Annotated in this window: 47 protein-coding genes, 2 tRNA genes and 2 pseudogenes (1 of these 51 running past the window's edge); 30 read left to right on the top strand and 21 right to left on the bottom strand. The window is 62.6% G+C overall.

Going from position 1 to position 57,671, the window contains the following annotated elements:
- Positions 1-1,136 carry the 5' portion of an Mks condensin complex protein MksB gene (mksB, locus tag IAE39_RS09790; RefSeq protein WP_201201704.1) on the bottom strand. Its footprint begins 154 nt before the window's first position, so only the first 1,136 of its 1,290 coding nucleotides appear in the window; it begins with the start codon at positions 1,134-1,136; its stop codon lies beyond the left edge, outside the window.
- Positions 1,137-1,421: 285 nt separating this feature from the next.
- Here mksB and IAE39_RS09785 point away from each other — a divergent pair, with 285 nt between their 5' ends.
- The 3 genes from IAE39_RS09785 to IAE39_RS09775 all read left to right on the top strand — a co-directional run bounded on the left by IAE39_RS09785 (position 1,422) and on the right by IAE39_RS09775 (position 3,299).
- Entirely contained in the window at positions 1,422-2,207 is a 786-nt protein-coding gene (locus IAE39_RS09785; protein ID WP_201201702.1) for an energy transducer TonB, read from the top strand.
- Complete coding sequence (gene rimI / locus IAE39_RS09780; protein WP_201201700.1) at positions 2,204-2,659, top strand: ribosomal protein S18-alanine N-acetyltransferase; 456 nt, start codon at positions 2,204-2,206, stop codon at positions 2,657-2,659. The genes IAE39_RS09785 and rimI overlap by 4 nt, the downstream gene beginning before the upstream one ends.
- A gap of 64 nt (positions 2,660-2,723) precedes the next feature.
- Entirely contained in the window at positions 2,724-3,299 is a 576-nt protein-coding gene (locus IAE39_RS09775; protein WP_201201698.1) for a D-Ala-D-Ala carboxypeptidase family metallohydrolase, read from the top strand.
- On the opposite strand, the gene IAE39_RS09770 is transcribed toward IAE39_RS09775, so the two are convergent.
- Positions 3,239-4,156: a LysR substrate-binding domain-containing protein gene (locus IAE39_RS09770; protein ID WP_201201696.1), complete on the bottom strand. Its 918-nt coding sequence runs from the start codon at positions 4,154-4,156 to the stop codon at positions 3,239-3,241. The two genes, IAE39_RS09775 and IAE39_RS09770, sit on opposite strands and share 61 nt — an antisense overlap.
- 221 nt (positions 4,157-4,377) lie before the next feature.
- On the opposite strand from IAE39_RS09770, the gene IAE39_RS09765 reads away from it, so the two are divergent.
- From IAE39_RS09765 to IAE39_RS09750, 4 genes are all read left to right on the top strand, one after another.
- Entirely contained in the window at positions 4,378-4,992 is a 615-nt protein-coding gene (locus tag IAE39_RS09765; protein WP_201201695.1) for a LysE family translocator, read from the top strand.
- Positions 4,993-5,059: 67 nt separating this feature from the next.
- On the top strand, positions 5,060-5,581 hold the full coding sequence (locus IAE39_RS09760) for a sigma-70 family RNA polymerase sigma factor (RefSeq protein WP_201201694.1): 522 nt from the start codon (positions 5,060-5,062) through the stop codon (positions 5,579-5,581).
- The gene (locus IAE39_RS09755; protein ID WP_328825606.1) at positions 5,578-6,528 is read left to right on the top strand and encodes a FecR family protein; all 951 of its coding nucleotides are present in this window, start codon (positions 5,578-5,580) and stop codon (positions 6,526-6,528) included. Before IAE39_RS09760 ends, IAE39_RS09755 begins: the two co-directional genes overlap by 4 nt.
- A 76-nt stretch (positions 6,529-6,604) precedes the next feature.
- On the top strand, positions 6,605-9,112 hold the full coding sequence (locus IAE39_RS09750; RefSeq protein WP_236548488.1) for a TonB-dependent siderophore receptor: 2,508 nt from the start codon (positions 6,605-6,607) through the stop codon (positions 9,110-9,112).
- A gap of 230 nt (positions 9,113-9,342) precedes the next feature.
- Here the strand turns inward: IAE39_RS09750 and IAE39_RS09745 are convergent.
- Both IAE39_RS09745 and IAE39_RS09740 read right to left on the bottom strand, forming a co-directional pair.
- Positions 9,343-9,419: transfer RNA gene (locus IAE39_RS09745), tRNA-Met, on the bottom strand.
- Between the two features lie 95 nt (positions 9,420-9,514).
- A complete protein-coding gene (locus IAE39_RS09740) occupies positions 9,515-10,438 on the bottom strand; it encodes a FecR family protein (protein WP_201201730.1) in 924 nt (307 codons plus the stop codon).
- Between the two features lie 193 nt (positions 10,439-10,631).
- Here IAE39_RS09740 and IAE39_RS09735 point away from each other — a divergent pair, with 193 nt between their 5' ends.
- From IAE39_RS09735 to IAE39_RS09725, 3 genes are all read left to right on the top strand, one after another.
- Entirely contained in the window at positions 10,632-11,846 is a 1,215-nt protein-coding gene (locus IAE39_RS09735; protein WP_201201693.1) for an MFS transporter, read from the top strand.
- Between the two features lie 100 nt (positions 11,847-11,946).
- Positions 11,947-12,084 (top strand): hypothetical protein, encoded by a 138-nt coding sequence (locus tag IAE39_RS09730; RefSeq protein WP_201201692.1) that lies wholly within the window; start codon positions 11,947-11,949, stop codon positions 12,082-12,084.
- Between the two features lie 83 nt (positions 12,085-12,167).
- Positions 12,168-13,325: an MFS transporter gene (locus IAE39_RS09725; protein ID WP_201201691.1), complete on the top strand. Its 1,158-nt coding sequence runs from the start codon at positions 12,168-12,170 to the stop codon at positions 13,323-13,325.
- 156 nt (positions 13,326-13,481) lie between these two features.
- Here the strand turns inward: IAE39_RS09725 and IAE39_RS09720 are convergent, their stop codons facing one another.
- On the bottom strand, positions 13,482-14,438 hold the full coding sequence (locus IAE39_RS09720) for a FecR domain-containing protein (protein WP_201201689.1): 957 nt from the start codon (positions 14,436-14,438) through the stop codon (positions 13,482-13,484).
- Positions 14,425-14,940 carry a sigma-70 family RNA polymerase sigma factor gene (locus IAE39_RS09715; protein WP_201201687.1) on the bottom strand — a complete coding sequence of 172 codons (516 nt, stop codon included), beginning with the start codon at positions 14,938-14,940 and terminating at the stop codon, positions 14,425-14,427. The genes IAE39_RS09720 and IAE39_RS09715 overlap by 14 nt, the downstream gene beginning before the upstream one ends.
- 171 nt (positions 14,941-15,111) lie before the next feature.
- On the opposite strand from IAE39_RS09715, the gene IAE39_RS09710 reads away from it, so the two are divergent.
- From IAE39_RS09710 to IAE39_RS09700, 3 genes are all read left to right on the top strand, one after another.
- Complete coding sequence (locus IAE39_RS09710; protein WP_201201685.1) at positions 15,112-15,738, top strand: DNA-3-methyladenine glycosylase family protein; 627 nt, start codon at positions 15,112-15,114, stop codon at positions 15,736-15,738.
- Between the two features lie 143 nt (positions 15,739-15,881).
- The gene (ada, locus tag IAE39_RS09705) at positions 15,882-16,940 is read left to right on the top strand and encodes a bifunctional DNA-binding transcriptional regulator/O6-methylguanine-DNA methyltransferase Ada (RefSeq protein ID WP_201201682.1); all 1,059 of its coding nucleotides are present in this window, start codon (positions 15,882-15,884) and stop codon (positions 16,938-16,940) included.
- Positions 16,941-16,996: 56 nt separating this feature from the next.
- Positions 16,997-19,408: a DUF3772 domain-containing protein gene (locus tag IAE39_RS09700; RefSeq protein WP_201201680.1), complete on the top strand. Its 2,412-nt coding sequence runs from the start codon at positions 16,997-16,999 to the stop codon at positions 19,406-19,408.
- A gap of 114 nt (positions 19,409-19,522) precedes the next feature.
- On the opposite strand, the gene IAE39_RS09695 is transcribed toward IAE39_RS09700, so the two are convergent.
- Positions 19,523-20,740, bottom strand: coding sequence for a DUF3422 domain-containing protein (locus tag IAE39_RS09695; protein ID WP_201201678.1), 1,218 nt, complete (start codon positions 20,738-20,740; stop codon positions 19,523-19,525).
- Between the two features lie 226 nt (positions 20,741-20,966).
- Between IAE39_RS09695 and IAE39_RS09690 the strand changes: the two genes are divergently transcribed.
- Positions 20,967-21,257, top strand: coding sequence for a type II toxin-antitoxin system TacA family antitoxin (locus IAE39_RS09690; RefSeq protein WP_201201677.1), 291 nt, complete (start codon positions 20,967-20,969; stop codon positions 21,255-21,257).
- Positions 21,215-21,736: a hypothetical protein gene (locus IAE39_RS09685; RefSeq protein ID WP_201201676.1), complete on the top strand. Its 522-nt coding sequence runs from the start codon at positions 21,215-21,217 to the stop codon at positions 21,734-21,736. The genes IAE39_RS09690 and IAE39_RS09685 overlap by 43 nt, the downstream gene beginning before the upstream one ends.
- A gap of 130 nt (positions 21,737-21,866) precedes the next feature.
- Here the strand turns inward: IAE39_RS09685 and IAE39_RS09680 are convergent, their stop codons facing one another.
- The 3 genes from IAE39_RS09680 to IAE39_RS09670 all read right to left on the bottom strand — a co-directional run bounded on the left by IAE39_RS09680 (position 21,867) and on the right by IAE39_RS09670 (position 25,294).
- A complete protein-coding gene (locus IAE39_RS09680; protein WP_201201675.1) occupies positions 21,867-23,297 on the bottom strand; it encodes an aldehyde dehydrogenase family protein in 1,431 nt (476 codons plus the stop codon).
- Positions 23,298-23,310: 13 nt separating this feature from the next.
- On the bottom strand, positions 23,311-24,810 hold the full coding sequence (locus tag IAE39_RS09675) for a purine-cytosine permease family protein (RefSeq protein ID WP_201201674.1): 1,500 nt from the start codon (positions 24,808-24,810) through the stop codon (positions 23,311-23,313).
- 94 nt (positions 24,811-24,904) lie between these two features.
- Complete coding sequence (locus IAE39_RS09670) at positions 24,905-25,294, bottom strand: YybH family protein (protein WP_201201673.1); 390 nt, start codon at positions 25,292-25,294, stop codon at positions 24,905-24,907.
- A 179-nt stretch (positions 25,295-25,473) separates the two neighbouring features.
- Between IAE39_RS09670 and IAE39_RS09665 the strand changes: the two genes are divergently transcribed.
- From IAE39_RS09665 to IAE39_RS09610, 12 genes and pseudogenes are all read left to right on the top strand, one after another.
- Positions 25,474-26,469: a Fic family protein gene (locus IAE39_RS09665; protein ID WP_201201671.1), complete on the top strand. Its 996-nt coding sequence runs from the start codon at positions 25,474-25,476 to the stop codon at positions 26,467-26,469.
- Positions 26,470-26,582: 113 nt separating this feature from the next.
- Complete coding sequence (locus IAE39_RS09660; RefSeq protein WP_201201670.1) at positions 26,583-27,086, top strand: sigma-70 family RNA polymerase sigma factor; 504 nt, start codon at positions 26,583-26,585, stop codon at positions 27,084-27,086.
- Positions 27,083-28,033 carry a FecR domain-containing protein gene (locus IAE39_RS09655; RefSeq protein WP_201201669.1) on the top strand — a complete coding sequence of 317 codons (951 nt, stop codon included), beginning with the start codon at positions 27,083-27,085 and terminating at the stop codon, positions 28,031-28,033. Before IAE39_RS09660 ends, IAE39_RS09655 begins: the two co-directional genes overlap by 4 nt.
- A 246-nt stretch (positions 28,034-28,279) precedes the next feature.
- Positions 28,280-30,700: a TonB-dependent siderophore receptor gene (locus IAE39_RS09650; protein WP_201201668.1), complete on the top strand. Its 2,421-nt coding sequence runs from the start codon at positions 28,280-28,282 to the stop codon at positions 30,698-30,700.
- A 246-nt stretch (positions 30,701-30,946) separates the two neighbouring features.
- Complete coding sequence (locus IAE39_RS09645; protein ID WP_201201667.1) at positions 30,947-31,966, top strand: transporter; 1,020 nt, start codon at positions 30,947-30,949, stop codon at positions 31,964-31,966.
- Between the two features lie 230 nt (positions 31,967-32,196).
- The gene (gene ycaC, locus IAE39_RS09640) at positions 32,197-32,817 is read left to right on the top strand and encodes an isochorismate family cysteine hydrolase YcaC (RefSeq protein ID WP_010951959.1); all 621 of its coding nucleotides are present in this window, start codon (positions 32,197-32,199) and stop codon (positions 32,815-32,817) included.
- Positions 32,818-32,922: 105 nt separating this feature from the next.
- A complete protein-coding gene (gene ppk2, locus IAE39_RS09635; RefSeq protein WP_201201666.1) occupies positions 32,923-33,741 on the top strand; it encodes a polyphosphate kinase 2 in 819 nt (272 codons plus the stop codon).
- 34 nt (positions 33,742-33,775) lie between these two features.
- Positions 33,776-34,189, top strand: a pseudogene (locus IAE39_RS09630) (cation:proton antiporter domain-containing protein); the annotation flags it as partial.
- A gap of 142 nt (positions 34,190-34,331) precedes the next feature.
- Positions 34,332-35,429, top strand: a complete 1,098-nt coding sequence (locus IAE39_RS09625) for an AI-2E family transporter (protein ID WP_201201664.1) — start codon at positions 34,332-34,334, stop codon at positions 35,427-35,429.
- 12 nt (positions 35,430-35,441) lie between these two features.
- Positions 35,442-36,956 (top strand): efflux transporter outer membrane subunit, encoded by a 1,515-nt coding sequence (locus IAE39_RS09620; RefSeq protein ID WP_201201662.1) that lies wholly within the window; start codon positions 35,442-35,444, stop codon positions 36,954-36,956.
- A complete protein-coding gene (locus IAE39_RS09615; protein WP_201201660.1) occupies positions 36,953-38,044 on the top strand; it encodes an HlyD family secretion protein in 1,092 nt (363 codons plus the stop codon). The genes IAE39_RS09620 and IAE39_RS09615 overlap by 4 nt, the downstream gene beginning before the upstream one ends.
- Entirely contained in the window at positions 38,034-39,056 is a 1,023-nt protein-coding gene (locus IAE39_RS09610; protein WP_201201658.1) for a DUF2955 domain-containing protein, read from the top strand. The genes IAE39_RS09615 and IAE39_RS09610 overlap by 11 nt, the downstream gene beginning before the upstream one ends.
- Before the next feature lie 89 nt (positions 39,057-39,145).
- On the opposite strand, the gene IAE39_RS09605 is transcribed toward IAE39_RS09610, so the two are convergent.
- Positions 39,146-40,858 carry a SulP family inorganic anion transporter gene (locus IAE39_RS09605; RefSeq protein ID WP_201201655.1) on the bottom strand — a complete coding sequence of 571 codons (1,713 nt, stop codon included), beginning with the start codon at positions 40,856-40,858 and terminating at the stop codon, positions 39,146-39,148.
- A gap of 256 nt (positions 40,859-41,114) precedes the next feature.
- Between IAE39_RS09605 and IAE39_RS09600 the strand changes: the two genes are divergently transcribed.
- The 3 genes from IAE39_RS09600 to IAE39_RS09590 all read left to right on the top strand — a co-directional run bounded on the left by IAE39_RS09600 (position 41,115) and on the right by IAE39_RS09590 (position 45,147).
- Positions 41,115-41,621 (top strand): sigma-70 family RNA polymerase sigma factor, encoded by a 507-nt coding sequence (locus IAE39_RS09600; protein ID WP_201201652.1) that lies wholly within the window; start codon positions 41,115-41,117, stop codon positions 41,619-41,621.
- Positions 41,618-42,565, top strand: a complete 948-nt coding sequence (locus IAE39_RS09595) for a FecR domain-containing protein (RefSeq protein WP_201201650.1) — start codon at positions 41,618-41,620, stop codon at positions 42,563-42,565. Before IAE39_RS09600 ends, IAE39_RS09595 begins: the two co-directional genes overlap by 4 nt.
- 179 nt (positions 42,566-42,744) lie before the next feature.
- A complete protein-coding gene (locus tag IAE39_RS09590; RefSeq protein WP_201201648.1) occupies positions 42,745-45,147 on the top strand; it encodes a TonB-dependent siderophore receptor in 2,403 nt (800 codons plus the stop codon).
- 427 nt (positions 45,148-45,574) lie between these two features.
- On the opposite strand, the pseudogene IAE39_RS09585 reads toward IAE39_RS09590, so the two are convergent.
- The 10 genes and pseudogenes from IAE39_RS09585 to IAE39_RS09540 all read right to left on the bottom strand — a co-directional run bounded on the left by IAE39_RS09585 (position 45,575) and on the right by IAE39_RS09540 (position 57,399).
- Positions 45,575-47,946 (bottom strand): annotated as a pseudogene (locus IAE39_RS09585) (TOTE conflict system archaeo-eukaryotic primase domain-containing protein).
- Between the two features lie 1,187 nt (positions 47,947-49,133).
- On the bottom strand, positions 49,134-50,408 hold the full coding sequence (locus tag IAE39_RS09580) for a tyrosine-type recombinase/integrase (protein ID WP_201201728.1): 1,275 nt from the start codon (positions 50,406-50,408) through the stop codon (positions 49,134-49,136).
- Between the two features lie 193 nt (positions 50,409-50,601).
- Positions 50,602-51,702 carry a redox-regulated ATPase YchF gene (gene ychF, locus IAE39_RS09575; RefSeq protein WP_201201642.1) on the bottom strand — a complete coding sequence of 367 codons (1,101 nt, stop codon included), beginning with the start codon at positions 51,700-51,702 and terminating at the stop codon, positions 50,602-50,604.
- Positions 51,703-51,726: 24 nt separating this feature from the next.
- Positions 51,727-52,311 carry an aminoacyl-tRNA hydrolase gene (gene pth, locus IAE39_RS09570; RefSeq protein WP_009686183.1) on the bottom strand — a complete coding sequence of 195 codons (585 nt, stop codon included), beginning with the start codon at positions 52,309-52,311 and terminating at the stop codon, positions 51,727-51,729.
- 79 nt (positions 52,312-52,390) lie between these two features.
- Positions 52,391-52,984, bottom strand: coding sequence for a 50S ribosomal protein L25/general stress protein Ctc (locus IAE39_RS09565; protein ID WP_201201641.1), 594 nt, complete (start codon positions 52,982-52,984; stop codon positions 52,391-52,393).
- A gap of 120 nt (positions 52,985-53,104) precedes the next feature.
- Entirely contained in the window at positions 53,105-54,046 is a 942-nt protein-coding gene (locus IAE39_RS09560; RefSeq protein ID WP_003247410.1) for a ribose-phosphate pyrophosphokinase, read from the bottom strand.
- Between the two features lie 48 nt (positions 54,047-54,094).
- Positions 54,095-54,169: transfer RNA gene (locus IAE39_RS09555), tRNA-Gln, on the bottom strand.
- Positions 54,170-54,190: 21 nt separating this feature from the next.
- Entirely contained in the window at positions 54,191-55,051 is an 861-nt protein-coding gene (ispE, locus tag IAE39_RS09550; protein ID WP_201201640.1) for a 4-(cytidine 5'-diphospho)-2-C-methyl-D-erythritol kinase, read from the bottom strand.
- Positions 55,052-55,055: 4 nt separating this feature from the next.
- Positions 55,056-55,673: a lipoprotein insertase outer membrane protein LolB gene (lolB, locus tag IAE39_RS09545; RefSeq protein ID WP_201201639.1), complete on the bottom strand. Its 618-nt coding sequence runs from the start codon at positions 55,671-55,673 to the stop codon at positions 55,056-55,058.
- A gap of 4 nt (positions 55,674-55,677) precedes the next feature.
- Positions 55,678-57,399 carry a tetratricopeptide repeat protein gene (locus IAE39_RS09540; protein ID WP_201201637.1) on the bottom strand — a complete coding sequence of 574 codons (1,722 nt, stop codon included), beginning with the start codon at positions 57,397-57,399 and terminating at the stop codon, positions 55,678-55,680.
- Positions 57,400-57,671 lie beyond the last annotated feature (272 nt).

Genomic DNA, 57,671 nt, shown 5'->3' with positions numbered 1-57,671 from the left:
CGCGACAGGCGCGAGAACCAGTACAGCAGTTCGTCGGTAGCGCCTTCAGGTTCCTGCTCCAGCAGCCAGACCATCAGGTCGGGCAGTGGCAGCGCCTGTTCGCAGCGCTCGAGCATTTCCTTGACGGTGCGCGGTGCGCGTGGCGCCTCTCCACCTTGCGGTTTGTGCGCCTTGGGGAAGCGCGCCGGCTTGGGCTCGAAGTGGGCCAGGGCGTACACGTAAGCCTCGACCTGGCTGGCACTGCCGAGGAAGGTGCTTTGCGGGCGGGTGAACATCGGCATGGCCGCCTGCGGCACGGCATCGATGCCCTTGCGCCGGATCACCGACAGGGCCAGCGCGGCGCCACGGGTTACGGCATTGTGCCGGCGCGCTTCTTCGCGCAGCGGCAGCAGCAGTTCGCGGGCGTGACGCAGGGTCAGCTGGGCGCTGGTCTGCATTTCCAGGATGCGCGCGTGGGTGCGCAGCAACATGTCGTCGTCGACCAGGTGGCCCAGGCGCGCCTGCTCGCCGAGCAGCTTCAGCAACACGGTCTCGACCTTGCGCACGCCTTGTTCGAAGGCGCCGTCGGCGTTGACCAGCTGAATCATCGGCTCGACGTATTCGTCCCAGGTTGCCAGGACTTCGGCGTAGCGCTGGCGCAGCGGGATCTGGCGGTTGCTGGTCTTGGCCCGTTCGGCCACGGCCACCAGCGCCTGCTCGTCGTTGTCGAGCTTTTTCAGCACATCGCGCACGCGCATGTCGAGCAGGCGCAGCTGGCGCGCCAGGTCGTCGCTGTCGCGGTTGTCGAAGGCATCCTGGATGTGCCCGGCAAGGCGTTCCAGGTGGCGCAGGTAGGCTTCGATCTCCAGGCACAGGCCCAGCCGGTGTTCGCGGCGCAGGTAGGCGAGGAAGTCATGGATCTGCGCGTTGAGCTCGAAACGGTTCGGGCTCTTGGCCACCGGGACCAGGATATCCAGGCGGATCCACACGTCGAGCAGCTGGGTAATGTCCTGCGGGGTGCTTTCGACCTGCTGGCGGGCCACATGCTGGCGCAGTTCGACCAGGCTCAGGGTACCCTGGTCGAAACGCTCGCACAGCGGCTCGATCAGGGCCCAGTGTTCGGCTAGGGCGCGCAGGACGCGCTTGGGTTCGATCATTGGCTTCGACTCGTTGCCAAGAAAAAGGGGGCGATTGTACTGCATCCGGGGGGGAGGTTTTCACCCCTTGGTCTGTAATGAGAGATAACCTTTATTCCTGTAGGGGATTCACTGGCCTCTTCGCGGGTGAACCCGCTCCCACAGGTACTGCACAACGCCTTGTGGGAGCGGGTTCACCCGCGAAAGGGCCGGCACAGGCAACAAAAAACCGCCGACCAGTTGCGGCGCTCGAATGCCAACAGCGTTAGAATGCCCAATTGCCTCCACCCCTCGGAACCCCGCACCTTGCTCACCGAACCCCGTCGCCGCGCCTTCCTTTCCGCCATGCAAGTGGTGCACTGGCTGCCGCGCGCCGAACTGCCGTTCGCCGCACCGTCGCGGCCCGAGCTGTTGCTGCCGGTGGCGCCGGTCGAGGACATCGACTTCGACGTCCGCCCGGCACCCGCTGCCAACGACGCGCCAGCCGCTCCCCAGGCGCGCTCTGGCGAGCGACCGAAAATCGAAATCCCGCGCCCGGGCAGTGTACCCAAACCTGTCGCCAAGCCTGTGGAAGCCGAGGAGCAACCGGCCCCCCCGCGCCCGGCCCCGGTCCCGCCACCGCGCTTCTCGCTGCAACTGCTGCGTGCCGGCAGCTGCCTGCTGCTGGTGGAGCTGGCCACCGGCCAGCCGTTCCAGAGCCGCGACCCGTCGTACCTGCTGCTAAAGGACATGCTGCGCGCCGCCGGCCTGCCCGACGCCCCGCAGATTATCGGCGAGCCAGTGCGCTGGCCGCTGCTGGTGCGCGGCAACATGGACCAGGGCCCGGAGGCTGCGCGTGATTTCGTCCAGGGCTTTGTCCAGGCCCGCCTGGAAGACGCCCCGTGCACCTGCCTGTGGCTGGTGGGTCTGCCAGCGGCACGCTTCGCCGCCAATGCTGACGCCGAAGCCTATTACCAAACCCTGAAGCTCGACGGCCTGGGCGACGCCTGGGTCTTGCCGGGCCTTGAACTGTTGATGGACGAGCCGCAACGCAAGGCGGACGTCTGGAAAGCCATGCGCCAGCTGATGGCGCGCTGGAAGCGCGTTGAATGAGTGAATCGATCAGTTTCCGCCCGATGACCGAGGCGGATCTGGATGCCGTACTTAAGATCGAATATGCCGCGTTCAGCCATCCCTGGACCCGCGGGATCTTTCAGGATGCGCTGAAATCGTACGAGGTCTGGCTGATGTTCGACGGCCAGCAGCAAGTGGGCCATGGGGTGATCAACGTGATCATCGACGAAGCGCACCTGCTCAACATTACCGTCAAGCCGGAAAACCAGGGCTGCGGCCTGGGCCTGCGCCTGCTTGAGCACCTGATGGCCCGGGCCTACCAGCTCAATGGCCGCGAATGCTTCCTGGAAGTGCGCGCCAGCAACCGTTCGGCCTACCGTTTGTACGAGCGCTACGGTTTCAACGAAATCGGCCGCCGCCGTGACTACTACCCGGTCGCCGGTGGCCGTGAAGACGCCCTGGTGATGGCCTGCACCTTGCTTGAAGATTGATCCCTGTCCACGCGTATCGGGCTAGAGTCAGAGGACCTTCTTGTCATGCAGAGGCTGGTCAAGGATGAGAACACTGCTTCTAGCCGGATGCTTGCTCATAGCTAGTGCAGCCCACGCCGACGAGCGCGACATCTGGATGTTCGCCCAGTGGGCCGGCGACCATCAAACCCGGCCCTTCCGTGAAATGCTGGTAGATGCGCGCCTTTATGGCGTAGTGCCCATTCACCAGCTGCTGCGCTCGGCCTCGGACTGGAGGCTGTGCCACGCGTCGCCGTTTGCCGTGCCGCCGGTCAGCCACTGGCCAGCCGTACGTTCGACCCTCTCATTGCTCAAAACCCTCGACGACCAGGGCATTCTGCGCCAGTTCGAGGTGGTTTCCGCGTACCGTGAGCCGCGCCTGAACACCTGCGCTGGCGGGGCGGCCAACAGTGCCCACACCCGCGCCTTTGCCGTGGACATGCTGCTGCCGGCGTGGGCCGACCCCAACCCGCTGTGCCGCTTCTGGCAGCAGCATGGCCAGGCCTGGCACATGGGGCTGGGCCGCTATCCATCAGGTCGCATCCATGTGGATACCGCCGGCTATCGCACCTGGGGTGGCGATGGCAGCCCCGGGTCGTCGTTCTGCATCAAACCCAAGTGAGCCAGGCAATATTGGCATTCGGCCATCACCCACGTTGTGAAGCGCTGGCGCTTGCCGCTGTCGGCCAAGGGCTGCGGGCTAAGCAGGTGGTAGGCCGAGCCGTCGCGGACAAAGCCGAATGGTGCCTGCAACTGCCCGCTGTCCAGTTCGTCGCGCACCATCAGCGCTGAGGCCACGGCCACGCCCAAACCGGCGCTGGCGGCCTGGATCGACAGGTAGAAATGCTCGTAGTCACTACGTTCGCTGTGCCGCGCCTGCTGCCCGCTCAGGCGAAGCCAGGTGGGCCAGGCAGCAGGGCGGGTGGTGCTGTGCAGCAGGCGTTGGCCGTCGAGTGGGGTAGGGGAGGCGGGGTGGCACACCGGGCCGATCCATTCATCACAGATCTTTTGATTGAACAGCTGCTTGTCCCAGTGGAAGTCGTCGCGGCGGATGGCCAGGTCGACACCACTGCGGGCGAAGTCCAGCGGCCCGCCAGCGGCCACCAGGTGCAGCTGCAGGTCGGGGTGGGTGGCATGGAAGCGCGGCAGGCGTGGTATCAGCCAGCGCATGGCGATGGTCGGCTCGCAGGACAGCACCAGTACATTGTCGCGGGCCTGGTGCTGCAAGCGCTGCACGGCGCCTTCGAGCTGTTCGAAGATCGCCTGGGTGGTGCCTTGCAGGGCGCGGCCGGCCGGGGTCAGGAAAATGGCCCGGTTGCGGCGCTCGAACAGGTCCACGCCCAGGCTTTCTTCAAGCAGCCGCACCTGGCGGCTGACGGCGCCGTGGGTGACGTGCAGGTGTTCGGCGGCGCGCACGAAGCTTTCGGTTTGCGCGGCGATGTCGAAGTAGCGAAAGGCATTGAGCGGAGGCAGTTTCATGGCATCCCTGTGTTGCCTGTGCCGGCCTCTTCGCGGGTGAACCCGCTCCCACACAGATCATTGTAGGAGCGGGTTTACCCGCGAAGAGGCCGGTGCAGGCTGTGTATATCTGTGAGAAAAACTAGCAGATTTACCTCACTATAAATCGATTTTTACCTCTCCATAAGCACTCGATAATCACCGCATATGTGCATTTCCATCGCCTATCGAGAGCAGCCCGCATGACCGAACTGATCGCCGTCGCCCTGTTCACCCTCCTCGCCGTCATCAGCCCCGGCGCCGACTTTGCCATGGTCACCCGCAGCAGTTATGCACAAGGCCGCCAGGCCGGGCTTGCCGCCGCCGTAGGCATCGCCCTGGGGGTGCAGGTGCACGTGTTGTACACGGTGCTGGGCATCGCCGTGATCATCCGCCAGAGCCCGGCGCTGTTCCTGGTCATGAAAGTGTTGGGCGCCGGTTACCTGATCTACCTGGGCTACAAGTCACTCACCAACACCGGGCGGATCAGCCTCGAGGGCGGTACCCAATCGGCAGCCGGCGTGCTGCAAGCCCTGCGCATTGGCTTTCTGACCAATGCCCTCAACCCCAAGACCATGCTGTTCGTCATCAGTGCCTATAGCCAGGTGGTACAACCCGGTAGCCCGCTGAAGCTGGCTTTTGCCTATGGCGCCTTCATGTCCGTTGCCCACTGGCTGTGGTTCAGCCTGGTCGCGGTGTTTTTCTCCAGCCCGGTATTGCGCAAGGCGATGATTGATCGGCAAGTACTGGTGGACCGGGTCATTGGCCTGGCATTGATCGGGCTTGGCCTGGCAGTGGCGGTGAGCGGCGTGCGTTGAGGCAGTGATTGCAAGTTGGCGTGATGGCCAATTAGAATAGAATCATTCCCATTTGCAAAGCTTCGCGATGAAACCCACCCCGCCCGCCGCCGCAGACACTCTGGATGCCTTGTACAAGGGTTATCACGGCTGGTTGCTGGTGTGGTTGCGCCAGCGCCTGAACTGTCCACAGCATGCTGCTGACATGGCCCAGGACACGTTCGTCCGCCTGCTCAGCGCTGGCAGTTATGTTGCCCCGCGCGAGCCCCGTGCCTTGCTGGCGACCGTGGCGCGGCGGCTGCTGATTGATCGCGGCCGCCGGTACAAGCTGGAGCAGGTCTATCGTGAGGCTTTGCTACTGCATGCCGAGCAGATGCAGCAAGCGCCTTCACCCGAGCAGATCCATGCGGCGATACAGGCACTGGAACAGATCGACAGAGCCCTTTCGCGCATGCAGCCGCGGGTTCGCCAGGCGTTTGTATTGCGTCACCTCGAAGGCTTGAGCCACAGCGAAATCGCCGAGCGCCTGCAGGTTTCCACCAAGAGCGTGCAGGGCTACCTGGTGCAGGCGCTGCTGGCTTGCCATGCTGCCGCAGAGGCCTGCCTGTGAGCCCGGAAATCCTCCACGAAGCCGCCGAGTGGCTGGTGCGCCTGGACGACCAGCCCAGTGGCCGTGAACGTGAGGCGTTCCGGGTGTGGCTGGCGCAGGACAGCGAACACCTCGAAGCCTTCCAGCGCATGCAGGAAACCCTGGCGCCCTTGCAGGTACTCAAACAGGCGCCAGCACGCAGTGCGCTGCTGGCGTTCAAGCAGCAACGTTCGGCGCAAAAGCTCAAGGCGTTGGCCTTGGCTGTGTTACTGGCCTTGCCGCTGGGCCTGTTCGTGCAGCAGAAGGGCGCCACCTATCTGTTGGCGGATATCCGCACCGGCAGTGGCGAATTTGGCACGCGGCAATTGCCTGATGGCAGCCTGCTCAGGCTGGATGGCGGTTCCGCTGTCGACCTGGACTTCGATGCCAATACGCGAACGGTGCACCTGCTGCGCGGGGAAATCCTGGTGGATGTGGCCAAGGATGCTGCGCGCCCGTTCAAGGTGGTGACCGAGCACGGCAGTGTACGGGCACTGGGGACGCGCTTTGTAGTGGAGCAATTGGCCGAAGGCTCGCGCCTGGCCATGATCGAGTCCAGTACCGAAGTCGACAGCCACGGTCAGCGCCGGGTGGTAACCGCAGGCCAGGAACTGCATTTCGATGCCACTGGCCCTGGCGAGGTGCAAGCCATCGATGCCAGGGGCGTGGAGCAGGCCTGGGCGCGGCACCAACTGGTGGTGCGCGAGCGGCCGCTGGTTGAAGTGCTCGAACAATTGGGCCGTAACCATTCGGGCTACCTGCTGTTCGATCGCAAGGCCCTGGCCAACATCCGCGTCACCGCCGTGCTGCCCGTCGACGACAGCGAGCGCGCCTTGCGCCTGCTGGCCCGTAGCCTGCCACTGGGCATCGATCACTACACGCCGTGGATCACCCGGGTGCGTTACCTGCCTGAATCCACGCTCAGATAAAAAAATAGCCAGCTGCTTCCAGTTACCGATTTCCGTGCGTCCTTGTCGTAAGCCTACATAACGGAGTATCGGGAACATGCTTTCGAACGTGCGCGCGCGCATCCCTTTCATGCCTCGCAATGCGCTGGCCCTGGGTATTCATCTGGGGCTGGGTAGCCTGACGCTGGCGCTGATACCGATGGCCCAGGCCCAGCAACAGGTGCAGCGCTACGACATCGCGGCAGGGCAGCTGGGCGATGTACTCAGCAGCTTCGCCCGCCAGGCCGGTGTGGCCATTTCTTTCGATGCCAGCCAGGTGGCGGGGCGGCGCAGCACAGGGTTGCAGGGCAACTTTGGCGTACAAGACGGTTTCGCTGTTCTGCTGGGTGGTCAGGGGCTGCAGGCGCAGGGAAATGCCGACGGGTTTGTGCTGGTCGGTGTGCCCGGTAATGACGGGGCGCTGGAGCTACGTGCTACCACCATCAACAGCCAGCTGCTGGGCAGCACCACCGAAGGCACAGGCGCTTACACGACAGCTTCGAGCAACGCTGCCACCAAGCTCAATCTGAGTTTGCGCGAGACACCCCAGTCGATGAGCGTGATGACCCGCCAGCGCATTGAAGACCAGAATCTGCGCAGCCTTGGCCAGGTGCTGGAGCAGACTGCCGGGATCAATGTGCAAAGCCCGGGCAGCGATCGCCTGTACGTGTTCTCCCGAGGGCTGGCCATCGACAGCTTCCAGTACGATGGCATGCCTACCACCACATTCGCCTTCAGCCAGGCATTGCCCCAGGCGCTTTCTGACATGGCCATCTACGACCGGGTGGAGGTGGTGCGTGGTGCCACCGGGCTGCTGACGGGGGCGGGCGACCCGTCCGGCACGGTAAACCTGGTGCGCAAGAAGCCCACCGACCACTTCCAGGGCTATATCAGCGGCGGGCTGGGTTCCTGGGACTTGTACCGTACCGAAGTGGATGTGTCCGGGCCATTGACCGATAACGGTGGCGTGCGCGGCCGCGCGGTGGCGGCGTACCAGCAGGGCAACAGCTTCACCGACCATCTGCAGCAGCAGAAGACCATCGTGTATGGCGTCAGCGAGATGGACCTGAGCCCCGATACGCTGTTCACCCTGGGCGTCGAGTACCTCGACAGCGACCCGCGCGGGTTCTCCACCACCGGGTTACCGGTGGTAGCCACCGATGGCTCGGGGCGCGGCTACCAGTACCGCATGCCGCGCTCATACAACGGCGCCAGTCGCGACAGCAGCAACCGGCAGGAGTCGGTCAACACCTTTACCTCGCTGGAACAGCGGCTGGGGCAGGGCTGGACACTCAAGCTTGCTGCCAACTACCTGTACGGTACCCGCGACTACGACTCGGTCATCGTCGGCACCACCACGGGTGTGCTCAACCCGTCTACCGGCGATGGTTTGCGCTACACCGCCACCAAGGGCGACAACACGCAGAAGCAGCGGGGGGTCGATGTGATGCTGAGTGGGCCGTTCCAGTTGCTGGGCCGTGAGCACGAACTGGTCATGGGCTTCAATTACCAAAGCTATGAAAACCGCCGTAACGGCTTTGGCAACCTGCTGGCCAATGGCAGCAGCAACAACGGCGTCAGCGGCGTGCCGGTGAATGTCTGGAGCTGGGACAATCATGGGCCGACGCCTGCCTATAACTTCAACCGTGAAGACGACGATATCGATCAGCGCCAGACCGGTGCTTACCTGGCCACGCGGCTGAAACCCACTGATGACGTGTCGGTGATCCTTGGCGCACGGGTCAGCAACTATCAGTACGATGCCTTGTTCCATTATCACGTTGCCAGCCTGCAGCCTTACGACACTGATGACTCGGTAAAGGCAACGGGGGAAGTGACGCCGTATGCCGGCGTGGTCTACGACCTGGATGATGTGCATTCGGTTTATGCCAGCTATACCAGCATCTTCAAGCCGCAGCCGTATCGCAACCAGGCAGGCAAGTTGCTGGAGCCGCGTGAAGGCGACAACTATGAGGTTGGCCTGAAGGGTGAATATTTTGACGGCCGCCTGAATACAGCGATTGCCTTGTACGAAGTGCAGTTGGACAACGATGCCGTGGCAGATGGCACCGTGGCAGGGAGTGATGGCCTGATTACCGCTTATCGAGCGGAAAAGACCACTACCCGAGGCCTCGACATGGAGGTGAGCGGGGAGTTGGCGCCAGGCTGGAACCTGATGGGCAGCTATACCCATTCCAAGGTCAAGGACCACGATGGCGAGCGGGTGAAGACCACCATTCCGATGGACATGTTCAAGCTCTGGACGACCTACCAGCTACCCGCTGAACTGAGCCGCCTGACCGTGGGGGGTGGGGTGAACTGGCAAAGTGGCATGCATTTCACCGCCACGCCGTGGCAGGTTGGCAACCCTGTGAAGATCAAGCAGGGCGACTATGCCACCGTCGGCTTGATGGCGCGCTACCAGATCACGGCGCAGTGGTCGGCAACCGCGACCGTGAACAACCTGTTCGACGAGAAGTACTTCAGCTCATTCGACGACAACTTCAACAGTGCCTCGTATGGTGAGCCGCGCAACTTCATGCTGAGTTCCAAGTGGGCGTTCTGATGGCGTAGAGAACTGAGGTCGCAAGCGGTCCGCGTACCCTTGTAGGAGCGGCCTTGTGTCGCGATGGGCTGCGCAGCAGCCCCAAGGTTTGCGCACAGATGCACAAATTGCCGGGGCTGCTGCGCAGCCCATCGCGACGCAAGGCCGCTCCTACAGGGCGCGCGTAATCTTTGGGATTTATTACAGGCAAAGAAAAAGGGCTTACCTTGCGGTAAGCCCTTCGTCTTGTTTGGTGGCTACACAGGGACTTGAACCCCGGACCCCAGCATTATGAATGCTATGCTCTAACCAACTGAGCTATGTAGCCGATGGCGCGCATTATTCTCTTGAACGCCCCCCCTGTCAACACTCATTTCAAAAAAAATTTGCACGCTTTCAAAAACTTAGCGGCCAGGCCCGGTTTTAGCGGACTACAAGCCAGTGCCCGAGCACGCCCTGCAGCTGTAGATGCTGGGCCGCGGCCAGAGATTGCAGGCTCTCGCCGGGCCGGTCGAGGTTGAAGTCGCCGCTCACCCGTCGATGGGCCACCTGTTCATCCATCAGCCACAAGCGCTGGCCCTGGTAGCCGGCCAGGCGTTCCAGCACCTGCCCCAATGGCATGTCGGTGGCCTTGAGGTGGCCGTTGCGCCAACTGTCGGCGGTTTTCAGGTCTGCCTTCTGCACCGGGTCGAAGCGCGTCTCATCGAAGGTTACCCGCTCTCCAGCCGAGACCAGGTGCTGCTCCCCGCCCTGGAGGACCATGGCCTTGCCACTGATGACCACAAGTTCGTCATGGTTGGCGTGGCGGGCCACCTGCAAGCGGGTGCCGAACACCTGGATGCGTGCGTTGCCCACTTCCACTTCCATGGCTCGCCCATCGAGCATTACTTCCAGATACACCTGGCCCTGCACCAGATGCAGCTGGCGCGTGCGGCTGCGCAGGTCAACGTTCATCGCGCTGGCGCTGTCCAGGTTCAAAGTGGTGCCATCTGCCAGGCGTGTGCTGCGGCGCTCGCCGACGTCGGTGTGCAACTCGCTGGCCAGGCGCTGCATCAGCGGCCAGTACAGATAGGCTGCCGCGCCCAGCCCCAGCAGGAACAGTAGCGCCAACCCCCTGCCCAGGTGGCTGCGCCGCTCGGTCACTTGCCGTGGGCGAGGGCGGGCGGGGGCTGGTTGCAACTGTTGCCAGAAGGTCTCCAGCTCGGCGTAGGCATGGGCGTTCTCGGCTTGCTGGCACCATGCCGCGAATGCCTGGCGCTGGGTTTCGTCACAACCGGGCTGACGCAACAGCGAAAACCACTCCAGCGCTTCTTGCTGTGGGTCGGGCTGCAGCTGCTTGGCGGGCATCGGGCTCATGGGTTCGGTCTGCTCACGATAGGGGCCTATTCGCCCAACGATGACAGGGATATTGAGCAGAGGATGCTAATTATATTGAGAACCATTTTCAAGTACGTTGCGACAGAGGGATAAAAAAGGTAGCTATGTATCTATTTGTTTCCCGATAATCGGATCCTAAACCTGAGGACGGAGATTTAGGCAAATGGCCACCAGTAGTGCCTCCACCGCATCCACCCCTGCAGCGGCAAGCCAAAGCACGCCGCTGGTGATGCGCATCATCGGCTTCTGCGCCTTGGCGCACTTGATCAACGACCTGATCCAGTCGGTACTGCCGGCGATCTACCCGATGCTCAAAGCCAACTACGACCTGAGCTTCGCCCAGATCGGCATGATTACTTTGACGTTCCAGATCACCGCCTCGCTGTTGCAGCCCTGGGTCGGCTTCTTTACCGACCGTCGGCCCGCGCCGAACCTGCTGCCGCTGGGCACCCTGTGCACATTGGTGGGTATCGTGATGCTGGCCTTCGTTGGCAGCTTCCCGATGATCTTGCTGGCGTCGGCGCTGGTGGGCATCGGCTCGTCCACCTTCCACCCGGAGACCTCGCGCATCGCGCGGCTGGCTTCGGGCGGGCGCTTTGGCCTGGCCCAGTCCACCTTCCAGGTGGGCGGTAACACCGGTTCCGCCCTGGGCCCGCTGCTGGCAGCGGCCATCGTGATTCCGTTCGGCCAGACCCACGTCGCCTGGTTCGGCCTGGCCGCGCTGTTCTTCCTCGGCGTTACCCTGATGCTGCGTAGCTGGTACAAGGAACACCTCAACCAGGCCAAGGCGCGCAAGGCGGTGCAGGCCACCCACGGCATCTCGCGGAACCGTGTGATTGCGGCGCTGATCGTGCTGGGCTTGCTGGTGTTCTCCAAGTACTTCTACATGGCCAGCTTCACCAGCTATTTCACCTTCTACCTGATCGAGAAGTTCGGTGTATCGGTGGCCAGCTCACAGCTGCACCTGTTCCTGTTCCTCGGTGCGGTGGCGGCCGGTACCTTCTTCGGCGGGCCGATCGGCGACCGCATCGGGCGCAAGGCGGTAATCTGGTTCTCGATCCTGGGCGTGACGCCGTTCACCCTGGCGCTGCCGTATGCCGACCTGTTCTGGACGACGGTATTGAGCGTGGTGATCGGCTTTATCCTGGCTTCGGCGTTTTCCGCGATCGTGGTGTATGCGCAGGAACTGGTGCCGGGCAGCGTGGGCATGATTGCCGGGATCTTCTTCGGCCTGATGTTCGGCTTTGGCGGGATTGGCGCGGCGCTGTTGGGGTATGTGGCAGACCTGCGTGGCATCGAATATGTTTATGGTGTGTGCTCGTTCCTGCCGCTGTTCGGGTTGTTGGCGGTGTTCTTGCCCAATACCGGCAAGCGCTGATATTGCCGGGGTCGCAAAGCGGCCCCGACAATTGACGACCTGATCACCGTTGGCCTAGAGTGCCGCCTCTTTTTCAACCCTCCACAAAGTAGCCAACGCAATGCGCCGTACCCAGTCCCTGCCCAACGCCCGCCAGCCTGCCCTCCAGGCCCTGCGTCACGCGTGGCCGAGCGACACGGTACTCAAGCGCCGCCGCAGCGTGCTGTTTGCCTTCACCTTCTCGCCACACCTCGCCTGAACTGATCTGCGCTTTTGCGTCGCGCGCCACCCCGGCGTGCGCGCCTGTGTCTGCACGTCTTTTCGGTTTGCAAGGAGTGGTACATGAACATGCGTTTGCTGGCGGGCCTGTTGTTCGCCGTTTCAGTCGTGGGTTTCAGCCTGGGGGCCAGCCTGCCGCTGGTTTCGTTGCGCCTGCACGAGGCCGGCGCCAGCACCCTGGAAATCGGCATCATTTCGGCCATCCCTGCCGCAGGCATGATGCTCTCGGCATTTCTGGTCGACGCCTGCTGCCGCCATCTCACCCGGCGCACCATTTACCTGCTGTGTTTCAGCCTGTGTACGCTCAGCATCGCCTTGCTCGAATCGGCGTTCGGCTCGCTGTGGCTGCTGGCGCTGCTGCGCCTGGGCCTGGGGCTTGGCATGGGCATCGCCATCATCCTGGGTGAGTCGTGGGTCAACGAACTGTGCCCCGAGCACAACCGCGGCAAGATCATGGCCCTGTACGCCACCAGCTTTACCGGTTTCCAGGTACTCGGCCCGGCCATGCTGGCCGTGCTGGGCGCCGACAGCCCGTGGATCACTGGCGTCGTTACCGTTTGCTATGGGATGGCCTTGCTGTGCATCGTGCTGACCGTGCCCAACGACCATGTTGAACACGAAGAAGGCGAAAAAAGCTTTGGTCTCGCCGGGTTCTTCCGTGTGGCGCCGGCGCTGTGCATGGCGGTGCTGTTCTTCTCGTTCTTCGATGCCGTGGTGCTGTCGCTGTTGCCGGTGTACGCCAGCAGCCATGGTTTCGCCGTTGGTGTAGCGGCATTGATGGTAACGGTGGTGTTTGCCGGCGACATGCTGTTCCAGTTGCCGCTGGGCTGGCTGGCCGACCGGGTCGAGCGTACCGGGCTGCACCTGGTGTGCGGGTTGGTGGCGATGGCGATCGGCATCGGCCTGCCGTGGCTGCTGAACATGACCTGGCTTTTGTGGCCACTGCTGGTAGTGCTGGGCGCAGTGGCCGGGGGTATCTACACGTTGGCGCTGGTGCTGATCGGCCAGCGCTTCAAAGGCCAGGACCTGGTGACCGCCAATGCCAGCGTGGGCTTGCTGTGGGGCGTGGGTAGCCTGGTGGGGCCGCTGGTCAGTGGCGCAGCGATGGGTGTGGCGCCGCATGGCTTGCCGATGGCGCTGGCGCTGATGGCCGGGCTGTTCGTGTGCTTTGCCCGGCAGTCCTATCGGGCCACGGGGCGCTTGCGAGCACTGGCGGATTGAGACTTCCAGGCCAGCGCGATCCTTTGTAGGAGCGGCCTTGCGTCGCGAAAGGGGCGCGCAGCGGCCCCACGATATCAGCTTCGCCGCAAATATTGCCGGGGCCGCTTTGCGGCCCTATCGCGACACAAGGCCACTCCTACAGGGACCGAATAGTCTTCACGCTGCGCCGATACTTACCCAGTACCGCGTGCGGTACTCAACCCGCACCGGCAGGCTATGGCTGAGCAGGTGCAGGATCTCCCCGGTATCAGCTAGCTGGTAAGTGCCAGACACCTTCAGGTTCGCCACCTCGGGCGCACAGCGCAGCAAGCCGGGGCGATAGCGGGCCAGCTCGGCGATAAACTCGCCCAGCGGCATCTGCTGCACGCTGAGTACGCCGTCAGTCCAACCCCAGGGGTCGCTGTGCAGTGTCACGGCCTGGAAGCTGCCGTTGGCCGACACTTGCAAGGTCTCACCTGGCAGCACTTGCCGTGCCGCGATCGATGCAGGGAACAGCGTGACCTCTCCTCGGCGCACCGCCAGCAGCAGGCCTTGGCTGTTTTCTCGCAGCAGCAGTTGGCCGTCGACAGTGGCCAGTGGGCCGAAGCGCGTATCGATACGGAACGGGCGGTTGTCGTCCGGGTTACTGTCCAGGCTCACCTCGCCGCGTACCAACTCCAGGCGGCGCTGATCGCTGCTGTACTGCAAATCGATGGCGCTGGCTGTGTTCAGCTGGATACGGCTGCCATCGCTACCTTGCAGCTGGCGACGTTCACCGACAGCGGTGCTACTGTCGGCCAGTAGCTCAGGCAAGCCCAGCGGTTCACGCGCGGCGAAGCCCAGGCTGCCGCCCACGGCCAGCAGCGCCAACAGCTTGAGGTGGCTGCGCCGGCTGACGCGCTGTTGCTGGCTGCCGTCCAGGGTACGCCGGCTCAGGTCCTTGGGCAGCCCGGCCAGTTCGTCGCTGAGCAGGCTGACCCGCTGCCAGGCCATGGGGTTATGCGGGTGGCTGCCCAGCCACTGCTGAAACTGCCGCTCGGTATGCGGGCATGGCCTGTCAAAGCGCAGCTTTACCAGCCAGTCGATAGCCTGGTCGACCTGCGCCTGCGCAGGCGTGCCATCAGGCGTCGGCATAACGCAACCGGTAGCAGACGCCCAGCGCGGTAGCCAGGTCGCGCTCGATGGTCGCCCGCGACACGTGCAGGTGCTGGGCGATCTGCACGATGCTCATACCGTCCAGTTGCGCCAGCAGGAATGCCTGGCGGGCACGTGGTTTCAGCTGGTGCAAGGCACGGTCCAGGCGCTCCAGGGCGTCGAGTATGACCAGACGGTGCTCCTCGCTGGGCACTTCGCCTTCGGGCAGGTGGGCCAGGCTTTCGTGGTAGGCCCGCTCCAGCGCGCGGCGGCGAAACTGGTCGATCATCAAGCCACGGGCGATGCTGCTCAGGTAGGCACGCGGCTCTTTCAGTGGCGACACCTGGCGAGCGCGCAATACGCGTACAAAGGTATCCTGTGCCAGGTCTGCAGCCTGTTCGCTGCAGCCCACCCGGTTACGCAGCCAGCCGCGCAGCCAGGCATGGTGGGACTGGTAGAGCAGAGCGACCTCGGCCGGTTTGAGCGTGTCGTTGATCTGCATCGTTGCGAAGGCCCGGTCCCATGTTGAGTGTGAATGTGAACAGTTCTCAATTCTATGCGGGGAGGCTGGCGCGGAGCAATGGTATGCCAGGAATTAGCCGCGCAAGAACCGGCGTTTACCCGATGAACGGCTGCGCTAAGCTGGACCTGCAATCGACTTGATGGAGGTGCCATGATCCTCGCCGACCTTTCGCCAGAAGCCTACCGCGAGGCCAGCGAACACCTGGCCTCGCTTGACCCGGACTGGTCGCGGCATATCGCGGCGACCGGGCCTTGCCTGCACCAGGCCACGCCGGGGCGCGAACCTTACGAGGCGCTGGTGCGGGCGATTGCCTACCAGCAACTGCATGCCCGTGCTGCCGAGGCGATTCTTGGCCGGCTACTGGCGCTGTTTCCGGAAGGTGCATTTCCAAAGCCGGAACAGTTGTTGGCGCTTGCCCCGGAAGATATGCGCGCCTGTGGCTTCTCGGCGAGCAAGATGACGACGATCCAGGGCATTGCGCAGGCCCGCCTGGAGGGCCTGGTGCCCACGCGTGACGAGGCATTGGCCATGGCTGACGAAGCCTTGATCGAACGCCTGGTGGCGCTGCGTGGGGTAGGGCGGTGGACGGTGGAGATGCTGCTGATCTATAGCCTTGAGCGCTCGGACATTCTGCCGGTGGATGATTTTGGTGTGCGTGAGGGGTATCGCCGGTTAAAGGGCCTGGACAAGGCGCCGACGCCAGCGCAGATGCGCTCGCTGGGGGGCGGTTGGCGGCCGTACCGTACCGTGGCGGCCTGGTACCTGTGGCGGGCCTGAAGTTCTTGCGTTGCCTGTGCGGGCCTCTTCGCGGGTGAACCCGCTCCCACAGTTATCAGTGCTGCACTATCTCTGTGGGAGCGGGTTCACCCGCGAAAGGGCCGGCACAGGCAACAACCGAAACGGAAACGGAAACGAAACCAATGAACCCTTACACCACCCCCGACCAACGCTGGCAAGCCGTCGAGTCCCGCGACGCCACCGCCACCGGCCATTTCGTCTACGCCGTACGCACCACCGGCATCTACTGCCACCCCAACTGCAAGTCCCGCCTGGCCAAGCGCAGCAACGTCGAATTCTACGACACCGCCGCTGCCGCCGAAGCCGCCGGCTACCGCGCGTGCAAGCGCTGCTCCAGCACCCCCAAGGCCAGCGCCACCCGCCACAGCCAGCTGGTTACCCGTGCCTGCCGCCTGATCGAAACCAGCGAACCGGCACCCAGCCTTGACCAGCTCAGCGCGCAACTGGCGGTCAGCCCCTTCCACCTGCACCGGCTGTTCAAGGCCGAAACCGGCGTTACCCCCAAGGCCTACGCCACCGCCTTTCGCACCCGGCGCTTGCGTGCGCACCTGGAAGACGGCCAGCGCTCGGTTACCGACGCTATCTACGACGCCGGTTACAACTCCAACAGCCGCTTCTACGCCAGCGCCGACCAGCGCCTGGGCATGCGCCCCCGGGACTACCGGGCCGGCGGTGCCGGGGCGACTATCCACTTTGCCCTTGGTCAGTGCTCGCTGGGCGCAATCCTGGTGGCACAAAGTGACAAAGGCATTTGCGCGATCCTGCTGGGCGATGACCCCGAAGCACTGCTTCAGGATCTGCAAGACCAGTTCCCCAAGGCCCACCTGATCGGTGGCGACAGTGCCTACGAACGGCTGGTCGCCGAAGTGATTGGCTTTGTCGAGGCCCCGGCGCTGGGCCTGGCGTTGCCGCTGGATGTACAAGGCACGGCGTTTCAGGAGCGGGTGTGGCAGGCCCTGCGCGAGGTGCCGGCCGGCTGCCGGGTCAGCTATACCGATATCGCCGAACGCATCGGCGCCCCCAAGGCCGTGCGTGCGGTCGCCATGGCGTGTGCGGCCAACCACATCGCCGTGGCCATTCCCTGCCACCGTGTGGTGCGCCGCGATGGCGACATCAGCGGTTACCGCTGGGGCGTCGAACGCAAACAGCAACTGCTGAAGCGAGAAACGGCACTCTCCTGAACGCTTGAAGCCGCGTAGAATCCCCCGCCAAATCGAATTGTAAAGAGGAATATTCGATGAGGCGTGTCAGCCTTGCCCGTTTTTGCCCTGGCCTGATGGCCATGCTGGCCCTGCTGCTGGTGCTCGCTAGCCCGGCCTGGGCAGCCCCGGCCACACCGTTGGCCAACCTGGCCAGTGCCGAAGCCTCCGCACTGGATGAGAACGCCAGCATCGAGCAGTTGAGCGATCGTCTGGACCAGATTCGCCAGGGCGTTACCAGCGAAGCCAATGACGACATGCTGTCGCAGTTGCGTCTGGCAGCCATGCAGGTTCAACGCCAGGCTGATGCCCTGAGTGCGCAGCGCACCACCGATGTGGAAAAGCTCGACGACAAGCTCAAGGTGATTGGCCCGGCCCAGCCGGACGAAGCCGTCACCCTGACCCAGCAGCGCAAAGCGCTTGAGGCCGAGAAAAAGGCCCTGGTGGCCCAGCAGGACCAGGCCACCAAGCTGACCCAGTCGGCCCGCGACCTGTCCACGCAGATCGTCAACCTGCGCCGCAGCCAGTTCAACTCGCAAATCACCAGCCGTGCAGCCACGCCGCTGAGCCCGGCGTTCTGGCAGAGCATCATCCGCCCCACCCAGGATGACGTGGCGCGCCTGCGCGACCTGCGTGGCGAGGCGGCCGATGCCATCGGCAGCGCCTTCAGCGCCGAACACCGCTGGCTGTTCATTGCCAGCCTGGTAGCGGCCATCCTGGTCTGGACCTTGGTGCGCCGCTGGATCGAACGGCTGCTGGCCAGTGCCATGGTCAGCTGGCTGCCCGAGGGCCGCCTGCGCCGCAGTGCCTTGGCCCTGGGCGTGAGCCTGGCGACCCTGGGCACCATCGCCGGCTCGGTTTCACTGCTGCGCTGGGGCCTGGAGAGCAGCGCCGAGCTGGGCACCGACATCGCCAGTCTGGTCAACCACATTCTGGCCCTGGTGGTGTTCAGCGCCTTCATCACGGGCCTGGGCCGCGCCATGCTGATGCTGCAGCGCCCGTCCTGGCGCCTGCCGCCGATTCACGACGAAGTGGCCAGCGCGCTGGGCTGGTTCCCCAAGGTCCTGGCGCTGGCGCTGATGGTCATGATGACCATGGAGCGCATGAACAGCGTGATCGGTGCCAGCCTGGCGCTGACCGTGGCAGTGAACGGGCTGACCGCGCTGGTCGTGGCGATGATCTTTGCCGGTGCGCTGCTGCGCTACCGCCGCACCTTGCGCAAGCATGACCTGGAGCGCCCCACCGGCCTGGCTGGGTTGATTCCGTTCGTGATGGTCATCTGGCTGGCGCTCATTTTGCTGGCACTGGTGACCGGCTACCTGACCCTGGCTTATTTCCTTACGGCCAAGCTGCTGTGGGTCAGCCTGGTGATCACCTGTGCCTACCTGCTGACCACCTTCTTCGGCGACCTGTGCGAAACCCTGCTGTCGCCGCGCCAGCCAGGCGGCCTGGCGCTGGCCTCGACCCTGGGGCTGGCGCCACGTCACCAGGCCCAGGCCAGCACCATCCTGGCCGGTATCGGCCGTACCGTGGTGCTGTTCCTGGCACTGCTGCTGGCGCTGATGCCGTCGGGCACCAGCCCCAGCGAGTTGCTGCTCAGCCTGGGCGACTGGGACGGTACCGGCGGCAAATTGCTGGGCAACCTGAACATCGTGCCGCAGGACATTCTGCTGGCGCTGGGGATCTTCCTGGGCGGCATGTTCGCCATTCGTGTGGTCAAGCGCTGGCTGAGTGAGCGCCTGCTGCCGGAAACCGACATGGATGCCGGCATGCGCGCTTCGCTGGTCACCCTGGTGGGCTACCTTGGGTTCATTTTCCTGGCCATGCTGGTGATGTCGACCCTGCGTATCAACCTCACAAGCCTGACCTGGGTGGTCAGTGCCCTGTCGGTCGGTATCGGTTTTGGCCTGCAGCAGATTGTGCAGAACTTCATCTCCGGCCTGATCCTGCTGACCGAGCGCCCGGTGAAGGTGGGCGACTGGGTCAGCCTGGCGGGTGTCGAGGGCGATATCCGCCGCATCAACGTGCGCGCCACCGAGATCCAGATGTCTGACCGTTCCACGGTGATCGTGCCCAACTCGCAGTTCATCTCGCAGAACGTGCGTAACGTGACCATGGGCAATGCCCTGGGTGTGGTCGGTATTACCCTGACCCTGCCGCTGGAAACCGATGCCAACCGTGTGCGCGAGCTGCTGCTGGCGGCTTACCACGAACATGAGGCGATTCTGGACGCGCCTGCCAGCTCGGTGTCGTTCAAAGACTTGACCAGCAATGGCATGGTGATCGCGGTCAGTGGTTATGTGGCCGGGCCGCGCCAGGTATCGGGTACCCGCAGCGACCTGCTGTTCACCATTCTTGGGCGGCTGCGTGACGAGGGCATTGCCCTGTCTTCGCCGCAGAGCATGGTGTTGGTGCAGGAAGGTGTGCGACCGGCTGACGAAACGGTGTGACAGTCGGGGGCAGTTGTGGGAGCGGGCTTGTCCCGCGAACACCGGCAAAGCCGGTGCCATGAACCGCGTCGCCTGCTTCGCGGGGCAAGTCCGCTCCCACAATCCCCTATCGCCTCAATGCTGCTTGGCCTGCCTGATCCGAAGCAATATCACCAAAAGCACCAGCAGCACCGGCGGCGCCATGGCCAACAACCCGTCCCGCGCCGTCAGCCCCAACCCCAGCACATTCAGCCCGCCATACAGCAGCTTGAACAGGTTCAGCAGGTAGTAGGTGATGGCAATGATCGACAGCCCCTCCACCGCCCGCTGGATCTTCACCTGTGCATCCGCCCGGGCATTGAGGCTGTGCAAAATCCCGGCGTTCTGCTCTTCCATCTCCACTTGTACCCGCGCCTGTAGCAGGTCGCCCAGGTTGGCCACGTTCTTCGCCAGTTGCTCCAGCCGCTGCTCGGTGGCTGCGCAGTAGCGCACGGTCGGCTTGAACCGGCGCTCGATGAACACCCCCAGGCGCTGGCAGTCACCCACGTGGCTTTCGCGCAACTCGCCCAGGCGCTCGAACACCAGTTGCGCATAGGCCTGGGTGGCGCCGAAGCGGTGGCGGGTTTTTACCGTGCGGCTGACCACCTGGCGTGACAGGTGGGCAATGGCTTCCAGCAAACCTTTGGAATCATGCCCATCGCCGCCGGCACTGCGCTCGGAGAGGTTCACCAGGGTCTTGTCGAAGGCGTCCAGTTCCTGGCTCAGTTGCTTGGCCGTGGTCAGGGTCAGCGAGGCCATCATGCGGTACGTCTCGATCTCCAGCAGGCGGCGGATCATGCGGCCCTGGCGGTAGGCATTGAGGCGGCGATTGATGAACAGGAAGCGATTGGTACCGTCCTCGGTCAGGCGGAAATCGCTCCACACCACCGCATCGCCCCCTCCGACGCATGAGCCGCACGGGTCCTTGAAACCGTAATGGTGCAAGTCCAGCCCCTGTTCGTCGCGTACCAGCACCTGCACCGCATTGATCACTTGTGCTGCCTGCGGGGCAATGGCTTCGGCCAGCACCGGTGGCAGGGCTTGCCACTCGGTGTCGGCGACAGTGCAGGGCACCACCAGGGTCAAGGTGAAGAATTCGGTGTGCCGTTCCCACTTGAACGGGTGGCCATCCAGGCAGGTGATGCCTTGGGCAGCTGCGATGTCTGGGGCATCCGGGCAGCAACGCTGCAGCAGTGCCGCACAGGCCGCATCGCCGCCGAGCAGGGCCAGGTGGAAGACATGCGCCGGGCCGTCGAAGTACAGCGACGGGCGGGCGTGCAGTTCGTTGTGCAAGGCAGTGCGTTGAGGGTGCATGGGTGGTCCGGCCTGGTGTTGTGATTGTGGGGGTACCAGGGAGTGGGACTTAGCGGGTAGAGGGGAAAGTCACGCGAAAGCCAGTATCACCCTCGATGAAGAATGACCGTTCGTAACGCAATCAGATTTACATCTACACAAATGCGTTACAGCGAGCTACCCTTATTTCATCTTGACGGACCCAGTCGGGATACATGGCCCGCGTGGAACGGGCAAGGAGACATCCATGAGTGATATTCAAACGCGCGACCGCAGCAAAGCGGTGCCTTTGAACATGCGGGTTGCCGAGCACAGGCGCGACCTGATCGACGCTGCGGTAGAAATCGTAGGCGGTGACCGCACCAGTTTCGTGCTGGAGGCGGCATGCAAGCGTGCCGAGGAAGTGTTGATGGAACGGCGTCTGTTCCTGCTCGATGACGCAGCCTTCGACACATTCACCCAGGCATTGGAAGATAACCGGATCAGGAGCAATGAATGCGTGAAGAAGCTGCTGGCAAGGCCGAAGCGCTGGCGCTGAGCGCTCCGCAGGTCTTGAACACGTTACATGACCTGAGCCAGTTCGATTGTGGCGAAACGTCGATCAACAGCTACCTGTGGGACAAGGCACTGAAGGCCCAAGAGGCCAAGCATGCTGTGGTTTATGTCACCTGTTTTGCAGGCAGCCATGTGGTTGCCGGCTTCTACACGCTATCGAACGGCTCGGTTGCGCGTGGTCATGGCGTATCGGCTCGCCTGCGCCGCAACGCGCCTGACCATCTGCCGGTGGTTGTCCTGGGGCGCATGGGTGTGACCCGACAGGTTGCCGGGCAGGGTGTGGCTACCGATCTGTTGCAGGATGCGATTGAAAGAGCGCTGGTGGCCTCGGAAGTCGTGGGTTGTGTCGCAATGATCGTGCATCCACTGACCGAACGCCTGGAGCAGTTCTACGCCAGGTATGCCGGCTTCAAGCGCTGTCCCGAGCTATCTCCCAAGACGATGATGTTGTCGCTGCAGTGATGTGTAGCCTGTACCGGCCTCTTCGCGGGTAAACCCGCTCCCACATGGACCACATCCACTTCAAGTCATGTGCATTACCTGTGGGAGCGGGTTTACCCGCGAATGGGCCGCAAAGCGGCCCCTTGCAGTATCAGCCCAGGCACCGCGTCACATGCTTGACCGACTGATACCCCGACAGCCCCCACGGCCCAAGCTCACGCCCGATTCCGCTGCCCTTGGTACCACCCCACGAAGTCTCGACAAATACTGCCTGCACCGAGTTGATCCACACATGGCCCACCTCCAGCGCATCGGCCACGCGCTCGGCGCGTTCCAGGTCGGCTGAACAAACCGTCGCCACCAGCCCGAAGCGGCTGTCGTTGGCCTCGGCAATCGCCTGTTCCTCAGTGGCAAAGCGCCGGGCGCACAGCACCGGGCCAAAGATTTCCTCGGTCCACAGGCGGCTGTCCTTCGGCACATCGGCATACAGCGTCGGGCTGACGAACCAACCCTCACGGTCCAGCGCCTTGCCACCGGCCAGGCACTGCAGGCCTTCTTCGCGCGCCGTGGCAAAGTAGCTGGCCACCTTCAGCCATTGCGCCTGGCTGGTCAGCGGGCCCATGTCCACTTCCTCGGTCAATGGGTTGCCCACGCGCAGGTTTTCCAGTGCCGCCTGCAGGCGCGGTAGCAGGGCATCGGCAATGCCGTCCTGCACCAGCAGGCGCGAAGTGGCTGAACACATCTGCCCGGCATTCCAGCTGATGCCGGCAACAATCCATTCCACCGCCTGGTCGACATCGCAATCGTCAAACACCACGATCGCCGACTTGCCGCCCAGCTCCAGCGTTACCGGCCGGCACTGTGCCGAGGCACTGCGCATCACCTGGCTGCCGACGCTGTTGCTGCCGGTGAACGACAGCTTGTCCAGGCCGTTGTGGTTGCTCAGTGCGGCTCCGGTCTCGGCTTTGCCATTGACGATATTCAGTACGCCGGCCGGCAGGCCCAGTGCATCGGCGATCTGGCCGTAGGCCTGCTCGATCAGCGGGGTGACCTCCGAGGGCTTGAGCACCACGGTGCAGCCGGCAGCCAGGGCCGGGGCGAGTTTCCAGGCGCTGGTCACCAGCGGGAAGTTCCACGGCACGATCAGGCCGACCACGCCCACCGGTTCCAGGCGGGTGCGAGCGCTGAAGCCCGGGGCTGCCAGCGGCACGTCACAGTTTTTCGCCGGCAGTTGCTCGGCCAGTTCGGCGTAGTAGCCGAAGGTGGCGATAGCGTCGTCCAGGTCGATTTCTGCCTCGAGGCGCGGCTTGCCGTTGTTACGCATTTGCAGGGTGATCAGTGCCTCTCGGCGCTGGCCAAGCTGTTCGGCAAAGCCACGCAGGTAAGCGGCGCGCTCGCTGGCGCTGGTGCTTTTCCAGGCGGGCAGGGCAGCACGGGCAGCGGCCACGGCCTGGTCGACCTGCTCGACGCTGGCGGCCATCAGTTCGGCGAACGGTTGCCCCAGTGCAGGGTCATTGACGCTGATGCAGTCGCTGCCCTGGCCTTCGACCCAGCGGCCGGCAATGTAATGGGAAGTGGTCATGGTCGGTTTCCAGTCAGGCCATTTCGGCAGTGGTTACAGGCGTATGCGCAGTGCTTTTGCAACGCACCCAGCGCGGGCCCTGGGGGCCATACACACCAGCAGGTTCAGGGAACAGGTTGAGCAACAGCAGGTACAGTACGCCAGCCAACCCCAGGGTCACCGGCAGGCTCAGGTCGATACCGCCGGCCAGGTCGCCCAGCGGGCCGACAAACTGCCCCGGCAGGTTCACGAAGCACAGGCCGACTGCCGCACTGGGGACCCACGCCCCCATGCCGCGCCAGTTCCAGCCGTGCAGGAACCAGTAATGGCCGCCACGCTGGCCGCGGGTGAACACCTGCAGGTCGTCGGCGTGGTAGAAGCCGCGGCGGGTGATCAGGCCGAGGATCATGATCACCATCCATGGGCTGGTGCAGGTGATGATCAGCACGGCAAAGGTCGACACGCTCTGCACCAGGTTGAAGGTGAAGCGGCCGATGAAAATGAAACCGATCGCCAGCACGCCGATCAGCAGCGTGGCACCGGCTCGGCTGAGCAACCGTGGGAACACGCTGGACATGTCCAGGCCCGTGCCATACAGCGCCGTAGTGCCGGTGGACATGCCGCCGATCACCGCAATCAGGCACACCGGCAGGAAGAACCAGCTGGGCGCCACGGCCAGCAGGCCGCCGACGTAATTGTTGGCAGCGATGTAGTCCGGTGCCTGAGTGGCCACCAGGGTGGCGGTGCACAGGCCGAACAAAAACGGGATCAGCGTGGCGCCCTGGGCCGCGATCACCGCCAGCATGATGCGCGCCTTGGGTGTTTCACGCGGAATGTAACGCGACCAGTCACCCAGGAATGCACCGAACGACACCGGGTTGCTCATGGCCAGGATCGCTGCGCCGACGAACGCCGCCCAGAAGCCGGCCTGGCCGAGGTTGACGCTGCCTGCGTAGCCCGCATCGAACGGCCCGGCAAAGGCAACGATACCCAGCAGGAACAGCAGGCTCGACGCCCACACGGCAATCTTGTTGACCCACAGCATGAAGCGGAAGCCGAAGATGCATACCACCAGCACCAACACGGCGAACAGGCCGTAGGCCAGGCCCAGGGTCAGGTCGCTTTCCGGCAGGCCGGCCAGGCGCTTGGCTCCGCCGACCAGGGCATCACCCGAACTCCACACCGACAGCGAAAAGAACGCCACCGCCGTGAGCAGCGACAGGAACGAGCCGACGATGCGCCCGTGTACGCCGAAGTGCGCGCCCGACGAAACGGCGTTGTTGGTGCCGTTGAGCGCGCCGAACAGGCCCATGGGTGCAAGGATCAGGGCGCCGACGGCGACGCCGAGCAATATTGCCCACACCCCCGCCTGGAACGACAGCCCGAACAGCACCGGGAAGCTGCCCAGCACAGCCGTGGCAAAGGTATTGGCGCCGCCGAAGATCAGGCGAAAAAGGTCCAGCGGGGAGGCGTCGCGTTGATCGGCGGGGATCTGTTCGACGCCGTTGGTCTCGATACCGGTCGAGTGGCTCATGGTGATGCTCCAGCGCGGTTGTTGTGGGCCGGCGCGGTGCGCGGGCCTTCTTGTGGGTGCGTTGGCAGGGCGGCAGGGCCGCGAAAAAAGATGATCAGGCCGGCGAGACGACCGACAAGTGCTCGTGGCAAGCCAGCCACCGGTCGCCTTGGCGACGGAAGACGATGGTCTCGCGTTCGCTCAGCTGGTGTTCTTCACCGGCGATGCGGATGTGTGTGGCCACATCGTGCATGAAGATCGCGACGTCACCTTGCAGGCTCACCTGAGCATTTCCCGACTCGCAGGCGAGCACGGCAAAGCCCTCGGTCTGCCATTGGGCCCAGATTTCTTCATAGGCATGGCGTGACAACAGCGGTTGCGGCAAGGTGTGGAAAAGGAAGGTGGCGTCTTCGCTGAAGCAGGCGAAATAGCGGGCGGTGTCGTTGCTGGCGAACGCGGCAACGAGGTCGGCGGCGGCTTGCCGAACCTGGAGTGTCTGGTCCACAGGAGTGGCCTCACGGTTTTTGTGATTGTGGTGAAGCGATTCTGGTGGCGCTGGGCGAGGGGAAAAATCGCTGGTAGCAAATAATCAGTTCAGGAATTTGTGAAGTGATGTTCTCGCTCCCTTTACCCTCTCACGATCCGTGAATTAAGGTGACGGCTGATTCCCGCGGACCACAGGCAATGAGCATCTATCAACCACCGTTGACGGTGACACCCCGCATTCTGGCTCTGGTTGCCGAAATCAGTGAGCAAGTGGGATTGTTGACGGCCCATCGCGATGCTGCGATGACACCGCAGTTGCGCCGAGGCAACCGCATTCGCACCATTCAGGCATCGCTCGCGATAGAAAACAACACGCTCAGCGTCGAGCAGGTAACTGCATTGCTGGATGGCAAGCGGGTTTTGGGCCTGCCGCGCGAGATTCGGGAGGTGCGTAACGCATTCGCGACCTACGATGCGATGCCATCCTGGTGTGCTGAATCCCAGAGCGATCTGCTCTCTGCCCACGGCATGCTGATGCAGGGGCTGATTGATGACTCAGGTCACTACCGACGGGGTGGTGTGGGTATCTATCGGGGCTCACGGCTCTTGCATATGGCGCCACCTGCCAGCCGGGTGGCGACGCTGGTGCAGGATTTACTGCATTGGCTTGCCAACAACGATTGGCACCCGCTGATCAGCAGTTGTGTATTTCACTATGAGTTTGAGTTCATCCACCCGTTTGCTGATGGCAATGGACGTATGGGGCGGCTATGGCAGACCCTGCTGCTTAGCCAGTGGCGCCCGGTATTGGCCTATCTGCCTGTGGAAACCGTTATCCGTGAGCAGCAGGATGCTTATTATGCCGCGTTGGCTGCGGCTGACCAGGCTGCTGAAGCAACTCCGTTCGTAGAGTACATGCTCGAAGCATTGCTGCGAGCGTTGATCGAGGCCAAAGAGAGCGACCAAGTAACCGACCAAGTAACCGACCAAGTAGCAAGCCTGTTGAAGGTGTTGCCAGTGGGCGTTGCATTGAAGACAAGTGAGCTTATGCACCAGCTGGGCCTCTTGCACCGTGCCACTTTCCGCAAGAGTTATCTGAACCCCGCTTTGGCCGCAGGACTGGTCGAGATGACGGACCCAGCATCACCGCGCAGCCCCAGGCAGCAATACCGACGGGTTGCCAAGCGAACGTAATCCGGTATGCCATTTGTCTGCTCCAGCCCTGTCGGTATATTGAAAAGCCTTAGCTTCTAAATAATACTGCTTCGCATTAACACCCTCGCGTAACCCTGTCCTCGAGGTACTCCGTGTCGTCGCTGCCCCACAACGCTCAAGTCGGCGAGCTTTACCGTGGCCATCACTCGTGGCTGCGTGGTTGGCTGTTCAAACGCCTGGAATGCCAGCACCAGGCTGCCGACCTGGCCCAGGACACGTTTCTGCGCCTGCTGGGGCGTGACACCCTCAATGGCCTGCGCGAGCCCCGCGCATTTCTGGCTACCATCGCCAAGGGCCTGGTGGTGGACCACTACCGGCGCCTGAGCCTGGAACGGGCCTGGCTCGACAGCCTGGCCGCGTTGCCGGAAGCTGAAGCGCCATCAGCAGAAACGCGGGTGATGGTGCTGGAAACCCTGGTCGAAATCGACCGTATGCTCGACGGGCTGAAGCCCAAGGTGCGTAGTGCGTTCTTGCTGTCACAACTCGACGGCCTGACTTATCCACAGATTGCCGAACAATTGGGCATCTCGCTCAGTTCGGTGCAGCAATACATGACTCAGGCATTCGGCCACTGCTACCGGGTGCTGTATTCGTGAGCGCGGCGGAACCCACTGCGCAGGTGGTGGCGCAGGCCATCGACTGGCGTGTGCGCCTGGCCTCGGGGTTGGCACCGGTCGAAGACCTGGAGGCATGCCAGCACTGGCGCGGATTGCACCCCAGCCATGAACAGGCCTGGCAACGCCTGGCAGTATTTGACGGCCGTCTGGGAGCCATGCCGCCACCGCGGGCCAGCCAGGCCCTGCGTTATCGCGACCGGCGCACGGTGCTCAAGGGGCTGGTACTGCTACTGGGTGGCACAGCGCTGGCCGGTGGTACCGGCTTGGGGCTGCGCGGCACGCCCTGGCTGGCCGAACAGCGGACAGCCACTGGCGAACGCCGCCGCCTGCAACTGCCTGACGGGGGCTGGCTGCAGATGAACAGTGGTTCGGCCCTGGACCTGACTTTCGACAGCCAGCAACGGCGGATACGGCTGCTGGCCGGGGAGGTCATGATCCAGACCGGCAAGCAGGGTACGGAGCGGCCGTTCTGGGTCGACACCCCCATGGGCCGCCTGCAGGCTCTGGGTACCGGCTTCTCTGTGCGCGTAACCGAAGACAGTGTGTTGCTGGCTGTAGAGGAGGGGGCTGTTGCGGTGAGTCCAAGTGCCTTGTCACATGCCACCGCCGTAATCCATGCCGGTGAGCAGGCGCGCTTCGACAGGCAGGCAGTGTTCGCATCGCAGCCGCTGGACCGCGATGCTCTGGCCTGGCGCGAAGGGTACCTGGTGGTCCGGCAGTGGCCATTGGCGCGGCTGTGTGGCGAGCTTGGGCGTTATCGGCCAGGGGTGTTGCGCTGTGACCCGGCAGTGGCGGATTTGCTGATCTCCGGGGTGTTCCCGGTGGACGAGCCAGACCGGGCGTTGGCGGCCTTGGGCCGTAGCTTGCCCGTACGGGCGCGGTACCTTACCCGCTGGTTTGTGACCCTGGAGCCTGCACCAGCTTGACCCGCTTGTGCTGCCTTTTGTAGGAGCGGCCTTGTGTCGCGATCGGGCCGCAGAGCGGCCCCTGGATTCCAGCTACGCCGCAGATAATGCTGGGGCCGCCCTGCGGCCCGATCGCGACACAAGGCCGCTCCTACAGGCGATGTGTACCTCGACCCCCTCCGTGAAGAATATTTTCAAATTCTTTTGCAGTTTTTTCGCCGTGGCTCGGCCTCCTTGCAATTCCGCTCATGACCACAAGGAACCCCCATGGCGTTGTCCCCGCACACCCCGCTTGCCCGCGCCCTGCGTATCGCCCTGCTGGGCCTGAGTGTCAGCCTGCCGTTGGGCAGCCTGGCGCTGGCCGCGCCAAACCATCACTTCGAAGTGCCGGCAGGCAGCCTGGAGGGTGCCCTCAATGCCTATGCCCGCCAGGCGGGCGTGCTGCTGAGCTTCGACCCGGCACTTACGCGTGGCCTGAGCAGCCTTGGCCTGTCGGGCGATTATCCGGTCGACGCCGGTTTCGCCATTTTGCTCGGCAACACCAACCTGGCCGCCGAAGCCAGCAGTGATGGCAGTTGGCGCCTGGTACGTGCTGGCGCCGAGGGTACGGTCACCCTCCAGGCCCAGACCATTTCCGCCGTGGGCGAAGAGAGCCCGCTGGGGCCGGTGGGCAGTTACGTGGCCAAGCGCAGTGTCACCGCGACCAAGACCGATACACCCATCCACGAGACCCCTCAGTCGATCTCGGTGGTAACCCGTGAGCGTATGGAGGCCCAGGGCGTGCAGTCGGTCAACGAGGCCCTGCGCTATACCCCGGGCGTATCCTCCTATGGCGCCAACAACCGCTCCGACTGGTACACGGTGGTGCGCGGCTTTTCGCCAACCACTTACCTGGACGGCCTGCAATTGCCGACCACGATCAACCTGGCCAGCTGGATGGTCGACCCCTACATGCTCGAACGCGTCGAAGTGCTGCGTGGCCCGGCCGGCGTGTTGTATGGCCAGGGCGACCCGGGCGGGGTGATCAACCAGGTGTCCAAACGCCCGAGCACCGTCAGCAGCCACGAAATCCAGGTTCAGTACGGCACCGATGCGCGCCGCCAACTGGGCTTCGACAGCACCGGCGCACTGGATGACGAAGGTGTCTGGAGCTACCGTGTCACCGCCATCGGCCACGAGGCCAACATTCGCGATACCCCTTGGGAAGACAAGCGCCAGGCGCTGTCTGCCGCACTGACCTGGCAGCCTTCCGAAGACACACGGCTGACGGTAATGGGCAATTACCTGGCTGACGACACCAATGCCCAGGACAACTTCCTGCCGGCAGTTGGTACGCTGTCTCACTCGCCCTACGGCAAGATCGGTCGCGATACCTTTACTGGCGACAAGCACTTTTCCAAGTACGAGAAGACCCAGTACAGCCTTGGCTACGAGTTCGAAACCCGCCTGAACGACGTCTGGCAACTGCGCCAGAACCTTCGCTACTCGCACCTGGACCTGAACGACAACATGGTCTTCGGCGTCGGTACCACTGGCTACTACGGGATGGAGGGCGGTGACGAGCGCACGTTGCTGCGCTACGCGGGCATCGAGAACCCCAAGTACAGCCGCTGGGCTGTGGATAACCAGGCCCAGGCCGACTTCAGCACCGGGACCATCCGCCATACCCTGCTGATCGGGGTGGACTGGCAGCGCCAGCAGACCTCCGACCCGCAGGCCTACATCCTGACTACCCCCGTCGACCTGTATGGCGGCACTGATTATGGCCCGGTTGACCCCAGCCAGTTCACCCCGGACACCTGGAGCTACAGCCACCAGACCAGCCGTCAGACCGGCCTGTACCTGCAAGACCAGTTGCGCTTCGACGAGCACTGGGTGGTCACCCTTGGCGGCCGCTATGACCGGGCGGTATCGGAAACCCGCAACTGGACCGCTGCCGGTTCCGACCCCGAAATACAAACCCGTGACGAGGCGTTCAGCGGTCGGGTTGGCCTGGTGTACCTGGCCGATAACGGCCTGGCGCCGTACCTGAGCTACAGCGAAGGTTTCACGCCGAACCCGGGCACCGATGCCAACAACCAGCCGTTCGAGCCCACCGAAGCCAAGCAGTATGAAGCGGGTATCAAGTACCAGCCGCCGGGTTCGAACAGTTCGGTCACTGCTGCCGTGTTCGAGATTACCCAGAACAACGTGCTGACCACCGCACCGGGTAACCCCAACGACAAGGTGCAGACCGGCCAGGTGCGCTCGCGCGGCATCGAGCTGGAAGGGGTGGCCAGCCTGAGCAACGAACTGAACCTGATTGCCACCTACACCTATCAGGATGTGAAGGTGACCAAGGCCAACGACGAGAGCGATGGCAAGACGCCGATCAGCATCCCGACCCCGCGCAACCTGGCCTCGCTATGGGCTGACTACACCCTGCACGACGGTTGGCTCAAGGGCCTGGGCTTCGGCGCCGGGGTACGCTACACCGGGCGTAATCCGGGGGCGCCAGACAATTCGCTGAATGTACCGGCGTATACCTTGCTGGACGCGACCGTGCACTATGAAACCGGGCCGTGGCGCTTTGCGGTCAATGCCAGCAACCTGGCCGACAAGGAGTATGTGGCCGGTTGTTATGACGCTACCCGCTGCATCTATGGCAACGGGCGCACGGTGCTGGGTACGGCCACCTATCGCTGGTAATGCTCCAGCTCACAGGCCGTGCTGCCTTTTGTAGGAGCGGCCTTGTGTCGCGATCGGGCCGCAGAGCGGCCCCGGGATCTCAGCTAAGCCGCAAATATTGCTGGGGCCGCTCTGCGGCCCGATCGCGACACAAGGCCGCTCCTACAGGCAGCGCGTCAGTCGTGATCACGAGACACGCTGTCATCTGCCTGCAACGAATATTCAGCAACATTTCTGCCATCTCCCCGTGCCTCATTGCGAGTTCGAATGGGCCATCCCGCGCTGCACCTGCCACAGGACCACGACCTGTTCGGCCTGCTCTACGCCTTTTCCTTCCGCCCCGGCCAGCCCGGGCGCGAAATCGACTCGGCGCAGTTGCTGCACAAGCTCGGCCAGCCGCTGGAACCCGGCGAGTTCCTGTGGGTGCACCTGAACCTGGCCCACGCTGCCTGCGAGCGCTGGCTGCGCACCCACCTGCAATTGCCCGACGCCTTCTTCGAAACCCTGCGCGAGGGCTCCCGCTCGACCCGCATCGAGCACGCCGATTCGGCACTGCTGGCGGTGGTCAACGATGTGGTGTTCAACTTCGGCCTGGTGTCTTCGGACATCTCCACCTTGTGGGCCTGTGCCAGCAGCCAGTTGCTGGTGAGCGCGCGCCTGCAACCACTGCATTCGGTGGACAAGCTGCGCTCGTCGGTCAAGCATGGCGAGCGCTTCCACTCGTCTATCGAACTGCTGGTACACCTGCTGCGCGACCAAGGCGATGTGCTGACCCAGATCGTGCGCGAAACCACCACCAGCGTTGACCGCATCGAAGACCAGTTGCTGTCCCAGCGCCTGAGCGACAACCGTGCCGAACTGGGCAGCATGCGCCGTGTGCTGGTGCGCCTGCAGCGCCTGCTGGCGCTGGAACCGGGCGCGCTGCTGCGCCTGCTCAACCGGCCGCCGGAGTGGCTGCAGGAGCAGGACATCTGCCAGCTGCGTGCGGCTACCGAAGAATTCACCTTGGTGATCAGCGACCTCACCGCCTTGGGTGAGCGGATCAAACTGCTGCAGGAAGAAATTGCCGCCAAGCTCAACGAGCAGACCAACCGCACCCTGTTCACCCTGACCGTGGTAACCGTGTTGGCGCTGCCGATCAACATCATCGCCGGCTTCTTCGGCATGAACGTCGGCGGGGTGCCCCTGGCGGAAAACCCCCATGGTTTCTGGGTGCTGGTGGCGCTGGTGGCGACCTTCACCGTGCTGGTGGGGCGCTGGGCGTTTCGCAAGCGGCAAGAGTACTGACTCTTCATGTTGACATGGCCCGTGTAGGAGCGGCCTTGTGTCGCGATCGGGCCGCTAAGCGGCCCCGGCGATTTTTGCTGCGCAGCTGAAATCGTGGGGCCGCTACGCGCCCCATCGCGACACAAGGCCGCTCCTACAAAGGCCGCCGCCAAACCCGACCGGCGGCCTCTCGATCACTGCATCCTTGCCTACGCTGATACTCCCAACCCGCTAAAGCAAGGAGATCCGTCATGGCCTTCCAATACAAGCGTCTGGACAAGAACAACGCTGCGGTACTGCTGGTCGACCACCAGACCGGCCTGCTCTCGCTGGTAAGGGACATCGACCCCGACCGCTTCAAGAACAACGTGCTGGCCCTGTCCGACCTGGCCAAGTACTTCAAGCTGCCGACCATCCTCACCACCAGTTTCGAGACCGGCCCCAACGGCCCGCTGGTGCCGGAGTTGAAAGAGCAGTTCCCCGACGCCCCTTACATCGCCCGCCCCGGCAACATCAATGCCTGGGACAACGAAGACTTCGTCAAGGCGGTAAAGGCTACCGGCAAGAAGCAGCTGCTGATCGCCGGCGTTGTAACCGAGGTCTGCGTGGCCTTCCCGGCGCTGTCGGCGCTGGAAGAGGGCTTTGAGGTATTCGTCGTCACCGACGCCTCCGGTACCTTCAACGAACTGACCCGTGACTCGGCCTGGCGGCGCATGGAGGCGGCCGGGGCGCAGCTGATGACCTGGTTCGGCGTGGCCTGTGAACTGCACCGTGACTGGCGCAATGACATCGAAGGGCTGGGGACCCTGTTCTCCAATCACATCCCGGACTACCGCAACCTCATGACCAGCTACAACAAGTTGGCCAAATAGCACGTGCGGGGGCTGCGTGGCAGCCCCCGCTTCAATCAACAAGCGAAGCGGCAATCCGCCATGGATCGACCATACTGACTCTTCATTCGCCTCCAGGAGAGTGCCATGCCCAAATCGCCCAGGAAGAAACCCAGCCAGGACCCGCAAGAAAAACTGGGCGGCAAGGCCTACGAAAAAGAGCTCAAGCACCTGCATGTGGAGCTGGTAAAACTGCAGGAGTGGGTGGTGGCCAAGGGCCTGAAGGTGTGCATCGTCTTCGAGGGCCGCGATGGCGCCGGCAAAGGCGGCACCATCAAGGCCATTACCGAGCGTGTCAGCCCACGGGTGTTTCGCGTGGTGGCGCTGCCGGCACCCACCGAGCGGGAAAAAACCCAGATGTACGTGCAACGTTACCTGCGCCACCTGCCGGCCGCTGGCGAAGTGGTGATCTTCGACCGCAGCTGGTACAACCGCGCCGGCGTCGAACGGGTAATGGGCTTTTGCAGTGAAGAGCAGGCCAACAAGTTCCTGACCGTGGTGCCGCTGTTTGAAAAGATGATGGTCGAGTCGGGGATCATCCTTATCAAGTACTGGCTGGAAGTCAGCGCCGAAGAGCAGACCCGTCGCCTGCAGGACCGCATCAGCGATGGCCGCAAACTGTGGAAACTGTCGCCGATGGACCTCAAGTCGTACACCCGCTGGGACGACTACACCCGTGCCCGCGACGACATGTTCGCGGCTTCCGACTCATCCTGGGCGCCGTGGTTCATGGCCCACTCCAACGACAAGCGCCGCGCCCGGCTGAACATCATCAGCCATATGCTCACGCGCATTCCCTACAAGGACATCACCCGCGAGCAGGTCGTCAAGCTGCCCAAGCGCGGCAAGATCGGCAAGTACAAGGCGGTGGCCTACCCGTTCAAGATGGTTGAAGAGCGTTTCTGATCCCCCCTGCGGGGAGCAGCGAGGGTGCGAGCCTATGCCACATGACGGCAGCCTGTTGCAGGCGACGGTGGTGTTCCTGTTGGCCGTGGTGCTTCTGGTACCGCTGGCGCAGCGTCTGAAAATGGGTGCGGTGCCCGGTTACCTGTTGGCCGGTATCCTGATCGGCCCGTCGGTGTTCGGCCTGCTCAACAACCCGGACAACGTCGCGCACCTGTCGGAGATGGGCGTGGTGATGCTGCTGTTCGTCATTGGCCTGGAGCTTTCGCCACGGCGCCTGTGGACCATGCGCCGGGCATTGTTTGGCGTTGGCACGTTGCAGGTGGGGCTGACGGCGCTGGTGCTGGGGCTGTTGGCGTACTTCCTGTTTGCCCAGTCAAAGGCGGCAGCCATCGTGCTGGGCCTGGGGCTGGCCTTGTCGTCCACCGCCTTCGGCCTGCTGGTACTGGCCATCACCTTGTCAATGGCGGTGGTGCCGCTGGTGATGATGGCCCTGGCGCGGCAGTTGCGGGACGACCGCCCGGCGCAGGCCAGCCCTGAGACCGGTCACTGAATCGCGCCTTGCGGGCGCACTGAGCGTGCGGAGGTGAAACATGCAGCCGAGTTTCAAGCTGGACAGCGCCCTGTCGCGGGGCTTGCTCGACGTGCTGATCAAGGCGGGCCTCGTGGCTGCCCTGGTGGTGTTCTCCTTTCAGGTATTTCAGCCGTTCCTGGAATTGATGCTGTGGGCGGTGATTCTGGCGGTGACGCTGTACCCGCTGCATCGGCGGATCCAGCGCGGCACCGGGCTCAAGGATGGCTATGCGGCAACACTGGTGGTGTTGATCGTGTTGGTGGTGCTGCTGGTGCCGATCTATCTGGTGGTGATGTCCATCGGCGAATCGGTGGACAGCCTGGTGACGCTGCTCAAGAGCGGCGCCTGGAGCGTGCCGGCGCCGCCTGAGTCGGTGGCGACCTGGCCGCTGATCGGCGCCAAGGTGCATGCACTGTGGCTCTTGGCCTCGGAAAACATGGCCCAGGTCCTCAACCAGTGGATGCCGCAGCTCAAGGAGGCAGGGCGGACGGTACTCGGCGCCGCGGCCAGCGCCGGTGGCGCGTTTTTGCTGTTCATTGCGGCGATCATCGTCTCGGGCATTATCATGGCGTTCGGCAAACACGGCGAAATTTCGGCCCAGCGCATCGCCATACGCGTGTCCGGCGAGGAGCGCGGCAAGCCACTGGCCAAGCTGTGCACCGCCACCATTCGCGCAGTGGCCCAAGGGGTGATCGGTATCGCTTTCATCCAGATGCTGCTGATCGGTGTCGGCTTCGTCATCAAAGGGGTGCCAGGCGCCGGGATGCTGGCCATCGTCATCCTCATGCTGGGGATCGCCCAGGCGCCTGCGACTTTGGTCACGGTGCCGGTGATCATCTATGTGTTCAACGTTGAAGGCTTCACCGTGGCGACCATCGTGTTTGCCATTTATACCTTCGTTGCCGGGCTGGCCGACAATGTGCTCAAGCCGCTGCTGCTGGGGCGCGGGGTGGATGTGCCGATGCCGGTGGTACTGATCGGGGCGCTGGGCGGCATGGTGGTCAAAGGTATCATCGGCCTGTTCATCGGCCCGGTGATTCTCGGTGTGACCTACGTGTTGTTCTGGCAATGGGTTGCCCTGCAGGTGCCGGAGCAACCGGCACCACCCGCTGCCTGAGCCAGGGCCGCCATGGCCAACCGCTGCTATGGCCTGGGGCTGCTGATGGTGCTGACCGCCTGCACCCCGGTCGGCCCGGACTTCGAGAAGCCTCAGGCCCCGTGGCTGAGCAACTGGAGCACGCCGTTGCTCGAGCAGGCCGATCGCCGCGCCGCGGTACCGGACCTGCGCCAGTGGTGGGCGGTGTTTGCCGACCCGACACTGGACGCGCTGATTACCGAGGGCGATGCCAACAACACCAACCTGCGCGTGGCGGGCCTGCGTATTGCTGAAGCCCGCGCCCAGTTGGCCATCGTGAAGACCGGGCGTTATCCACAATTGCAGCAGTTGCGTGCGCAGAGCCTGTACCTGAAGCAGGACCAGTCGGGTACCGCCACTGCCCGCGACTCGGTGTTCTGGCAGTCCAGCATCGGTTTCGACATTGGTTGGGAAATCGACTTCTGGGGCCGTTTCAGTCGTGCCATCGAAAGCGCTGATGCTGCCTATTTCGCCTCCCAGGCCAACTACGCCGACGCCATGCTGCTGTTGCGTGCGCAGGTGGCTGACACTTACTTCGCCCTGCGCACTGCAGAGGCGCGGCTGGATATTGCACAGGAAAACGCCAAGCGCCAGGCCCGCAGCCTGGAGATTACCGAGCGGCTGTTCCGCCATGGTGAAAACGACGAACTGGACTGGCAACAGGCGCGTACCCAGTACCTGGCCACCCTGGCCACGATTCCTGAGTTCGAGAACCAGCTCAACACCCTGCGCAATGTGTTGTGCTCGCTGCTCGGCCGGCCGCCGGGGCCGCTGCCGCAACTGGACGCCCGCCGCGGCCAGTTGCCGCTGCCGGACCGTGCCATATTGCAGGACGTGCCTGCCCGCCTGCTGCAGCGGCGCCCGGACATCCGCGCGGCAGAGCAGGCCGTGGCAGCACAGTCGGCGCTGGTGGGTGTGGCGGAGGCCGAGCTTTATCCACAACTGAGCCTGCTCGGCAGTATCGGCTGGACCTTGCTCTCGGCCAATCATCTGCCCAACACCTTCGACCTGGCGGCAGGCCCGAGCCTGATCTGGAACCCGTTCGACTATGGGCGGCGCAAGAACGCGGTGCGGATCGAAGACGCGCGCCTGCAGCAACTGATCGAGTTGTATCACCAGAGCGTGCGCGAAGCTGCCCGTGAAGCCGACGACGCGGCCAGTGGCCTGGTGCGTTCACTGCAAAGTGCAACCATTCGCGACCAGGCCTCGCAGGCCGCACAACGCTCGCTGAACCTGGCCAGTTCGCAGTACCAGGAAGGCTTTGCCGACTTCCAGCGCGTGCTCGACGCCCAGCAACTGCTGTTGCAGCAACAGGATGGTTATCTGGTCAGCCGTGGCAATGCCGTGAGCAGCCTGGTGAGCCTGTACAAGGCGCTGGGGGGCGGTTGGGACAACACGCGCCAGCCGATCGACCGCGCTACCCGCCAGCAGATGCAAAACCGTACCGACTGGGGCGACCTGCTCGACGAGCCGGCCGCTGTCGACCCTGAACAAGGTGAGCCGAAATGAGCGACCCCGCAGACGCGCCGCCAGCCCCAGACCGCGGCATGCGCTGGGTGCTGATACTGATCATTGTCAGCCTGGTCTGGTACCTGCTGGCTGACCGCTTTACGCCCTACACCCAGCAGGCCCGGCTGCAAGCCTACGTGGTGCCGGTGGCTGCCGAGGTGGCCGGGCAGATCAAGCGCGTGGCGGTGGGCAACAACCAGGAAGTGCGCCAGGGCGATGTGCTGTTCGAGCTCGACCAGGCGCAGTACCGCATCGCTCTGGCCCGCGCCGAAGCTGACCTGGATACCGTGCGCCGGCAGATCGGCGCCAGCACTGCCGGCATCGACTCAGCCCAGGCGGCACTGGTGGCGGCCCAGGCCAACGAGCGCAAGGCCCGCCAGGACGCCGAGCGGCTCAAGCGCCTGATCGATGAAGACCCTGGCACGGTGTCGGTACGCCGCCTGGAAGGTGCCCAGGCCACCCGTGACCAGGCCATCAGCCAGGTGGCGGCGGCCCGCGCCGAAGTCGAGCGGGCGCGTGAGCAACAGGGCGGGGCCGAAGCCGACAACGCACAGCTGCGCAGCGCCGCCGCCAACGTGGAAAAGGCCCGCCTGGACCTGGCCCGCACCGTAGTGCGGGCCGATGCCAATGGGTTGATCACCGACTTGCGCACCGATGTCGGTCACTACGTGGGTGCCGGCAGCCCGATGATGACGTTGATCGCGATCCATGACGTGTGGATAAGCGCCGACATGACCGAGAACAACCTCGGCCGCCTACGCCCCGGCGCCCCGGTGCTGGTGGTGCTCGATGCCGTGCCTGGCACGGTGCTGAAAGGGCAGGTGCGCAGCATCGGCTATGGCGTGAGCATCGGCCAGCCGGCGCCTCCGGGCAGCTTGCCGACCGTGCAGAACAGCCGCGACTGGCTGCGCTCGGCGCAGCGCTTCCCGGTTATCGTCGAGCTTGACCGCGACCAGCTAACAGACAAGTCCGGGTTACGGGTCGGCGGCCAGGCCGAAGTCATGGCCCTGCCCAGCGAAGGCAATCCATTAAACTTGCTGGGCCGTATGTTCATGTGGCTGATGAGCTGGTTGTCGTATGCCTATTGAGCTGCGCCGGCTACGCGCCCTGCGCCTGGCCTGGGGCGTGGCGCTGTGCCTGGCGGTGAGCTTCGGCATCGGCCTGCCGGTGCCGATCCTGGCACCGGTGTTTGCCGTGCTGTTGCTGGCCATGCGCAGCCAGCCCTTGCCGCTGCGTGCGGCCCCGGCCCTGGCGGTACTGGTGCTGCTCGCCTGCGGTAGCGGGTTACTGCTGATTCCGTTGCTACGGCATGCCCCGGTGAGTGGCGTTTTATTGGTGGGCGTGGGGGTTTTCCTGACACTGCGTTACGCGCAGAGGGGCGGTAATGGCCTGCTGGCCAACTTGCTGGTGATCGGCCTGACCATGATCGCCGCTGCCGGTACCAGCAACTTCACCCTGGCGCTGTCGGTGGTTGAAGCGCTGGCTAAAGGCATGTTGCTGGCGGTGCTGGGTACGGCAGTGGCACATGTGTTGTTTCCCGAGCCTGCCGACGCTCCCGCGCAGGCGGTGCCGCCGCTGCTGGACAGCGAGCATGTCAGTTGGGTGGCACTGCGTGCCACGCTGATCGTGATGCCGGCCTTTCTGCTGGCGCTGATTGCCCCGGACCAGTACATGCCGCTGATCATGAAGGCCGTGAGTGTGGGGCAGCAGGCCGGCGAGACCCGCGCACGGCACGCCAGCCGCGAGCTGATCGGCTCGACCTTGCTGGCCGGGGGGTTGGCGATTCTGCTGTGGGGGGCGCTGAGCCTGTTCGTGCACCTGTGGATGTTCTTTTTGTGGGTGCTGTTGTTTACGCTCTGGCAGGCGCGGCGGCTGTATCAGGCGGTGGCGAACCGGCAGAGCCCGGCGTACTGGGTCAGCTGCCTGACCACCATGCTGATCCTGCTGGGGCAGTCGGTGCAGGACAGTGCCGGCGGGCAGGATGTGTACAAGGCGTTTGCCGTGCGCATGGCGTTGTTCCTGGCCGTGTCGGTGTATGCCAGCGCCATGCTGATCTGGATGGACCGTCTTCGGATACGGCGTGTGCTACTTCGCGGGTAAACCCGCTCCCACAGGTTCTGCACATGCTTTGAGAGCTGTGGTGTATTTGTGGGAGCGGGTTTACCCGCGAAGAGGCCAGCACAGGAAACCTAAGGCTGCCAGTCAACCCCACTCTCTTCCAGATAAGCATCCACCGCCGCCCCCACTGTAGGGTGAAACGCCTTCTCGCCCATATGCTCAAACAACTCGAACCGGCGCATCTTGTCCTTCACCGGGTCTTTCATCTCGGCAAACTGCAGCTCCACCCCGCGCGCTTCCAGCGCCCGGTCCAGCTCGGCCAGCATGTCCGCCGAAGTGATATCGATACTGGTCACCGGCTCGGCAGCAATCACCAGCCGTTGCACCGGGGTCGGCGATGCGTCCACTGCAGCCATCACCGTGCTCTGGAACTGCTCGGCATTGGCAAAGAACAACGGGGCATCCCAACGCAGCAGCACCAGCCCCGGAATACGTCGGGCCTGTGGATAACGTTGCACATCATGGTAACCCCGCAGCCCGTCGGCGCGGCCGAGCACCGCGTGGTGCGGCCGCCAGCCGTCCCACAGGAACTCGATCACCGACACTGTCACGGCAATACAGATGCCGGGGATCGCGCCGAACACCGCCACACCCACGAAGCAGGTAAACGACAGCCAGAACTCCCACTGCTGCATGCGGAAGATGCGCTTGAGGTCGGCAAATTCGAACAAGCCCAGCGCCGCAGCAATCACCACCGCCGCCAGGGCACTGTTGGGCAGGTGCTGCATCAGGTTGGGCGCCACCAGGAGCAAGAGGGTGACCGCCAGCGCACCAATGATGCCGGTAAGCTGGGTTTTCGAACCTGCCGCCTCGGCAACCGGTGTACGTGAAGAGCTACTGCTGATCGGGATGCCCTGGAACAGGCCCGAAGCCAGGTTGGCCACGCCCAGGCCGAACATTTCCTGGTTGGGATTGACCGGCATTTTCAGGCGTGCGGCATAGGAGCGTGACAGCACACTGGTATCGGCGAACGACACCAGTGCCACGGCGATCCCGCCCAATACTACTTCGACCAGATCGATGTCGGTGACCCAGGGGAAGACGAAAGTGGGCAGTCCCTCGGGCAATTGGCCAAGTACTTTGACGCCCATCTGGTCGAGGTTGAACAGGCTCACGGCCAGCGTCGCCAGCACCACCGCGATCAGGATGCCCGGTATGCGCTTGAATGGTTTGAGCAACAGGATCAGCACCAGGCTAGCGGCGCCGACGACAAAGCTTGGCCAGTGCCCTTGGCCGGCGAACAGCGCCTGGCCCAGGTGCCAGATGTCGCGCAACGGCCCCTCGCTGTCGACCTTGATGCCGAACAATTTGGGCAACTGGCTGATCAGTACCGTAAGGGCGATGCCGTTCATGTAGCCATAGCGGATGGGCTTGGACAGCAACTCGGTGATAAAGCCCAGGCGCAGCAGCCCGGCGATCACGCAAAAAGCCCCCGCCACCAGGGCCATCAGGCTTGCAACGGCAATCGCGCGTTGCGGGTCGCTGGCAGCGTATTGCACTACCACCGCCAGGATCGGCGCGGCCAGCGCCGAGTCTGGGCCCAGCACCAGGATGCGGCTGGGGCCGAACAGGGCATAGGCCAACAGCGGAATGATGGTGGCGTACAGGCCGTAGATTCCCGGTACCCCGGAGGCCTCGGCGTAGGCAATGCCGACCGGTATCAGCATGGTGGTGAGCACCAGGCCGGCGGCGATGTCCTTGGCCAGCCAGGCGGGCTTATAGTGGAGCAGGGTGACCAGGCCGGGCAACCAGCGTTGCCAGTCGAAGCGGGGCGATTCTGGCATGCTGCGGGCTCCAGCGGGGAGGGTGCTGAGTCACAGCTTAGATGCAGAAAAGCAGCCCCGACGATCTCGAATCTTCTACGCGGCCGTCACCCACCGCCGCGCATTCCACCGGAAAGTTCATAGAGTTGGCCGCAAAACACTCAAGAAGCGCATCCTCCTTGAAATGATCAGCCCGGTTGCAGGTTACGCCGACTATAGCGCTTCCCGTCCCCTACCTATAAGATGCGACAAGTTCTCATTAACTTCCGGTCTTCCCGTGCCCGTATCCGACACCAGCAAGCTGGGTTTGTTTTTCAGCGATCACCACCGCTGGTTGCTGCAGCACGTGCAGCGGCAGTTGAGCAACCGCCCGGATGCCGAAGACACGGCGGCCGAGACGTTCTGCCAACTGCTCACCGCGCGGGTCGACCCAACGACCATCGAACAGCCGCGTGCCTACCTGGCCACCATCGCTCGCCGGCTGATCTTCGATCGTCACCGCCGTCGGCGCCTGGAACAGGCCTATCTGGAACGCCTGTTGCTGCTCCCCGAAGCGCTGGCCCCTTCGCCAGAAGATACCCACTTGCTGCTGGAGGCCTTGCACGCTGTTGACCGCAGCCTGGCCGGCCTGCCGCTGGTGGTGAAGAAGGCCTTTCTCATGAGCCAGCTTGATGGCCTGAACTACGCAGAAATCGGCCGGCGCCTGGCGGTGTCTGAACGCACCGTGGGCCGCTACATGACCCAGGCCTTGCGCCAGTGCTACCTGAGCGGGGCGCTGCCATGAGCCGCAACGTGCTGGGGCCGGCTGCCGAACAGGCTATTGCCTGGATGGTGCGGCTGCGCTCCGGGCGTGACGCTGCCAGGCAGCAGGCGCAGTTTCAACAGTGGCTGGCGCAGGACCCGGCCAACGCCCTTGCCTGGGAGCAGATGCAGCGTGGCCTGGGCAACCATTACGAAGTTGTGCGGCGGGCACCGGCTGCGTTGCGCGATACATTGCTGCAGCCGGAAGTCGGCCGCCGCGATGTGCTGCGGGGGCTGGCCGGGCTGGGCATGCTGGGCTCCGGCCTGTGGTTTGCCGCACGCAGCGACAGTGGCCGGGCGCTGACCGCCGACCTGCGCACCGGCACAGGCGAACGCCGTAGCCTGAGGCTGGCTGATGGCAGCCGATTGACCCTGAATGCTGGCAGTGCGGTCGACCTTGATTTCACCGGCGGGCGTCGCTTGCTGCGCCTGTACAGGGGAGGGCTGGTGGTGCAGGTGGCGGCGGACCCGGCACGGCCATTCATCGTGCGCAGCGAACAGGGGGATGCCCGTGCCTTGGGTACACGGTTTCTGGTCGAGCAACTGGTGGACGCCACCCGGGTGGTGGTGCTGGAGCATGCCGTGCGCACCTCTTTGTTCAGTGGTGCCGTACTGGACCTGGCGCAAGGGCAGGCGGCGTTACTGCATAGCGGGCATATCGAATTGCTGGCAGCAGGCCAGGGCTACCGTGCCGACTGGCTGGAGGGGCGCCTCAGCGTGTTGGACGAGCCCCTGGCTGCGGTGGTCGATGCCCTGCGCCCGTATCGCTCCGGCCTGATCCGCGTCAGCCCGCAGGTGCGCCATTTGCGCGTACAGGGCGTATTCCCGCTGGATGACAGTGAACGCACGTTGGCAGCCCTGGAAGAGACCATGCCGATTCGTATTGCGCGCTATGGGGGGTGGTTAACCCTGATTGAGCCTCTGTGACCTATCAATTGCGTGCATCACGGCCGCTTTGCGGACCATCGGCGGCAAGCCAGGCTCCCACAAAACCACGACCAGCGTTTGAGATTGGCTTTTGAATGAAAATTTCTATCATTCGTGTCCGGTTTTTCCCGCTCGTCCCACTTGTCTCCTGACAACAGCAAAAACTCAGGAGTATCCACGTGTTCAAACCCTGGCCCCTCGCCCTTGCCATAGCCCTGGCCGCAGCGCCCACGGCCTTCGTCCGGGCTGACGGTTCCGCGCAGCAGCAGCTGCAGTACTTCGACTTGCCGGCTGCCAGCCTGGCGCAAACCCTCAATGCCATTGCCCGCCAAGGCAGGCAAGTCATGTCGCTTGACCCCGCTTTGGTCGCAGGCAAGCAGGCTCCGGCCGTGCAAGGTGAAATGAATGCCCTGCAAGCAGTGCAGCAGGCTTTGGTGGGCAGCGGGTTGCAGGCGATCGTTACCGGCAGCGGCACCTTCAGCGTGGTGCCGGCAGTTGACGCCAAGGGCGCACTGGAGCTGGGCGCGACCAATATCAACAGCGTCGGGTTGGGGGAAACCACCGAAGGCTCGGGCTCGTACACCACCGGCGCAGTGACCATCGGCAAGATGCCCCAGTCGCTGCGGCGCACACCGCAGTCGGTGACCGTGGTCACGCGCAAGTTGATGGACGACAAGAACCTGGTGTCGCTGGACCAGGTGATGGCCCAGACCACCGGTATCACCCGTGCCAACCGGGGTTATGGCAACCACCACTTCAGCTCCCGTGGGTTCGACATCACCGACGACAGCTACATGGTCGACGGCGTGGCCGGGCAGGCCTACGCCTACACCGGCTGGATGATCCCCGACATGGCGGTGTTCGACCGCGTCGAAGTGCTGCGTGGCGCGTCCGGCCTGCTGGTGGGGGCGGGCAACCCGGGCGGGGCGGTCAACCTGGTGCGCAAGCGCCCGACCAGCGAGCCGCGTTTTTCCGTGACCACCCGCGCCGGTTCGTGGGACAACTACCGCCTGGACCTGGATGCCAGCGGCCGCTTGAACCCGCAAGGGTCGTTGCGCGGCCGCGTGGTGGCCTCCTACGAGGACCGTGGCTACTTCACCGATGTCAGCAAGTCCAAGCGGCCGTTGCTGTACGGTATCGTCGAAGGCGACCTGAGCGATGCCACCACCGTGGCCTTGGGTTTGCGCCGGCAAACCTCACGCATCGACGGCTACAGCGTACTGGGCCTGCCGACCAACCCAGACGGCAGCAACCCGCACCTCAAGCGTTCCACCTTCCTGGGCCAGGATTGGGCGAAGCTGCAGACGCGCACCGACGAAGTGTTCGCCGACCTGAATCACCGCTTCAACGATGACTGGAGCGGCAAGCTGGCCGTTTCCCATTCCGAAAGCGGCTACAACCGCAGTGCGATCGAGTGGAGTGCAGAGGACACGCTGGAGTACGGTAGCCCGACCGGCCCGATGATAAACGACACCAATTTTCACAAGTTCGATGCTACGAACAATGCGGTCGATGGCCACCTGGACGGCGATTTCCAAGCCTTCGGCCTGAGCCATCAGCTGTCGCTGGGGGCCAACTGGTCCAGGCGCAAGATGAATGACAAGGACGCCACGGTCAAACTGGATAGCCCCATCCCGCTCAATGTGTTCGACCCGGACCACAGCATTGTCCCAGAGCCTTCGCGGCAGGGCTGGAACTACAACGACGACACCATAGACACCCGTTACGGTACCTACCTTAATGCTCGCCTGCACATGACCAAAGACCTGAGCCTGGTGCTGGGCGGCCGCCTGAGCTGGTACAAGACCGAAGCCTGGGACGGGGCGTTGAAGAACACCAATGAACAGAAGCACGAATTCACACCTTTTGTCGGTGCGATCTACGACCTGGATGACAATTGGTCGCTGTACGCCAGCTACGCTGACATCTTCATGCCGCAAGCCAGCTACCGCAGTGCCGGTGGCAAGCTGCTCGACCCGGCCATTGGCTCCAATTATGAAACCGGCATCAAGGGCGAGCTGTTCGACAAACGCTTGAACCTGTCGTTTGCGCTGTTCTACATCGAACAGGAAGACGTCGCCGCCCGCGACTATGCCAATGACGGCAATTGCCCGAACGACTCGGCTGGCAGGTGCTATGTGAACAGCGATGGCATCAGCCGCAGCAAAGGCTTCGAGGCCGAAGCCAGTGGCGAGTTGTTGCCGGGGCTGCAAGTGGCAGCAGGCTACACCTTCAACACCACGCAATCGGAGAACGGCGGGCCGATCTCGGCGCAAACCCCCAAACACCTGTTGCGGGTCAACACCAACTACACCCTGCCAGGGCAATGGAACCGCTTCAGTGTCGGTGGTGGCGTGTCGGCACAGTCGCACTATTACGACGCCTACAACGGCGTGAGCAACAGTGGCCGGGCGGTGTTCGATGCCCGTGCGGCGTACAAGCTCGACCAGCACTGGACGGTGGGTGTGGATGTAGAGAACCTGCTGGACCGCAAGTACTTCGACTCCACCGGCTACTGGACCCGTGGCACCACCTACGGCACGCCGCGCAGCTACATGCTGACCTTGCGAGGGGATTTTTGACCTTTCGACATAATGCAGTTCCTGTAGGAGGCCGCCCAGCCCTTTGCGTTGCGCTGTCGCGCAGAGAACTGAGTTCGCAAGCGATCCGCATACCCTGTGGGAGCGGCTTTAGCCGCGAAGAATCCAACGTGGTGCATGGCACCGGCTGCGCCGGTGTTCGCGGCTAAAGCCGCTCCTACAGGTCGGGTGCATGCCTTATAAAGCAGCAAAAAAACAAAACCCCTTGAGGCATTGGCCTCAAGGGGTTTGTGGTTACTGCAGGCTACCGCTTAGACGTTAAACCAGAAGTCATTGGGTGCAGGCCTTATGAAGTCCGGATTTGGGTGCTATCAAGCTGGATGTGTACCCGCTTTGAAACCCGCTTTTGAAGATGCTTATGGTTTCGCGATTACAAAGGAGTGGTGCCCTATGAACCGTCGAATCACGTTTAAAGTAGATCCATGGTAACTAGGGCGTCGGCCATACGGTAGCCCATCGCTTTGTAACCTGCTTGGCGCTTATCCCACATTCTCATCAGCGCGACATTACCCTCGTCAACGAAGTCGATCACTCGCACGTCGGCTTTGTCGGCATGCGATCGATGCAACCGTCCTGCATACTGCTGGAGGATTCCCTTCCATGAGATAGGCATTGCCAGAACCAGCGTGTCCAATGGCGGATGATCGAAGCCTTCACCCACTAGCTTTCCCGTCGCCAAGAGTACTCGTGGTGCGTCAGGCGGGAGGCACTCAAGCTCATGCATACGGGCAATTCGTTGTTTTTTAGGCACTCGCCCATGAAGTGTGAAAAGGTTGTTCACGCGCTGCTTCAACTCCAACTCCAAGGTATCCACATGCTCCGTCCGCTCTGTTAGCACCAGAATTTTTCTACCTTGGCTGTACGCCAGCTCGATCTCCGAGACGATTTTGGCTGTGCGCTCAGAGTCGTCTGCTAACTTCCGAAAAACGTCTTGGATTCCAGAACCGTCGGGGACCACCACAGGTTTTGGCAGCAGTCGAGGTACGACAGATAGATCATGAGGTGCGCTCGCCGGTCGAGCGGCAGAGTGTCGGATCGGTCCGCATTGCATGAAAATGATTGGCTGTTGCCCATCTCGTCGCACTGGAGTTGCCGTGAGGCCCAGCACGTATCGCGCAGTCGCGGTTCTCAGTAGTGCCTCGAATGACACTGCTGACAGGTGATGACACTCATCGACGATAATTTGCCCGTAGTTTTTTACGTGATCGCTGATCTCACCTTTTCGCGATAACGATTGCATTACGGCAATATCGATGATGCCTGTAGGTTTTGCTTTTCCGCCCCCAATCGTTCCGACCACACCCTTGCCAACACCCAAGAACGCTTGCACGCGTTCTTGCCACTGTCTTAATAATTCGGTCCGATGCACAAGTATTAATGTGTTAACGCCACGTCTAGCAATCAATGCAGCTGCGCTGACCGTTTACCGAACGCCGTAGGTGCGCAAAGAATTCCGGTATCATGATTCAGCATTTTGCCGATGGCATCTTCCTGGTCTGGACGCAAGGTCCCGAGGAAACTCACGTCAATCGGGTCACCGGCGAAGCGTTCATCTTGAAACTCAGGGGAGATGCCATTTACCCCTAGCAGCTCCAGTGCAGAATCCAAGCAGCCACGTGGCAGCGCAATATGTTTGGGGAAGTTCTGGGCGCAACCGATTATTCTCGGCTTGTTCCACACCGACATGCGCATGGCTTGAGCTTTGTAGAATTCGGGATTTTGAAACGCGGCTAGTCGGACAAGCTGGTTTGCTAATGGTTGCGGCAACGCCGACTTTTCAAAGTAAATCATGTTAGCCAGCGTGACGTTGATAGAGGCTGGCAATGGGCACGTCAATTTTGGTGACTTTGACTCACGAGCCTTCCAAGGTTCTGCATCTCCGTCGTCGTCAACATACATGACTCCTGTAGGGTCCTGCTTCCCCATCGCTTGGGTGACAACGAACGGAATATCCTCCGGAGGCATTTTCTGAACCGATGCTAAGAAGGCCCACTGATCGAGATAAGGTTCAAGTTCGCTGTCGACAAAAACGCTGTTGTTGTGAGCTCTGGCTCGCTTTTGCAATGGAAGCGCGATGAGATTTCCGAAGCCGCCTTTAGGCATGTAGTCCTGATTTGGGAACAACCGATCATAAGAAGTGAGTGCCAATTGACGTGTACGTTCACATGCATGGCTGATGATTGCCGCACCAAGACGTCGGGCATCATGAGCGGGAACACTTTGCTTGAAGAAAATCCAGCAATGAGCGCCTTTACCTGAACGGGATATTTCCAGTGCCATTGGCACGTTCAGTTCATGACACGACTGAGCGAAGGCTCGTGCGTCATCACGCCATTCGGCTTCATCAAAGTCGACCGCCAGAAGATAGCAGGTGTCATCCGGGAGCAGAGGATAGATGCCAATAACCACTTCACCAGCTAGATGGCGATAAACGACGTCATCGGTGAGAGGGAGTAGCTGACGATTACCGCAGTCGCCGCATTTAATTCGGGGCTTTTCACAAACGCCAGGTTTCCATTCATTTGCGCAGGCGGGTGTGTATCCTGATTTGCCTGCCTTGCTTTCCCAGCGAATTGGATAAACGTCTGCCCTACCACGAAACAAGCTCCGGAATAGGGCAAGCTTTGCTTCTGTGCCGAATTGTTGTGTGTGTTCTGCTTGAACAACCTCGATCCTGACTGGCTCGGCCGGCAGACGCCAATCGATGCCATGAGCATCCAGCAAGGCGACCAATCTTGCATTCTCAGCCTTTAGCTTCGCCACCAGGCTAGTATCTATCACCGTCTTCAGCCTCTACGTCCCAGGTGAAGCTTGTAGCCTCTCGCTACAATCCTCAGTGAACCAGTAAGCGTAGAGGTTACCAAACAATAGCCCTTGTGATGACGAGGTGTCCAACCTCAGGTTTTCGTGAAGCTTGAAAGGGGCCGGCTTCGCTAGTCTTGGGACTGACCCTCCATCCACCTCGCGTTTCAACTACAGCCATGATCTGTGTCCTCTCTTAGCTAGCCTTAAGTCCATCCTCACGTCATCTCGCCAAGAATGCTGAGTGTTATCAGGGATCAAGGCCCCTGCGACCTGTGAGGGTGTCCACTGACGCGGGACTGGCGGCTCCTTACGACCAGGAGCAAGGGCATCTCATGATCTGGCCTCCTGAGCACCGTTACCGGTGGGCGGGTGGAGGCTGCATTGGCTGACGAGACCAGTGCCGCGAGATCCTGAGCCAGGTGCAAGCAGCACAGCGATGACCGGGGCATGCCTGACTGTCAGTCAGGTGCAGTCCATTCCCTGGGCTGCGGCACCATCATCTACAGCGCTGTTGCTGGTGACATCGGCGTTTGTCACGCCGATTGTCACGAGGGGGATTGCCGCAAAGCCATGTGCGATCAGGGCTGCAGCAGTGTCAGGAGCGCCCGTCTCTTTTCTGGAAAAAGAGACGGGCGCAAGTTGGCGCAAGAATCGGCCAAGCGATTAGGTTGCTGCAGGACAGCGCAGTACGGTGTAGCTGGCGCACGAGGGCCATGAGGTTAAAGAGCACCCATCACCGGGAAGGTGACCGGGCGAGCTGCCGGATGCTAATCGCCCTTGGGAGAACCACCGCATAAAGCGGCGTGACGTTGAAGGTTCGGGTCACCTGGGTGCTGCCAGCGGCAGCGCTTCGAGGCTTCTTTCTAGCGCCGGTGGGATGGCTGGGTCAATCAAGTTAGGCACTGCTCATTGCGCCAAAATTCGATAGCGGAAAGAGGTAGCCGTGAGTGGTGGTGAGTGGACGATGGGCCGTTTGTCGCCTTCTTGATGCGAGCCCCTGTGCATGGGAATGCGGAGCCTTCCTATGCGCAGGGACTTTGACTGAAAAGCCGTCGTTCACGTCGTACCACGGCGACAGTCGCCACCGATGTCGCCTGCTGCCGGCCAAGTCGCACGTGGGATGTCGCCAGTGTCGCCGCTGTCGCCACACCGTGGACGCGTCATTATCGGGCCATGCTCTTGGTGATCGGCGTAATATTCGTTTCCCCGCGCATCCATGCGTCGAGCATATCTGCCCACTGCTGCATCATGACTGTGCGATCTGCCAAGTATTCCGCCTGATTGTAGGTGCGTCGCACCGCGTTCGGTTCAGCATGGGCAAGTTGACGCTCAATCCAGTCTCCCGGATAGCCCAATTCATTGAGGCGGGTGCTCCCCGTGGTCCTGGTGGCATGAGGGCTGTACTTCCCACTCCAGCCCAGGGATTTCAGCATCTGGCGAAACGACGCCGCGACCATGGGTTTCGAGCGTTCATCTCGATGGGGGAAGAGGTGCTCGTATTTGCCAGTGACGGTTTGCAAGCCTCGTAACATTGCGACAGCCTGAGTTGGCAGGGGCACGTTGTGTTCTTTACGCTTCTTCATTCGCTCGGCCGGGATACGCCAGCGAGCTGCATCCAGGTCGAACTCTGCCCAGCGGGCTTCGACTGCTTCATTGGGTCTGCATAGCGTCAGCCACATCAGGCGAAAGGCGATTTCTGTTTCATGACGCCCGCAGTGGCCTTCCACGTCGCGTAAAAGCTGGCCAATTTCATCGGTTGTTAGCGGACGTTTGTGCTGAGTTTTGTTAGCGGGCAGGGCGCGGCGGACTGGATAGACCGGGTCTGTATCTGCTCGCAGCGTCGAGACGGCGAGTTCGAAAATACCGGACATGCTCCGTTTAGCCGCCGCAGCGACCGTCAGGCCGTTTTTCTTGGCGGAAGTAGTGAGCACATCAAGGATGTGGGCGGGGGTAATGCTCTTGATCGGCCACGGAGCAATCTTCGGGAACACTACGCGTTCGAGCATTTCCAGACGCTTGACCTTGGTGATGTCTTCCCAGTCTTTGAGTGCCAGCCACTCCCGCGCGACCGCCTCGAATGTAGTGGCGTTGTCTTGCTGCTGCTTGATGCGTAGCAGTTGTCGATGTCTGGCGGGATTGATGCCTTGTTTCACCAGGTCTCGGGCCTTGAGACGTTCTTCGCGTGCTTCTGCCAGGGTAAAGCGTCGACCTTTACGACGTGCCAGGGCGTCTTCATCACTCTCGCCACGGGGCGCAATGGCATAGTCACCCACCGCGAAGGTGCTTTCCTTGGTGGTGTCTGTGATACGGATACTGAATCGGTAGCGCCACGCTTTGGTGCCGTTGGGTTTGACCTCGAGATACAGGCCTTTTCCATCCGTGAGTTTGTAAGGTTTGTCCTTGGGCTTCGCGGTGCGGCATTGGGTATCAGTAAGCATCGTCTGATCTCCGGTTTTCGCCATACCCGGTTTTTGAAATCGGGTTATGGGCGTCGTACCCGGAAGAGTAGTCAACGAACGCTCGGATCTCAATGGATGAAAATGGTGGCCCAAAAACACAAAACCCCCGTATCGCCTGACGATCACGGGGGTTTTGAAGTCTTTCAAGTACCGTGGAATTCCACGGCATCCATCAGACGTTGAAGCGGAAGTGCATCACGTCACCGTCCTTGACGATGTAGTCCTTGCCTTCCAAACGCCATTTACCGGCTTCCTTGGCACCGCTCTCACCCTTGAACTGGATGAAGTCGTCATAGGCCACCACTTCAGCGCGGATGAAGCCTTTTTCGAAGTCGGTGTGGATAACCCCGGCCGCTTGCGGTGCGGTGGCACCGACGCGGACGGTCCAGGCGCGTACTTCCTGCACGCCGGCAGTGAAGTAGGTCTGCAGGTTCAGCAGCTCGTAACCGGCGCGGATCACGCGGTTCAGGCCAGGCTCTTCCAGGCCCAGGGCCTCGAGGAACATGTCTTTCTCTTCGCCATCATCCAGCTCGGCGATTTCCGCTTCGATCTTGTTGCACACCGGCACCACCACCGCGCCTTCTTCCTCGGCGATGGCCTTGACCACGTCCAGGTGCGGGTTATTGTCGAAGCCGTCTTCGGCGACGTTGGCGATGTACATCACTGGCTTGCTGGTCAGCAGGTGGAAGCCACGGATAACGGCTTTTTCGTCGTCAGCCATGTGCTTCATCAGGCTGCGTGCAGGCTTGCCTTCGGTGAAGTGCGGAATCAGCTTTTCCAGGATGGCCTTCTGCGCCAGGGCTTCCTTGTCGCCGCCCTTGGCGTTGCGGGCAACCTTCTGCAGCTGCTTCTCGCAGCTGTCGAGGTCGGCGAAGATCAGCTCGAGGTCGATGATCTCGATGTCACGCTTGGGGTCGACGCTGTTGGAGACGTGGATCACGTTCTCGTCTTCGAAGCAGCGCACAACGTGGGCAATGGCGTCGGTCTCGCGGATGTTGGCGAGGAACTTGTTGCCCAGGCCTTCGCCTTTCGAGGCACCAGCCACCAGTCCGGCGATGTCGACGAATTCCATGGTGGTTGGCAGGATGCGGTTAGGCTTGACGATCTCAGCCAGCGCAGCCAGGCGCGCATCGGGCATCGGCACGATGCCGCTGTTCGGCTCGATGGTGCAGAAAGGGAAGTTCTCCGCCGCGATGCCAGACTTGGTCAGGGCGTTGAACAGGGTGGACTTGCCGACGTTGGGCAGGCCGACGATGCCGCAATTGAAACCCATGGGTATTCCCCTCTCTAAAGGAAATCAGGCCTTCTGGCTGTGCAGCTCGCGCATTGCCTTGGCGAAGTCGCCGGCAAGCACGTCCGGCAGCACGCCGAGGGCAAAATCGATGCTGGCGTCGAGCTTCTCCTGCTCGGCGCGCGGTGCGCGACCCAGGACGAAGTTGGAGACCAGTTTGGCGTCACCCGGGTGGCCGATGCCAAGCCGCAGGCGGTGGAAGTCGTTCTGGTTGCCGAGCTGCGCAATGATGTCGCGCAGGCCGTTGTGCCCCCCATGGCCGCCGCCGCGCTTGAGCTTGGCAACGCCCGGAGGCAGGTCGAGTTCGTCGTGCGCCACCAGAATTGCTTCCGGCTTGATGCGGAAGAAATTGGCCAAGGCCGCCACGGCCTGGCCGCTACGGTTCATGTAGGTGGTGGGGATCAACAAACGAACGTCGTTGCCCTGATGGCTGAACTTAGCCGTCAGGCCGAAATATTTTTTGTCAGCGGTCAGCGAAACACGCTGGGCGCTGGCAATGCGTTCAACGAAAAGAGCCCCTGCGTTATGCCGGGTCTGTTCGTATTCGGGGCCGGGGTTACCCAGGCCAACGATCAACTGGATGGCGGTCACGTCAGGGGCTCTTCCTTGGAGTTGGTGGGTTACGGTGCGCGCGGCACTGTAACCCGATCAACGCCGGCGTGCGAGTGGATTACTCGGCAGCGCCTTCTGCTTCTGGAGCAACGCGTGGAGCGTGAACGTTGGCAACAGCTTTGTCATCACCGTGGGCCAGAGCTACGAACTCTACCCCTTTCGGAGCTTTCAGGTCCGACAGGTGGATGATGGTGCCGATTTCAGCGTTGGCCAGGTCGACTTCGATGAACTCAGGCAGGTCTTTGGCTTCGCAGGAAACTTCGATCTGCGATTCAACGTGCGAGATCTCGCCGCCTTTCTTGACCGGTGCTTCTTCGTTGATGAAGTGCACTGGAACAACAGCGGTCAGCTTCTGGCCAGCAACGACGCGAACGAAGTCGGCGTGCATGATGAAGCCTTTGGCTGGGTGGCGCTGCATGGCCTTGACGATGACGTTCTGCTTGGCGCCGTCGACGTTCAGTTCGATAACGTGGCTGAAGGCAGCTTCGTTTTCGAACAGTTTGGCGATTTCCTTGGCCACGATGGTCAGGGATTGGGCTTCTTTATCGCCACCGTAAACTACGGCAGGGATGCTGGCGGCGTGACGCAGGCGGCGGCTCGCACCTTTCCCCAGGTCAGTACGCGCTTGGGCGTTCAGGATGAAATCAGTCATTTTACTTCTCCAAAATAGCCTCCCGAATGGCGTTTGCGACCAGCGCCAGACGGGGATGGCAAAAAAGCCCCGCCCCAACACAGGTTGGGGCGGGGCGCTTCACATCAACACGAGTTCCGCTTAGCGGAACATCGCGCTGATCGATTCTTCGTTGCTGATGCGGCGGACCGCTTCAGCGACAACCGGTGCGATATCCAGCTGGCGGATACGGTCACAGGCTTGAGCAGCGGCGGACAGCGGAACGGTGTTGGTCACCACCAGCTCGTCCAGTACCGACTTCTCGATGTTCTCGATCGCGCGGCCCGATAGGACAGGGTGCGTGCAGTAGGCATAAACCTTGGCAGCGCCGTGTTCTTTCAGGGCTTTGGCCGCGTGGCACAGGGTGCCGGCGGTGTCGACCATGTCGTCTACCAGGATGCAGGTGCGCCCTTCGACGTCGCCGATGATGTGCATAACCTCGGAGTGGTTAGCCTTTTCGCGGCGTTTGTCGATGATACCCAGGTCGACGCCCAGGGACTTGGCGACGGCGCGTGCACGCACAACACCACCGATGTCCGGGGAGACAATCATCAGGTTCTCGAAACGCTGGTCTTCGATGTCGTCGACCAGTACGGGCGAGCCGTAGATGTTGTCGACGGGAATATCGAAGAAGCCTTGGATCTGGTCAGCGTGCAGGTCGACGGTGAGTACACGGTCGATACCTACGACAGTGAGCATGTCAGCAACGACTTTGGCGCTGATGGCTACACGTGCCGAACGCGGACGGCGGTCCTGGCGGGCATATCCGAAGTAAGGAATCACGGCGGTGATTCGGGAGGCTGAGGAGCGGCGGAAGGCGTCGGCCATCACTACCAGTTCCATCAGGTTATCGTTGGTCGGGGCACAAGTCGGCTGAATAATGAAAACGTCTTTACCACGAACATTTTCATTGATCTCAGTACTGATCTCGCCGTCGGAGAACTTACCGACAGAGACGTCACCGAGAGGGATATGCAGCTGACGTACGACACGCCGAGCCAGATCGGGGTTAGCGTTCCCCGTAAAGACCATCATCTTGGACACGCGCAGTACCTGAAGGCTGAGGGTATACCTGGATGAGTATAAGGAAAATGGCAGGGGCGGCTGGATTCGAACCAACGCATGGCAGGATCAAAACCTGCTGCCTTACCGCTTGGCGACGCCCCTGTATCTGTTGCTTGCGAACACTTATGTGCTCGACTTCTTGACCAGACTTTGCAGCTTGCGATGCAACATCGAAATATTGCTTCCTTTCGCCACAAACCCTGTTTGGGTCGCTGAAAGAAGGGCCAGAACTTTATCAGCTTCGGCTTTGCTTGGGAAGGCCCCAAACACACAACTTCCAGTGCCGGTTAGTCGAGCCTCAGTGAATTTTCCCAGTGAATTCAACGCATTGCGAACTTCTGGGTAATTCTGCTCTACCACCGGTTGGCAGTCATTTCGACTGTTTCCCTTGGGAACGGGGCGCATCTTAAGGGGGAGTGAATCACGTGTCAACTGTGGATGTGAAAAAATTTCTACTGTGCTGACAGACACTTGCGGCACCAGCACGACATACCAGGGCTCGATCGGGTCGACCGGGGTCAGTTGCTCGCCCACGCCCTGGGCGAACGCTGCATGGCCGCGCACGAATACCGGCACGTCGGCGCCCAGGCTCAGGCCCAGTGCGGCCAGGCGGTCTTCGTCCCAGCCCAGCTGCCACAGGTGGGCGAGGGCCAGCAGGGTAGTGGCGGCATCCGAGCTGCCGCCACCGATGCCGCCACCCATGGGCAGCACCTTGGTCAGCCAGATGTCGACGCCAAGCGTAGTACCGGATTGCGCCTGCAGCTTGCGCGCGGCCCGCACGATCAGGTTGTTGTCGTGCGGTACGGCCTCGATCTCGGTGTGCAGGCGGATCACGCCATCGTCACGCAGGGCGAAAGTCAGCTCGTCAGCGTGGTCGAGAAACTGGAACACGGTTTCCAGCTCGTGGTAGCCGTCGGCGCGGCGACCGATGATGTGCAGCCACAGGTTGAGCTTGGCCGGGGCCGGCAGGGTGAGCTTTTGCATGGGATCAGTGCCCCAGCTGGCGCGGTTGCCAGTCCTTGACCACCAGGGTCACGTCCAGGTCCTTGCCGTGCAGCTTCAGGCGCTCGGGCAGCCAGTAGCCGTTCTGCTCGGTGTAACTCAGGTACTGCACCTGCCAGCCATCCTGGTCAAGGCTGGCCAGGCGGCTGTCGCCGTCCAGGGTCAGCTTGCTCTTGCTGTCAGGGGCGGGCAGGCCGCGCACCCACCAGACCAGGTGCGAAACCGGCAGTTTCCAGCCTAGTTGTTCCTCCAGCAGGGCTTCGGGGCTGGTGGCTTCGTAGCGGCCCTGGTTGGCCACTTCCAGCACCACGCCGCCGGGGCGGCCGGTCAGGCGTGCGGCGCCACGGCCCAGCGGGCCGGCCAGGCGAATGTCGTAGTAGTCCTGGCGTTGCAGCCAGAACAGCGTGCCGCTGCCGGAGTCGCGCGGGGCGCGGATGCCGACCTTGCCGTTGATCTGCCAGCCGTCGAGGCTGCTCAACTGCTCTTTATGGGCGCGCCACTGCTGCGGGTCGCCGTGGCCCTGCAGGGCCTCACGGCTACCGAAGCCGGCACAACCGGCCAGCAGGGCGATCAGGGTGAAGGTGATGCAATGGCGCAGGAACATGGCGTTAAAGGGTCTCGGATCCGGTCAGGCGCAGGATGGTCTTGCGCAGGATGGGGCTGTCGGGCTGGGCTTCGAAGCCCTTGGCCCAGACCTGGCGGGCTTCACGGCGCTTGCCGTTGGCCCACAGCACTTCGCCCAGGTGGGCAGCCACTTCGTGGTCGGGGAAGTTGGCAAAGGCCTGGCGCAGGTAGGTTTCAGCCGCGTCGAGGTTGCCCTGGCGATAGTTGACCCAGCCCAGGCTGTCGAGTACCGCCGGGTCGTCCGGGGTCAACTGGTGAGCTTTGTCGATCAGCGCCTGGGCTTCTGCATAGCGGGTGGTGCGGTCGGCCAGGGTGTAGCCCAGGGCGTTCAGGGCCATGGCGTTTTCCGGCTCGCGGGCGATGATGGCGCGCAGGTCTTTTTCCATCTGCGCCAGGTCGTCGCGCTTTTCGGCCAGCATGGCGCGGGTGTAAAGCAGGTTGAGGTCGTCCGGGTAGCGCTGGATGGCTTGCTGCAGCACCTGGCTGGCCTGGGCGTCCTTGTTGTTGTTGCTGTAGCTTTCCGATTCGATCAGGTACAGCTGGATGGCGTAGTCGGGCTGTGCTTCGCGGGCTTCGGCGAGCAGCCGCGAGGCCTCGCTGCTGCGGCCGTTGGCGATCAGGATGTCGGCCTGGCGCAGTTGCGCCGCCAGGTAGTCAGGGCCGGGGCCGACCAGGGCGTATTCACGCAGGGCGCCCGCTGGGTCGTGGCGCTCTTCGCGGATGCGGCCCAGGTTGAGGTGAGCGGCGTCGACGTTGCTGTCGCGCTCGACCAGTTCCTGCAGATAACCTTCGGCTTCGTCCCAGTCCTTGTTTTCCAGGCACACCAAGGCCAGCGAGTAGCGCAGCTCGTCATCATCGGGGTATTGCTGGACCAGGCTGAAGAACTCGGCCTTGGCGTCGGCGATGCGGTCCTGCTCGACCAGGGTGCGGGCGTAGGTCAGGCGCAGGCGCTTGTCGTCCGGGTTGTCACGAATGGCCCCGCGCAGCAGCGGCAGGGCCTCCGGGCCACGGTCCAGGGCCTGCAGCAGGCGGGCGCGCAGCAGTACCGGGGCGATTTCACCGTTTTGCGGCGGGTGTGACTCCAGCAACTCCAGGGCTTCTTCGGTCTTGCCGTCCTGGTTCAGCAGCAGGGCCTTGCCGAACACCAGCTGGCTGTTGTCCGGGTACTTCGCCAGCAGGCGCTCGAAGCTTTGCAGCAGGCCGTCGCGGGTGCTCTGGTCGGTTTCGGCGGCAGACAGGGCAAGGAAATCGAAATGGGTATCGCCTTGGCCTTGCAGCACCTTTTCCATGTACGCCATGGAGTCGTCATAGCGGCCAGCGCGGGCCAGCTGGATGGCAGCGGCGCGCTGGGCGTCGAGGTTCTGTGGGTCGTTGCGGGCCCAGACCAAGGCGTTATCCAGTGCTGGCTCGTCGGCGCCGAGGTATTCGGCTATGCGGTAGGCGCGTTCGGAGACCCCGGGGTCCTGGGTTTTCGCGGCCTGGTCGGTGTAGTTGGCCAGGGCGATGTCGAAGCGGTTGCGCTGGCCGGCCAGCTCCGCCACTAAAAGGCTATAGAGCGTGTCCTGCTTGAACGAGCCATACACCACGGGCTTTTCCGCCTCGCCCTTGCCGGCTTCGGCGACGGGAGGCTCGTCCTTTTGCGGGACCAGGCTCTGGCAGCCCTGGAGCAGGGCGAAGGCAAGCAGCAATGCGTATGGTTTGTTCATAGAAGGCTTATTGGGGGACTCACCGGCGGTCGGAGCATGATGACACAAGCGCGGTGGCAAACCCACCTGCGAAGGTATGAAGCTATGCTTAGCACATGCAGACCGCGACAGGCGCGGGTGGTTCGTTGCAGAGCATTTCGCGACACTTGCGCCGGGTATTTTTGCCCTTGCCCTTGCTTCAGCTTTTGATTTTGCTTCTAAGCGCGCGATGGTCCAGGCAACGCCGATTGCGACTTCAGGAGGCCGAGCGAAGGGCATGCGGAGGGAGGTGA

Origin of the sequence: Pseudomonas sp. S37, from assembly GCF_016658545.1 — a bacterium.
Taxonomy (GTDB): domain Bacteria; phylum Pseudomonadota; class Gammaproteobacteria; order Pseudomonadales; family Pseudomonadaceae; genus Aquipseudomonas.
The sequence above is the reverse complement of the archived record's forward strand: the minus strand, read 5'-3'. Positions and strand labels throughout refer to the sequence as shown.

What these genes read in the sequence shown, in the direction of transcription:
- IAE39_RS09710 (WP_201201685.1), top strand. Translation starts at nt 15,112, where the DNA reads ATGATCCTCGCCGACCTTTCGCCAGAAGCCTACCGCGAGGCCAGCGAA.
- IAE39_RS09750 (WP_236548488.1), top strand. Translation starts at nt 6,605, where the DNA reads ATGCTTTCGAACGTGCGCGCGCGCATCCCTTTCATGCCTCGCAATGCG.
- IAE39_RS09690 (WP_201201677.1), top strand. Translation starts at nt 20,967, where the DNA reads ATGAGTGATATTCAAACGCGCGACCGCAGCAAAGCGGTGCCTTTGAAC.
- IAE39_RS09595 (WP_201201650.1), top strand. Translation starts at nt 41,618, where the DNA reads ATGAGCCGCAACGTGCTGGGGCCGGCTGCCGAACAGGCTATTGCCTGG.
- lolB (WP_201201639.1), bottom strand. Translation starts at nt 55,673, where the DNA reads ATGTTCCTGCGCCATTGCATCACCTTCACCCTGATCGCCCTGCTGGCC.
- IAE39_RS09680 (WP_201201675.1), bottom strand. Translation starts at nt 23,297, where the DNA reads ATGACCACTTCCCATTACATTGCCGGCCGCTGGGTCGAAGGCCAGGGC.
- IAE39_RS09725 (WP_201201691.1), top strand. Translation starts at nt 12,168, where the DNA reads ATGAACATGCGTTTGCTGGCGGGCCTGTTGTTCGCCGTTTCAGTCGTG.
- IAE39_RS09615 (WP_201201660.1), top strand. Translation starts at nt 36,953, where the DNA reads ATGAGCGACCCCGCAGACGCGCCGCCAGCCCCAGACCGCGGCATGCGC.
- IAE39_RS09620 (WP_201201662.1), top strand. Translation starts at nt 35,442, where the DNA reads ATGGCCAACCGCTGCTATGGCCTGGGGCTGCTGATGGTGCTGACCGCC.
- IAE39_RS09735 (WP_201201693.1), top strand. Translation starts at nt 10,632, where the DNA reads ATGGCCACCAGTAGTGCCTCCACCGCATCCACCCCTGCAGCGGCAAGC.
- IAE39_RS09685 (WP_201201676.1), top strand. Translation starts at nt 21,215, where the DNA reads ATGCGTGAAGAAGCTGCTGGCAAGGCCGAAGCGCTGGCGCTGAGCGCT.
- IAE39_RS09740 (WP_201201730.1), bottom strand. Translation starts at nt 10,438, where the DNA reads ATGCCCGCCAAGCAGCTGCAGCCCGACCCACAGCAAGAAGCGCTGGAG.
- IAE39_RS09540 (WP_201201637.1), bottom strand. Translation starts at nt 57,399, where the DNA reads ATGAACAAACCATACGCATTGCTGCTTGCCTTCGCCCTGCTCCAGGGC.
- rimI (WP_201201700.1), top strand. Translation starts at nt 2,204, where the DNA reads ATGAGTGAATCGATCAGTTTCCGCCCGATGACCGAGGCGGATCTGGAT.
- IAE39_RS09650 (WP_201201668.1), top strand. Translation starts at nt 28,280, where the DNA reads ATGGCGTTGTCCCCGCACACCCCGCTTGCCCGCGCCCTGCGTATCGCC.
- IAE39_RS09770 (WP_201201696.1), bottom strand. Translation starts at nt 4,156, where the DNA reads ATGAAACTGCCTCCGCTCAATGCCTTTCGCTACTTCGACATCGCCGCG.
- IAE39_RS09665 (WP_201201671.1), top strand. Translation starts at nt 25,474, where the DNA reads ATGAGCATCTATCAACCACCGTTGACGGTGACACCCCGCATTCTGGCT.
- ispE (WP_201201640.1), bottom strand. Translation starts at nt 55,051, where the DNA reads ATGCAAAAGCTCACCCTGCCGGCCCCGGCCAAGCTCAACCTGTGGCTG.
- IAE39_RS09625 (WP_201201664.1), top strand. Translation starts at nt 34,332, where the DNA reads ATGCAGCCGAGTTTCAAGCTGGACAGCGCCCTGTCGCGGGGCTTGCTC.
- ppk2 (WP_201201666.1), top strand. Translation starts at nt 32,923, where the DNA reads ATGCCCAAATCGCCCAGGAAGAAACCCAGCCAGGACCCGCAAGAAAAA.
- IAE39_RS09775 (WP_201201698.1), top strand. Translation starts at nt 2,724, where the DNA reads ATGAGAACACTGCTTCTAGCCGGATGCTTGCTCATAGCTAGTGCAGCC.
- IAE39_RS09720 (WP_201201689.1), bottom strand. Translation starts at nt 14,438, where the DNA reads ATGCCGACGCCTGATGGCACGCCTGCGCAGGCGCAGGTCGACCAGGCT.
- IAE39_RS09715 (WP_201201687.1), bottom strand. Translation starts at nt 14,940, where the DNA reads ATGCAGATCAACGACACGCTCAAACCGGCCGAGGTCGCTCTGCTCTAC.
- ycaC (WP_010951959.1), top strand. Translation starts at nt 32,197, where the DNA reads ATGGCCTTCCAATACAAGCGTCTGGACAAGAACAACGCTGCGGTACTG.
- IAE39_RS09675 (WP_201201674.1), bottom strand. Translation starts at nt 24,810, where the DNA reads ATGAGCCACTCGACCGGTATCGAGACCAACGGCGTCGAACAGATCCCC.
- IAE39_RS09730 (WP_201201692.1), top strand. Translation starts at nt 11,947, where the DNA reads ATGCGCCGTACCCAGTCCCTGCCCAACGCCCGCCAGCCTGCCCTCCAG.
- IAE39_RS09610 (WP_201201658.1), top strand. Translation starts at nt 38,034, where the DNA reads ATGCCTATTGAGCTGCGCCGGCTACGCGCCCTGCGCCTGGCCTGGGGC.
- IAE39_RS09695 (WP_201201678.1), bottom strand. Translation starts at nt 20,740, where the DNA reads ATGCACCCTCAACGCACTGCCTTGCACAACGAACTGCACGCCCGCCCG.
- IAE39_RS09645 (WP_201201667.1), top strand. Translation starts at nt 30,947, where the DNA reads ATGGGCCATCCCGCGCTGCACCTGCCACAGGACCACGACCTGTTCGGC.
- ada (WP_201201682.1), top strand. Translation starts at nt 15,882, where the DNA reads ATGAACCCTTACACCACCCCCGACCAACGCTGGCAAGCCGTCGAGTCC.
- IAE39_RS09700 (WP_201201680.1), top strand. Translation starts at nt 16,997, where the DNA reads ATGAGGCGTGTCAGCCTTGCCCGTTTTTGCCCTGGCCTGATGGCCATG.
- IAE39_RS09580 (WP_201201728.1), bottom strand. Translation starts at nt 50,408, where the DNA reads ATGCTTACTGATACCCAATGCCGCACCGCGAAGCCCAAGGACAAACCT.
- IAE39_RS09765 (WP_201201695.1), top strand. Translation starts at nt 4,378, where the DNA reads ATGACCGAACTGATCGCCGTCGCCCTGTTCACCCTCCTCGCCGTCATC.
- ychF (WP_201201642.1), bottom strand. Translation starts at nt 51,702, where the DNA reads ATGGGTTTCAATTGCGGCATCGTCGGCCTGCCCAACGTCGGCAAGTCC.
- IAE39_RS09565 (WP_201201641.1), bottom strand. Translation starts at nt 52,984, where the DNA reads ATGACTGATTTCATCCTGAACGCCCAAGCGCGTACTGACCTGGGGAAA.
- IAE39_RS09760 (WP_201201694.1), top strand. Translation starts at nt 5,060, where the DNA reads ATGAAACCCACCCCGCCCGCCGCCGCAGACACTCTGGATGCCTTGTAC.
- IAE39_RS09605 (WP_201201655.1), bottom strand. Translation starts at nt 40,858, where the DNA reads ATGCCAGAATCGCCCCGCTTCGACTGGCAACGCTGGTTGCCCGGCCTG.